Source organism: Coprococcus phoceensis (assembly GCF_900104635.1).
In the GTDB taxonomy this organism is placed as follows: domain Bacteria; phylum Bacillota; class Clostridia; order Lachnospirales; family Lachnospiraceae; genus Faecalimonas; species Faecalimonas phoceensis.
Map to the genome: position 1 here is coordinate 230,686 of NZ_FNWC01000006.1, position 57,671 is coordinate 288,356.

The 57,671-nt window shown below is 41.5% G+C and carries 49 protein-coding genes and 5 tRNA genes (2 of these 54 only partly in view); 45 read left to right on the top strand and 9 right to left on the bottom strand.

Annotation, left to right across the window (positions count from 1 at the left end; all coding sequences use genetic code 11):
• From BQ5364_RS02000 to BQ5364_RS02055, 13 genes are all read left to right on the top strand, one after another.
• On the top strand, positions 1-190 hold the end of the coding sequence (locus BQ5364_RS02000; protein WP_071143538.1) for a DUF6062 family protein. 524 nt of this gene lie to the left of the window's left edge; only the last 190 of its 714 coding nucleotides appear in the window; its start codon lies off the left edge, out of view; the stop codon is at positions 188-190.
• A 107-nt stretch (positions 191-297) separates the two neighbouring features.
• The gene (locus BQ5364_RS02005) at positions 298-2,169 is read left to right on the top strand and encodes a beta-propeller domain-containing protein (RefSeq protein WP_071143539.1); all 1,872 of its coding nucleotides are present in this window, start codon (positions 298-300) and stop codon (positions 2,167-2,169) included.
• A gap of 359 nt (positions 2,170-2,528) precedes the next feature.
• Positions 2,529-4,946, top strand: a complete 2,418-nt coding sequence (locus BQ5364_RS02010; protein ID WP_071143540.1) for an NPCBM/NEW2 domain-containing protein — start codon at positions 2,529-2,531, stop codon at positions 4,944-4,946.
• 16 nt (positions 4,947-4,962) lie between these two features.
• Positions 4,963-5,091 carry a hypothetical protein gene (locus BQ5364_RS18415; protein WP_268874287.1) on the top strand — a complete coding sequence of 43 codons (129 nt, stop codon included), beginning with the start codon at positions 4,963-4,965 and terminating at the stop codon, positions 5,089-5,091.
• 93 nt (positions 5,092-5,184) lie between these two features.
• Positions 5,185-5,652 (top strand): S24/S26 family peptidase, encoded by a 468-nt coding sequence (locus BQ5364_RS02015; protein WP_071143541.1) that lies wholly within the window; start codon positions 5,185-5,187, stop codon positions 5,650-5,652.
• A gap of 183 nt (positions 5,653-5,835) precedes the next feature.
• Entirely contained in the window at positions 5,836-6,867 is a 1,032-nt protein-coding gene (locus tag BQ5364_RS02020) for a hypothetical protein (RefSeq protein ID WP_071143542.1), read from the top strand.
• Between the two features lie 36 nt (positions 6,868-6,903).
• On the top strand, positions 6,904-7,626 hold the full coding sequence (locus tag BQ5364_RS02025; protein WP_071143543.1) for a hypothetical protein: 723 nt from the start codon (positions 6,904-6,906) through the stop codon (positions 7,624-7,626).
• 69 nt (positions 7,627-7,695) lie between these two features.
• Positions 7,696-7,962, top strand: a complete 267-nt coding sequence (locus BQ5364_RS02030) for a PqqD family protein (RefSeq protein ID WP_071143544.1) — start codon at positions 7,696-7,698, stop codon at positions 7,960-7,962.
• A gap of 2 nt (positions 7,963-7,964) precedes the next feature.
• Positions 7,965-9,641: an ABC transporter ATP-binding protein gene (locus BQ5364_RS02035; protein WP_071143545.1), complete on the top strand. Its 1,677-nt coding sequence runs from the start codon at positions 7,965-7,967 to the stop codon at positions 9,639-9,641.
• Positions 9,634-10,803, top strand: a complete 1,170-nt coding sequence (locus tag BQ5364_RS02040; protein WP_071143546.1) for a nucleotidyltransferase domain-containing protein — start codon at positions 9,634-9,636, stop codon at positions 10,801-10,803. The genes BQ5364_RS02035 and BQ5364_RS02040 overlap by 8 nt, the downstream gene beginning before the upstream one ends.
• Before the next feature lie 925 nt (positions 10,804-11,728).
• Positions 11,729-14,242 carry a hypothetical protein gene (locus BQ5364_RS02045; protein ID WP_186278408.1) on the top strand — a complete coding sequence of 838 codons (2,514 nt, stop codon included), beginning with the start codon at positions 11,729-11,731 and terminating at the stop codon, positions 14,240-14,242.
• Positions 14,243-14,337: 95 nt separating this feature from the next.
• On the top strand, positions 14,338-16,251 hold the full coding sequence (gene glgB, locus BQ5364_RS02050; protein ID WP_022250681.1) for a 1,4-alpha-glucan branching protein GlgB: 1,914 nt from the start codon (positions 14,338-14,340) through the stop codon (positions 16,249-16,251).
• 19 nt (positions 16,252-16,270) lie between these two features.
• Positions 16,271-16,645 (top strand): DUF1284 domain-containing protein, encoded by a 375-nt coding sequence (locus BQ5364_RS02055; RefSeq protein ID WP_071143548.1) that lies wholly within the window; start codon positions 16,271-16,273, stop codon positions 16,643-16,645.
• Between the two features lie 38 nt (positions 16,646-16,683).
• On the opposite strand, the gene BQ5364_RS02060 is transcribed toward BQ5364_RS02055, so the two are convergent.
• Genes BQ5364_RS02060 through BQ5364_RS02100 form a run of 9 tightly spaced genes read right to left on the bottom strand, consistent with a single transcriptional unit; the run spans position 16,684 to position 25,134 of the window.
• A complete protein-coding gene (locus tag BQ5364_RS02060) occupies positions 16,684-17,298 on the bottom strand; it encodes a V-type ATP synthase subunit D (protein WP_004613051.1) in 615 nt (204 codons plus the stop codon).
• A gap of 15 nt (positions 17,299-17,313) precedes the next feature.
• Positions 17,314-18,699 carry a V-type ATP synthase subunit B gene (locus BQ5364_RS02065; RefSeq protein ID WP_004613050.1) on the bottom strand — a complete coding sequence of 462 codons (1,386 nt, stop codon included), beginning with the start codon at positions 18,697-18,699 and terminating at the stop codon, positions 17,314-17,316.
• 15 nt (positions 18,700-18,714) lie between these two features.
• Entirely contained in the window at positions 18,715-20,481 is a 1,767-nt protein-coding gene (locus BQ5364_RS02070; protein WP_071143549.1) for a V-type ATP synthase subunit A, read from the bottom strand.
• A complete protein-coding gene (locus BQ5364_RS02075; RefSeq protein WP_071143550.1) occupies positions 20,474-21,061 on the bottom strand; it encodes a V-type ATP synthase subunit E in 588 nt (195 codons plus the stop codon). Before BQ5364_RS02075 ends, BQ5364_RS02070 begins: the two co-directional genes overlap by 8 nt.
• 17 nt (positions 21,062-21,078) lie before the next feature.
• Positions 21,079-21,387 (bottom strand): V-type ATP synthase subunit F, encoded by a 309-nt coding sequence (locus BQ5364_RS02080; protein WP_004613047.1) that lies wholly within the window; start codon positions 21,385-21,387, stop codon positions 21,079-21,081.
• 2 nt (positions 21,388-21,389) lie between these two features.
• Positions 21,390-21,821, bottom strand: coding sequence for an ATP synthase subunit C (locus BQ5364_RS02085; RefSeq protein WP_004613046.1), 432 nt, complete (start codon positions 21,819-21,821; stop codon positions 21,390-21,392).
• Between the two features lie 18 nt (positions 21,822-21,839).
• Complete coding sequence (locus BQ5364_RS02090; RefSeq protein WP_071143551.1) at positions 21,840-23,771, bottom strand: V-type ATP synthase subunit I; 1,932 nt, start codon at positions 23,769-23,771, stop codon at positions 21,840-21,842.
• Positions 23,768-24,820 carry a V0D/AC39 family V-type ATPase subunit gene (locus tag BQ5364_RS02095; protein ID WP_071143552.1) on the bottom strand — a complete coding sequence of 351 codons (1,053 nt, stop codon included), beginning with the start codon at positions 24,818-24,820 and terminating at the stop codon, positions 23,768-23,770. The genes BQ5364_RS02090 and BQ5364_RS02095 overlap by 4 nt, the downstream gene beginning before the upstream one ends.
• A gap of 2 nt (positions 24,821-24,822) precedes the next feature.
• The gene (locus BQ5364_RS02100) at positions 24,823-25,134 is read right to left on the bottom strand and encodes a hypothetical protein (RefSeq protein WP_004613043.1); all 312 of its coding nucleotides are present in this window, start codon (positions 25,132-25,134) and stop codon (positions 24,823-24,825) included.
• Between the two features lie 133 nt (positions 25,135-25,267).
• Between BQ5364_RS02100 and trmB the strand changes: the two genes are divergently transcribed.
• The 32 genes from trmB to BQ5364_RS02260 all read left to right on the top strand — a co-directional run.
• A complete protein-coding gene (trmB, locus tag BQ5364_RS02105; RefSeq protein WP_083382630.1) occupies positions 25,268-25,933 on the top strand; it encodes a tRNA (guanosine(46)-N7)-methyltransferase TrmB in 666 nt (221 codons plus the stop codon).
• A gap of 228 nt (positions 25,934-26,161) precedes the next feature.
• Positions 26,162-26,434: a thioredoxin family protein gene (locus tag BQ5364_RS02110; RefSeq protein ID WP_004613041.1), complete on the top strand. Its 273-nt coding sequence runs from the start codon at positions 26,162-26,164 to the stop codon at positions 26,432-26,434.
• Positions 26,435-26,485: 51 nt separating this feature from the next.
• Positions 26,486-27,730: a 5-bromo-4-chloroindolyl phosphate hydrolysis family protein gene (locus BQ5364_RS02115; protein WP_083382632.1), complete on the top strand. Its 1,245-nt coding sequence runs from the start codon at positions 26,486-26,488 to the stop codon at positions 27,728-27,730.
• 17 nt (positions 27,731-27,747) lie between these two features.
• The gene (locus BQ5364_RS02120; RefSeq protein WP_004613039.1) at positions 27,748-28,881 is read left to right on the top strand and encodes a toxic anion resistance protein; all 1,134 of its coding nucleotides are present in this window, start codon (positions 27,748-27,750) and stop codon (positions 28,879-28,881) included.
• Positions 28,882-28,943: 62 nt separating this feature from the next.
• Positions 28,944-30,332 (top strand): alanine/glycine:cation symporter family protein, encoded by a 1,389-nt coding sequence (locus BQ5364_RS02125; RefSeq protein WP_004613038.1) that lies wholly within the window; start codon positions 28,944-28,946, stop codon positions 30,330-30,332.
• A 105-nt stretch (positions 30,333-30,437) separates the two neighbouring features.
• A complete protein-coding gene (locus BQ5364_RS02130) occupies positions 30,438-36,743 on the top strand; it encodes a glycoside hydrolase family 84 protein (protein WP_071143553.1) in 6,306 nt (2,101 codons plus the stop codon).
• Between the two features lie 159 nt (positions 36,744-36,902).
• Positions 36,903-37,784: a YitT family protein gene (locus BQ5364_RS02135; protein WP_044987313.1), complete on the top strand. Its 882-nt coding sequence runs from the start codon at positions 36,903-36,905 to the stop codon at positions 37,782-37,784.
• Positions 37,785-37,878: 94 nt separating this feature from the next.
• Positions 37,879-37,951 (top strand) — tRNA-Phe (locus BQ5364_RS02140).
• A gap of 44 nt (positions 37,952-37,995) precedes the next feature.
• A tRNA-Gly gene (locus BQ5364_RS02145) sits at positions 37,996-38,066 on the top strand.
• Positions 38,067-38,145: 79 nt separating this feature from the next.
• Positions 38,146-39,489: a CCA tRNA nucleotidyltransferase gene (locus BQ5364_RS02150; RefSeq protein WP_044987437.1), complete on the top strand. Its 1,344-nt coding sequence runs from the start codon at positions 38,146-38,148 to the stop codon at positions 39,487-39,489.
• Positions 39,490-39,561: 72 nt separating this feature from the next.
• Positions 39,562-40,566 carry a CotS family spore coat protein gene (locus BQ5364_RS02155; protein WP_004613034.1) on the top strand — a complete coding sequence of 335 codons (1,005 nt, stop codon included), beginning with the start codon at positions 39,562-39,564 and terminating at the stop codon, positions 40,564-40,566.
• Positions 40,567-40,614: 48 nt separating this feature from the next.
• Complete coding sequence (locus BQ5364_RS02160; RefSeq protein ID WP_004613033.1) at positions 40,615-42,348, top strand: phospho-sugar mutase; 1,734 nt, start codon at positions 40,615-40,617, stop codon at positions 42,346-42,348.
• A gap of 198 nt (positions 42,349-42,546) precedes the next feature.
• Complete coding sequence (locus tag BQ5364_RS02165) at positions 42,547-42,822, top strand: non-specific DNA-binding protein Hbs (protein WP_004613032.1); 276 nt, start codon at positions 42,547-42,549, stop codon at positions 42,820-42,822.
• Between the two features lie 108 nt (positions 42,823-42,930).
• On the top strand, positions 42,931-43,170 hold the full coding sequence (locus BQ5364_RS02170) for an RNA-binding S4 domain-containing protein (RefSeq protein ID WP_004613031.1): 240 nt from the start codon (positions 42,931-42,933) through the stop codon (positions 43,168-43,170).
• 112 nt (positions 43,171-43,282) lie between these two features.
• Positions 43,283-43,567, top strand: a complete 285-nt coding sequence (gene yabP / locus BQ5364_RS02175) for a sporulation protein YabP (RefSeq protein ID WP_004613029.1) — start codon at positions 43,283-43,285, stop codon at positions 43,565-43,567.
• Between the two features lie 7 nt (positions 43,568-43,574).
• Complete coding sequence (gene yabQ / locus BQ5364_RS02180) at positions 43,575-43,928, top strand: spore cortex biosynthesis protein YabQ (protein WP_004613028.1); 354 nt, start codon at positions 43,575-43,577, stop codon at positions 43,926-43,928.
• A 44-nt stretch (positions 43,929-43,972) separates the two neighbouring features.
• Positions 43,973-44,302 (top strand): FtsB family cell division protein, encoded by a 330-nt coding sequence (locus tag BQ5364_RS02185; RefSeq protein WP_022250690.1) that lies wholly within the window; start codon positions 43,973-43,975, stop codon positions 44,300-44,302.
• A 93-nt stretch (positions 44,303-44,395) separates the two neighbouring features.
• Positions 44,396-45,808, top strand: a complete 1,413-nt coding sequence (locus BQ5364_RS02190; protein WP_044987435.1) for a SpoIIE family protein phosphatase — start codon at positions 44,396-44,398, stop codon at positions 45,806-45,808.
• Between the two features lie 55 nt (positions 45,809-45,863).
• Positions 45,864-47,285, top strand: a complete 1,422-nt coding sequence (tilS, locus tag BQ5364_RS02195) for a tRNA lysidine(34) synthetase TilS (RefSeq protein WP_022250691.1) — start codon at positions 45,864-45,866, stop codon at positions 47,283-47,285.
• Complete coding sequence (gene hpt, locus BQ5364_RS02200) at positions 47,261-47,788, top strand: hypoxanthine phosphoribosyltransferase (RefSeq protein ID WP_004613024.1); 528 nt, start codon at positions 47,261-47,263, stop codon at positions 47,786-47,788. Before tilS ends, hpt begins: the two co-directional genes overlap by 25 nt.
• A 38-nt stretch (positions 47,789-47,826) precedes the next feature.
• Positions 47,827-49,644, top strand: a complete 1,818-nt coding sequence (gene ftsH, locus BQ5364_RS02205; RefSeq protein WP_207646106.1) for an ATP-dependent zinc metalloprotease FtsH — start codon at positions 47,827-47,829, stop codon at positions 49,642-49,644.
• Positions 49,645-49,661: 17 nt separating this feature from the next.
• The gene (locus tag BQ5364_RS02210; protein ID WP_022250693.1) at positions 49,662-51,692 is read left to right on the top strand and encodes a glycoside hydrolase family 13 protein; all 2,031 of its coding nucleotides are present in this window, start codon (positions 49,662-49,664) and stop codon (positions 51,690-51,692) included.
• A gap of 72 nt (positions 51,693-51,764) precedes the next feature.
• A tRNA-Tyr gene (locus tag BQ5364_RS02215) sits at positions 51,765-51,846 on the top strand.
• Positions 51,847-51,858: 12 nt separating this feature from the next.
• Positions 51,859-51,945 (top strand) — tRNA-Leu (locus BQ5364_RS02220).
• Between the two features lie 96 nt (positions 51,946-52,041).
• Entirely contained in the window at positions 52,042-53,202 is a 1,161-nt protein-coding gene (locus BQ5364_RS02225; RefSeq protein ID WP_004613021.1) for an FprA family A-type flavoprotein, read from the top strand.
• Between the two features lie 332 nt (positions 53,203-53,534).
• Positions 53,535-54,410, top strand: a complete 876-nt coding sequence (locus BQ5364_RS02230; RefSeq protein WP_004613020.1) for an Rpn family recombination-promoting nuclease/putative transposase — start codon at positions 53,535-53,537, stop codon at positions 54,408-54,410.
• 219 nt (positions 54,411-54,629) lie between these two features.
• Positions 54,630-54,702, top strand: a tRNA-Lys gene (locus tag BQ5364_RS02235).
• 177 nt (positions 54,703-54,879) lie between these two features.
• Complete coding sequence (locus tag BQ5364_RS02240) at positions 54,880-55,713, top strand: DUF5685 family protein (RefSeq protein ID WP_022250694.1); 834 nt, start codon at positions 54,880-54,882, stop codon at positions 55,711-55,713.
• 6 nt (positions 55,714-55,719) lie between these two features.
• Positions 55,720-56,337 carry a J domain-containing protein gene (locus BQ5364_RS02245; RefSeq protein WP_004613018.1) on the top strand — a complete coding sequence of 206 codons (618 nt, stop codon included), beginning with the start codon at positions 55,720-55,722 and terminating at the stop codon, positions 56,335-56,337.
• 11 nt (positions 56,338-56,348) lie between these two features.
• The gene (locus BQ5364_RS02250) at positions 56,349-56,861 is read left to right on the top strand and encodes a hypothetical protein (protein ID WP_235837109.1); all 513 of its coding nucleotides are present in this window, start codon (positions 56,349-56,351) and stop codon (positions 56,859-56,861) included.
• 101 nt (positions 56,862-56,962) lie between these two features.
• On the top strand, positions 56,963-57,595 hold the full coding sequence (locus BQ5364_RS02255) for a 4'-phosphopantetheinyl transferase family protein (protein ID WP_004613016.1): 633 nt from the start codon (positions 56,963-56,965) through the stop codon (positions 57,593-57,595).
• Positions 57,596-57,615: 20 nt separating this feature from the next.
• A protein-coding gene (locus BQ5364_RS02260) for a M15 family metallopeptidase (RefSeq protein ID WP_004613015.1) crosses the window boundary here: on the top strand, positions 57,616-57,671 show its 5' portion. The gene runs 790 nt beyond the window's last position; the window shows 56 of its 846 coding nt (coding positions 1-56); the start codon lies at positions 57,616-57,618; its stop codon lies off the right edge, out of view.

A 57,671-nucleotide genomic window follows, 5' to 3' on the forward strand; every position in this document is an offset into this window, starting at 1 on the left:
ACTGCGAGGAGAGATGCTAGAGTCTTTTATAGCGGAATTGAACCGAATGTATCTGGAAAATATGAAACGTGTACATGAAGACTTAGGTTGGTTTATCGATAAATTTGATTATCGATTTAAAGATGAGCCTTGGAAGAATGCGAAAGATGCATTGCTAAGAACGATGACAAAATTGAATAGTATTTTGTAACGGGAGAGAGCAGCACGCTCTCTCTTTGTGTATGAAAAAATAATCTTCATGCAACACTTTGCAATTTTTGGTACTCTATATTTATACCGGTAGGAAGGAGTATCGATATGGAACAACATGAAAAAGAAATCATGGACAGCATCAGACGGCAGACAGAAAATATTGAGATTCCAGAACGGTTGAGACCGAGTGCGGTGGAAGAACAGATAATGAAACGTCAAAAAAGAGAACGAAGAAAAAGATACCGCTATGCATTGGCGGCGGCAGCCTGCCTTGGAATACTTGGGATAGCATATATCCAAACGAATGAAGGGAATACCCCAAGAAATAAGATCATCAGTCCGATTGTAGAAAAGGTACATAAAAGCGACAAGCTTCAAATGGCAAACTCTTATGAGGAGATTTATCAGTTGGTCAAAGGACCAGGACAGCGTTATGGACATGAGATTGCACTAGAGGAGGAAGCAAAAGGGACTCCGGAGGCTTCTGTGGAGAACAGCAAAAACACGGAAAGCAGTTATTCAAAGACCAATACGAGAACAGAGAATGTAGATGAAGGGGATATTGTCAAAACAGATGGACGTTATCTATATGTCGTGAAAGAAGAAGGCAATGGGATTGGAATTGTGGATACGGAAGGGAATAAACTGGAACAGATCACAGAGATCACACTCGAAGGGGAGTTTTGTATATCAGAAATCTATGTGGAAAATTCTTATTTGATCATACTTGGAACAGAAAGCGAAGAGATTTATCCGGCAGGGGATGCGATTTATAGAACAGAGTATGAATATGCAGTTGAGAGTGTATGTGATACAAAGAGTATAGTGTACGATATCTCTGATAAAAGACAACCTAAGGAAATTGGGAAATGTTTGCAGAGTGGAGGTTATAGTACCTCACGTCTAAACAACGGCTATCTGTATGTATTCAGCCAATATTCAGTCAACAATCCGGAAGAAGAGAGAAAAGAACAGTATATTCCTTGCGTGAATGAGGAACTGCTTTCTCTCGATAAAATCTGTATGCCAGATACAGAAAGCGCGAGAAACTATACTGTGATCACGGCGATAGATATTCAAAATCCAAGTGAAACGACAGATTCCATAGGTATTTTGTCGGATCAAGGTTTGTGCTATGCGAGCGCGGAAAATATTTATCTATATGAAACGATTTGGGAGGAAGACGGTGGAAGAACTACCGAGATACGAAAATTCTCCTATGGAGAAGGGAAATTGACCGGGGTGGCGAAGACACGGGTAAACGGTTATCTGAATGACAGTTTCAGTATCGATGAATATAATGGATATCTCAGATTGGTCACAACAGTGGATCGAACGAATGCGGTCTATGTGTTAGATGAGAAGCTGGAAGAGACTGGGAAAATAGAAAATCTGGCGAAAGATGAACGAATCTATTCAGCGCGTTTTATGGGAGATATCGGGTATTTTGTGACATATCGAGAGACGGATCCACTTTTTTCTGTTGATTTATCAGACCCGGCAAATCCAAAGATTATAGGAGAACTAAAGATTCCGGGATTTTCAGAATATCTGCATCCATATGGAGACGGCTTGCTGCTTGGAATCGGCATGGAAGACGATGGAAATGACGAGAAGGACAGGCGGGTAAAACTTTCGATGTTTGATATTTCGGATCCTTCTAATGTCAAAGAGATTGACAAGATTGTTTTAAAAGATAGTTATTACAGTACTGCATTCGAAGATTATAAATCCGTGCTGGCAGATGCGGAGAAAAATCTAATTGGATTCTTCACATATGGGGAAAGGGAGACATATCATATATACGGATATGACCGGGTACATGGGTTCACCTGTAAAATGCAGGAAACGACAGGAAAATATGCATGGCATGTTCGAGGAGTTTATCTTCAAGACACATTTTATCTGATTGACGGAAACCAAATAGAGTCTTATCGGCTTGCGGACTTTGAAAAAGTAGACGATCTTATATTGTAGAATGCATAAAAAGACATTTTTTTGTTAAATTCATAACAAGAAAGTGTCTTTTTTGTTGAGTAACAAGAAAATATTGTACGAAACGCGCAAAAAATATCGATAAATTTAATTTTATGGGTGAAAAGTGATAAAAACTGTGATTGCAACACTTGACATGGTTATTAAAAAGGTTTAATATTTAAGTGTTTAATACGTTCGACATGGAGAAAATTACTAAAAATAGTGCGTATTTAAAATCTTGAAAAAGAGGTGGCTTGGAAAGTAGATAGGTCATTCAGGCATAGAAAAAGAAGTATGGGTTATCTATGCAGTGTGAATACAGATATTTTCTAAGTTAGTAAAAGGAGAAGGAGAACGTTATGAAATCAAAGAAAATGAAACAAGCGCTTGCTCTTCTTTGTGCAGGTGCAATGACAGTAACAGGAATGAATCTTCCTGTGAATGTAATGTCAACAGATGCGGCAGCAGACTGGACATGGAATGCATTGGTTAGTGAATCGGGGTATCGAAAGGTTCCATTCAAAGAGTTATCAGCAATAGCTGATACAGAGGCGGCTTCGGAAGGCGCAAGCACAGGTGGAGCATCTCGGGGAACAGGTAGAGCAGTGAATGTAGTGGATGGTGTGACTAGTTCTTATTACCACTCTGCTTATGAAGGAAATAAACAGCCAATAGTTTCTGACGGTACATTTACGGGAAATAATACAATTACGATAACACTTAATAACCCGGAAAGTGTGCAAGGGGTTACATATCTTCCGAGACAGGATAGTTATGGAAACGGTGCGATTAGAGAATTCTCTGTTCAAGTACAAAAAGAAGGAAGCACGGATTGGGAGAATGTGCCGGAGATATTTCAGAATGAATATCCGGACGCTAGTCAATCGACTTGGACAAGCGAACATAAAGCAGAAAAAGAACTTGTATTTGAGAATGAAATCGAAAATGTAAAGAAAATTAAGCTGACTGTGACACATTCAGCGGGGCTTCAGTGGAATCGACATATTTCCGGAGCAGAGATTAGTGTCTTGAAACCTCATAGAGAAGCATTGCAAGATAAGGTCGAAGAAATGGATTCCATCATGGCATTGAATGTACGTGAAGGTGATGAAACATCCGGAAAAGTATATGACAGCAGCCAATATGATGTGTTAAAACAACAAGCTGAAGAATTGTTGAACAGTGAGAGCGCAACAGACGAAGATTTGAAAAATGTTTTAACTCAATTGGAAAATTTAGAGTATAAATTTTCTGATTCAGTTGGAACAGGAAGATATCTCTCTGATATGACACAAGAATCAGGAACTAGTGGCTGGCATGGAATTGTGAAAGATCAATGTCCGGATCAAGATATTAAAATCAAATTGAAAAATAAAGCCGGAACAGTCGATACATATACAAAAGGTATTGGAGCTCATGAGCCATCAACAATTGTTTATAATGTAGAGGGCTATAAAAAGTTTGTGGCTGAAATTGGTGCATGTTCTCATCATGTAGATGGTACTGACGGTAAAAAAGCAGTTGGTGCAGATGAAAAGGCACATTTCGTTGTATCAGGAAGCGCTGATAATACTACTTATACAGAGTTATATTCTAATGAAACACTAACGCCAAGAACAGGGGCAGAACACATTGATATTAATATTCCTGACGATGTGAAATATTTAAAATTAGAATGTAGAAATAAAGAAGGGAATGCAACGCTACATACTTGTTGGGCAAATGCGAAAGTGTATGATTCAGTAGCAGTTGCAGATATCACATTAGATAAAGAAAGTTTGTCACTTAAGACAGGAGAAAAAGCAACATTAACACCAACGTTTAATCCGACGAACGCGACAAATAAGGAAGTTGTATGGGAATCGGAAGATGATAGTGTTGCTACAGTAAATGAAAATGGTGAGATCGAAGCAGTAGGCGTTGGAGAAACTGAGATTACAGTAAAATCTAAAGCAGATGATACTATCACAGATAGCTGTATTGTAACTGTAACAGCAGATAAAGCAGCATTAGGGCAAGCAATTGCTGCTGCGGATGAAAAAATGGAAGAAGAGGATTTTGAAGTAAAATATACAGCAGAGTCACTTGCAGATTTCACAGAAGCTTATGAGTATGCAGTAGATGTTAATGTAAAAGCAGATGCGACAATAGAAGAAGTTAATATTGCAACAGAATCATTAAAGGCAGCAATTGAAGGATTGCAAGCTAAGTTTGTTGTTACAATCAATAACAACGGAACAACAGAAACAAAATACTGCGAGGCTGGAGATCAAGTGACAGTAGTTGCAAAACCAGCGCCGGAAGGTCAGAAGTTCTCACATTGGACAGTAAATGGAACACCAATTTCTTATAAAGAATCATATACATTTATAGTTTATGGTGACACGACAGTAGAAGCAAAATATGTAGCGAAAGATGAAGTGGTAGAACAAGAAGCTACGATTATGTGTACGTCTTATTATGATGTAGCAACTAGTAAAGCTGTTTTTACTGCAAAACGTTCTTTGCCAGCTGGCAGCAAAGTGATTGAACATGGAATTATCATGACAGATAGCACGGGATGGAGTAAATTAGGTAATGAAGGATTTGTGATTGGTGCAGAAAGAACTGTGAAAGGTACGGCTAAGACAACTGGATTAATCGGAAACTATACATGTAGTATGAAGAGTACAAGAGATACTACATGGTATGGAAAAGGATATGTAAGATACACAGATAAAGATGGAGTGGAGCATACTTTATATAGCGAAGTGACATCGTGCAAAGTAATTCAATAAAAGGAGAATGATTAGGATGAGAAAAGAATTTTTAGAGCCAGAGTTGGAAGTTATTAAATTTGGAATGGAAGATATCATAACTACATCAGGTAATGGTGATGTAGAGGATACTGATAGCGATGACATGAAAGATCCTTGGGCATAGCGAGTTTCCAATGTAAAAGAACATAATAGTTTATAAAAAGGGCGTTTCTAACGCCCTTTTTCAATCATTTATAATTAAACTATGGGGGAAGATATGCGAGACACAACTTTAGAACAGGAATTAAGAGAAGGGAAGACCTGTGTTTCCACTACGGTGGGAGACAGTATGGAGCCAATGTTACGGAATCGAAAAGACACGGTTATTATTAAGCCGGTTTCGGGGAAGTTGAAGAGATATGATCTTCCGCTTTATAGGAGACCGGATGGGAAATACGTGTTGCATCGTATTTTGCATGTGAAAAAAGATGGATATGTAATTTGCGGAGACAATCGTTGGTGGAAAGAATATCCGGTGCCACAGGAATGGATATTAGGTGTTGTCACAGAATTTTACCGCGGTGAGAAACATATTTCAGTGAGAGACCCAAAGTACCGATTATATGTGCATCTATGGTGTGATTTCTTTTGGGTGCGAGTGATTGTACTTCGGATGAAGAACTTGTTTTCAAGGATTAAAAGGAAATTAAAAACTCATTGCAAGTCAAAGAATTCAATGTTATGATGAAAAAAAGCATTCTATTTTCTATTTATCTAGCCGGTTTTGGCCGGCATCTAATACATTTCATATAGCGGATTAAAAAAAATCTGTCCTTTCAGAAAATTCATGCTTTCAAATTACAAATTTACAAGCAGGAGTTTTCGAAGAAGGAAATCTCCTGAACAATTTCATAAGAGGAGGTTTTATATGAGTAAGACAAAAGAAAAGACGCAGAAAGAGGAGTATCTGCAATGGCATCCTGCGTTTTATGCGACGGCTCAGATTGAACTGCAGGAGGAAGCAAAATATCTGATCTTTGAGGATGAGCATCAGCTTTCGACAAAACCAATGTCGATTGATGTGCTTGTAATTAAAAACGAGCAGAAACATAAGGTTCAGAAAAATATCGGACGTATTTTTCAAAAGTACAATCTGGTGGAATATAAAAGTCCGACAGATTATATCAGTATAGATACCTTTTATAAGATATACGGATATGCGTGTTTTTATAAGTCGGACACCGGTACAACTGACGAGATACCAATCAGTGAAGTGACAATCACGTTATTTGGGTTAGGATATCCAAGAAAATTGATCAAGCATTTGAGAGAAGTCAGAGGATATCAGGTGGAGAAGCAGGAAGACGGAATTTATTATGTGCGCGGTGATTTTATTCCGATTCAAATTGTGGTCGGAAGTCAATTATCACCAAAAGAAAATCTTTGGCTGCGTGGTTTGACAAGCAAATTAGAAAGTCAAGAGATGCTGGAAGATTTGGTGAAGGATTACAGAAAACACAGCGAGAATACATGGTATCAGTCGGCGATGAATATTATCGTGCGAGCAAATGAAGAGAAATTTATGGAGGATGATAGTATGGTATGTGATGCATTGATGGAAATTATGGGGGACAAGTTGGAGCAGAGAATTGAGGAAAAAGTGCAGACAGAAGTGGAGAAGAGGGTACAGGCAAGAGTAGAAGAAAAAGTACAGGCGGAAGTGGAGAAGAGAGTACAGGCAAGAGTAGAAGAAAAAGTGCAGGCGGAAGTGGAGAAGAGAGTACAGGAAGAAGTAGAGAAGAGAGTACAGGAAGAAGTAGAGAAGAGAGTACAGGAAATAGAAGGAATCAACGCTCTATATGCTACGTTAATACAACTTGGAAGACAAGAGGAGATTATGAAAGCAACAATTGATGAAAATTACCGGAAAAAATTATTGGAAGAATTTAATATCGGATAAAAAATATCATAGGAAATCAAGGGATATAAGAGGAATATGGAAAAGAAAAGTTTACAGATAAGAGTGGCAGATTTGAGTATTAAGATCAATTACAAATATTCATATATTGAGCGGCAGTGTGAAGCGTGGGCAGATAAAAGCAGGCGGGCGGCAGATCTGGAAGTAGAGGTTTCAGACGAGGAAATAGAAACGGAATATAAAGAATTTTTGTCGGATGGAGTTACAAGAGGAATGTGTGAAAGTGTGTGCATTTATCGTTCGATTGCCAAAAAACTGATTGCATTTTCGGCGTTTGTTATGCATGGGGCTGTGATAGAACTGGATGGGAAAGCTTATGTGTTTACAGCAAAAAGCGGTGTGGGGAAGACAACACATACGAAACTTTGGCTGGAATATTTTGAAGGAAGAGCAAGTTACATCAACGGGGATAAACCGATCATCAGATATAAAAACGGGAACTGGTATGCATACGGAACGCCGTGGATGGGAAAAGAGAAATTTGGAGCGCCCAAATGTGCGCCAATTCAATCTATCTGCTTTATAGAGCGTGGTGAGAAAAATGAAATCAGGAATATTGATGATAAAGAAGTTGTGGATCGTTTGTTCCATCAATTGTTTTTGCCTCAAAACCCGGAAACATTGATGCGTTTCATGGAACTTGTAGATCGTATGGTTCGGGAACTCCCATTTTTTGTATTGAAATGTAATATTTCTTTTGAAGCAGTAGAGGTAGCATATGAAGCTTTGAAAAATGCATAATAAGGGGTTGCGCTTGCTATTTTGCAGAAATAGCATCATAATAGAAAAAAGAGATTGGAGGACAAAAAGATGAGAGTAAAAGAAGGATTTTTAAAACGTCAAGTTGGAGATCGTGCAGTTGTTGTGCCGGTTGGAGAGGCTGCGAAAGCATTTCATGGAATGATTAATTTGAATGAGACGGGCGGAGAGTTATGGGATCTCTTGAAAGAGGAGACTGATGAGGGGAAAATGCTGCAGTCCATGATGGAAATGTATGAAATTGAATACGAACAGGCAAAGAAAAGTTTGGATGCCTTTTTGGCTAAATTAAGAGAAGTGGGAGTTTTGGAAGAATAAAGATGGAAAAGAAAAAAATATCCTCTCTTCAATGGATATATAGTTATAGTAGGAGTTCGTTAGGATGGATTCTTTTGTTGGCAGTATTTAGCGGACTGATTGCGGGAAGTTTCATTTTGCTTGCGCTGGTGTCAAGCTGCCTTCTTGATATTGCAACCGGAAGCAGAGAAGGAAGTGTGTGGCTTCAAGTGCTTTTTCTTGTTATGCTGATTTTATTGCAGGCAGTTCTGAACATTGCAAGCAGTAATCTGAGAATTCGTGTCACTACTAAAATTGAGATGCGTATCAAACAAGGTGTTTTTTCTATGATTTTGAAAAAACAATATCAGGAAGTCAGTAAAATCCATTCCGGGGAGATACTTAATCGATTGACAAGTGATGTAGATATTGTGGTCGGTGGAGTTGTGTCATTGATTCCGCAAGCTATTTCTATGCTGACGAAAATTGCGGCGGGCTTATTTGTTTTGTTTTCTATTGATGCGCGTTTTACAGGATTGGTGCTTTTGATTGGCGGGCTTGTCTGTGTATTCAGCAGAATTTACAGCAGACATTTCAAGTATTTGCATAAAGAAGTGCAAAGGACGAATGGCATTGTGCGTTCCTATATGCAGGAGTGTTTGGAGAACTTGATTGTTATTAAATCTTTTGTGAATGAGCATGCTGTTGGTGGTAAATTGGATGAATTTCAAAAGGATAATTATAAAGTGCGGATTAAAAGAAATACAATCAGTAATCTGGCAAATACGATGGTATATGTGTTGTTCACAGCAGGGTATTATGCAGCGCTTGCGTGGGGAGCATTACAAATCTCTGTTGGAACCATGACATTTGGTACGTTGACTGCGTTTTTACAGATTATTCAACAGATCAAAGCACCATTTCGAAACGTTTCCGGCTTAATACCTCAATATTACAGTATGCAGGCTTCAGCAGAACGACTTATGGAGTTGGAAGCGATGGCGGATGAGCAGGCGGAGTCAAAAATTTTGGATGCCCAAAAGTTCTATAAGGAGTTTCATGCGATTGTGGCAGAGAAAGTTACTTTTTCATATGCGGGTGGTGAACCTGTTCTCGAAAATACGTCTCTGCGTGTGCAGAAAGGAGATTTGATTGCAATCGTAGGCGAGTCGGGGATTGGAAAAAGCACGCTTATGAAGCTGCTTTTGCATCTGATGCCTTGCGACAGTGGTAAGTTGTATTTTGAAACTGAATGCGGCAAAGTGGAGATTGATGCGGGAACGCGAACTGTATTCTCTTATGTTCCGCAAGGGAATATGATTATGTCAGGAACAATACGGGAAAATATTACATTCTGTAATCCGAAAGTGACGGATGAAGAAATTCAAAGAGCTGCAAGGGCAGCTTGCATATGGGATTATATTGAAACATTGCCAAATGGACTGGATACTGTTTTATCGGAGCGTGGAGAAGGTCTTTCTATGGGACAGATTCAACGGATTGCGATAGCACGTGCGATTTTGGATGATGCCCCAATTCTTTTGTTGGATGAGTGCACTGCATCTTTGGATAAAGAGACAGAATGGAATGTACTGCAGAATTTGAAAAAGATGAATACAAAGACAATTATTTGTATTTCTCACACTGCGGCTGGAGTACAGTGCTGTGATCGGGCAGTGCGGATTGAAAATAGAAAGTTTAAAGAGGTGGATTATGAGTAGAGCAGAAGCGTGCAGATACCTGTTTGAAATTATACGATATAGTCTTGCCGGAGGGGAAGTGCCAACGATACATGAGGGCGTGGACTGGGAAAAGCTATATCGAATTTGTAAATTTCACAAGATTGAGGCGGTTGTGGCTCATGGAATAGATAAGATTTCGGGAAAGGAACAAATTCCTCAGGAGGTTCGAAAAAAGTATGAGCAGGCATGGCAGATGGAAACTGCAAGAGATACGGTACAACATTTTTCTTTAGAGGAGCTTTTGCAGGCTTTTGAGGCGAATGGTATTTATTGTATTCCCTTGAAAGGAATTTTTTTAAAGCAATGTTATCCAAAGACAGATCTGCGAATGATGGCGGATCTTGATCTTTTGTTTCGACTGGAGCAGGAAAAGGAAGTAGAAGAGATTCTGCAGCAACTTGGATATTATTGTGATCATCGGGACGATCACCATCATGTGTATTTCCGAAAGCCGTTTATGAATATTGAGATGCACTATTGTCTGGTGGGACAGAACAGCCAGTTTGCTTCGTATTATAAAAATCCTTGGGAGAAAGCAAAACCAGAGAAAGGGAAAAAATATATACAGCAATACAGCTGGGAGGATTTTTATGTCTATGTGATTGTTCATATGGCCAAACATTTTCAAAATGGCGGAAGTGGAATTCGCTCCATTGTTGATATTTGGCAGTTTGAGAAGAAAATGAAAGATCAGATGGATTGGGATTATGTTGAAACGGAACTTGCTAAAGTAGGTCTGAAAGCGTTTTTACATCATATGGAGAAACTTGCGAATATTTGGTTTGAAAAAGGGCAAAGCGATGCGTTCTATGACCAGCTGACAGAATTGATGGTTGATAGCGGAATTTATGGGACTATGGAAAACTATTGGATTCAAAATGTGGCGTCTTCCGATAGAAAAGTGTGGATAGGACAGGTGAAGGTATGGCTTACTGCGATTTTTCTTCCGTATGAAACGATTAAATTGCAGTATAAATATTTAGAAAAGTATCCGATATTCCTTCCGGTTGCGTGGATACAAAGAATTTTCAGAACCTGTTTCAAAAGAAAAGGGAGAGCAGGGAAGGTACTGGCAGAACAAAAAACAGATTTTTCGAAGGTACGCAAGAGACAGGATGTGTTTGAAAAGCTTGATTTATGAGTATATATTTTCTTGAAAATATAAAATATTCAGATAATTAAATGGCACATATATAAAAATGGAAAAATATAAATATTTTAGAAAAATAGTATTGACAAATAAAGACTGTGGTGTTATTATAAACTCAACAAAACAAAAGAGATTCAGAAAACAAAAAGGTTTCTAAAAGAAGAATTTCTGAAAGTAAAATTTAATATTCTCAAGTAAGAAAGAATTTTGAAATCCGTTTTATATCTGACGAGAAAGGAAATAAAAAGAGGGGTGAAAAGAGAATCTGAGATGGGAATTAGGATTTTTAAGTAAGAAAGCTTGAAAGAAACAGATTTTCTGAAAATAGGAGAAAGAAGGAGGCTTAGTCCAATGGATAGTTCGGAATTTACAATTCAATATGTTGGTGGTATGGCAAATGTAAGAACCTGTGATGAAAGCCTTTACCATAGAGTATAATCCAGAGAAAGAGAGCAAGTAGAAGAATTTATTCGGAGAGTAGAACATCTGGAGCAGAAGATTAAATATTTGCAGACATATTGAAAAGAGGAATACCACATAGCTTCAAAGCAGTTATAAGATGTGTAAAGAAACATCAGAAAAACAGATTAGGATTAGAGAATAAGAATAATCGAAACTTTGAGTTATAAATTGCATATAAAGTGAAAAAAGGCAACAGGTTTTATAATTGATATATTCCTCCGAAATAATAAATAAAAAAATAACAATAAAATACAGAATAAGGTTATCTTATAGAAGTTTAAGATAACCTTATTTTTATTACGTTTTTGTTACATCTTTTTGACATTGGTTATCTCCTGTGATAAAATAAAACAGAATATAGAAAGCTAAAATTCGACTAGATAGAAAGGTCATAGAAATAATAATAGGGGTGAATACTTTGGATAAATACGAATATCGAGTAAGAACAGAGCAGATGCTTGAGTATATGGAACAAAAATCATATAAAAAAGCGATGGAGATAGCAGACAGTATCGATTGGCGTAAGGCTAAGAATGCAGCGATGCTTTGTACAGCAAGTGAGATTTATGAGTATAATGGAGAATATGAGAAGAGTAGGGAGATTTTATTTATAGCATATGACAGAGCTCCGGGAAGCAGAAAGATTGTATATCGTCTTGGAACACTGGCATTAAAATTGAACGATGTAAGAGAGGCAACAGACTGTTATGAAGAGTTTATTGCCATGGCTCCAAAAGATCCGAATCAATATATTTTGAGATATAAGATTTTGAAAAGCCAAAATGCACCGTTATCACAGCAGATTGAAGCGTTGGAAGAGTTTAAAAAAGCCGAGTATGTGGAAAAATGGGCATATGAATTGGCGAAATTGTACCACGAAGCGGGTATGGTGGCGGAATGCCTGGAAGAATGTGATGATTTAATTCTATGGTTCAGTGAAGGAAAGTATGTATATCAGGCTATGGAATTAAAGATGAAATATAAACCTTTGACACCTTTGCAGCAGGAGAAATATAATCATAGAAATGATGAAAAGAAACCAGTAAAAAAGGTGGAGCCAGTTGCCGAAAAGAAAGAAGAGAAAGTTGAAAATGTGGAAGAACCGACTGTGGAAATGAAAGTTGATGAAGTGAATGCAGCGATTTCACTAGAGAATACAACGAAAGTGGAAGCAGTTTCTGCAGAAGAAGCAGAAAAAATAGAAGAGACACCGGTAGCAGAAGAAGAGTCAGTTGAGGAAGAGGCAGAGACTATCGAGGAGGCTCCAGCAGAGGAAGAGGCAGAGACTATCGAGGAAGCCCCAGCAGAGGAAGAGGCAGAGACTATCGAAGAAACTCCAGCAGAGGAAGAGACAGAGATTATCGAAGAAGCTCCAGCAGAGGAAGAGGCAGAGACTATCGAGGAAGCCCCAGCAGAGGAAGAGACAGACATTATCGAGGAAGTACCAGCAGAGGAAGAGGCGGAAGCAAGCGAGGAGCCACAAGTGCTGGATGAAACAGAAGATGAAGATGTGAGCAAAGAAATTTTTTCTCAAAGTTCTAAAATGAGCGTGGAAGAGATTCTACAGAATTGGGAAGAGAAACAAAAAGAAAATGCTCAATTAATTCAAGAAGAACAAGAAAGAGCAAGACGGGACAAAGAGAAACTGGAATCTCAAAAAGTGGAAGAAGAAAGTATTCTTCCAGATGATATCAGACAGTTGATGGAAGAACTGGAAGCTGAAGCGGCTGAGATTAAGCAGAATAAGGCAAGGCGCGAGAAAGTGGAAGTGCCGGAGGAAGAAGCTGTTGAACCATTGGAAACAATGGAGGAAGAAACAGTCGAAACAGTGGAAACGAAGGAAGAGGAACCAATCGAGGAATCGGCAGAAGAATCAGTTCAGGAAGAAGAGAAAGCAGAACCAGAAGAAGTAGAGGAAGATCCGTTTGATGAAGAAAGTTTTGACGAGGAAGCTTTTGAAGAAGTAGAATCAGAAGATTTTGAAGAGATTGAAGAAATCGAAGAGATTGAGGAATCAGAAGGAATTAAGCTTGGAGACACACAAGCGATTGCAATTTCTGCCAAAGCTTTGATGAATGACACAGTAGTAGAGGAGCCTTTGGAAAAAGAAGAACAGAGACGTCCGGAGCCGTCTTCACCATTTGATACTGCTTTTATCGTGCAGGGACGCTATGATCTGGAAGCGCAAAGTGAGATTGGAATTAAAGCGGGTCTGACAGAAGAACAGAAAAAATTATTCTCTTATTTTGTTCCTGTTCACGGCATGAGTGAGCAGATTGTAGATGTATTGGAGAACGACAAGAGATGCAGAACGAGATATGGAACATCTCGAACAGCCAACTTGCTTGTTGTAGGGCGCAAAGGCTCTGGAAAGACAGTTTTGGCGGTAGACATTGTGAAGGCAATTCAAAAGAACAGAAAGCTGAAACAAGGGAAAGTTGGAATTGTCACAGCGGAATCATTGAATAAGAAAGATGTTTCACATATTATTGAGAAGCTGCATGGTGGAGCGATTATCATTGAGCGTGCATCGAAACTGAATAAAAAGACAGTTTTAGAGCTGAATGATCTTATGGAAGAACAGACTGGAGAATTACTTGTAGTTTTAGAGGAAGAGCGCAGACCACTTGATAAGATGTTGGCATTATATCCGGACTTTAAGAAAAAATTTACGTCCAGATTGGAACTGCCGGTATTTATCAATGATGAGCTGGTAACATTCGCTCAGACTTATGCAAAAGAAAATGGATATAAGATTGATGAGATGGGAATTTTGGCATTATATAGCAGGATTGATCTTATGCAAAGAGAAGAGAGCATTGTTACAGTTGCGGATGTAAAAGAAATCATGGATGATGCGATTGCACATTCTCAGAAAATGACATTTAAACGTTTCCTAAAGAAATTATTTGGTAAGAAGAAAAACAAGTCTTCAAGAATTGTTTTGCAGGAACAGGATTTTAGATAATAAGAAGAAAGAGTTTTGGTGACAAAACTCTTTCTTTTTATGTGTGGCTAAAGTATAATAGACGTATATACCAAATAAACTGGGAAGGTGAAAGTATGGCGGAAAAAAATAAAACAAAAGCATACGAAATCGGAGAATTAGACCATTATTTGTTTGGTCAGGGAACTCATTATGAGATTTATAAAAAACTAGGAGCTCACATTGTAAATGATGGTGAAAAACAGGGTGTTTATTTTGCAGTATGGGCGCCACATGCGGAGAAAGTCTCGGTAGTTGGCGAATTTAATGATTGGGATGCCGACAAGAACCCGATGAAGAGGGAAGAGCCACTTGGTATTTATACATGTTTTGTTCCTGATGTGCAGGAAGGAGCACTGTATAAGTATTGTATTCAAACATACAAAGGGGATCATATTTATAAAGCGGACCCATTTGCCAATTATGCAGAACTCAGACCGGGGAATGCATCGAAAGTGACGGATATCAGTGCTCTTAGATGGACAGACAGCAAGTGGATGGAGCGGAGATTAACTTGGGATCATCATAAAGAGCCGATGTCAATTTACGAGGCGCATATCGGTTCATGGAAGCGGCATCCGGGCAGAGAGGATGACGGATTCTATACATATAGAGAGTTTGCCAAAGCAGCTACAGAGTATATCAAAGAGATGGGATATACACATATTGAGCTGATGGGTATTGCTGAGTATCCTTTTGACGGATCTTGGGGATATCAGGTGACAGGATACTATGCCCCGACTTCAAGATACGGGACACCGGAAGATTTTGCGTATATGATTGATTATTTCCATAAGAATAAGATTGGAGTAATTCTTGACTGGGTGCCGGCGCATTTTCCGAAAGACGCACATGGACTGGCTGATTTTGATGGAACACCGACCTTTGAGTATGCAGATCCGAGAAAGGGAGAACATCCGGATTGGGGAACAAAGGTTTTTGACTATGGAAAGTCAGAAGTTCAAAATTTCCTGATTGCAAATGCACTGTTTTGGATAGAGCATTATCATGTAGATGGCTTGCGAGTAGATGCAGTTGCATCTATGCTGTACTTGGACTATGGAAAAGAAAAAGGTCAGTGGGTTCCAAATAAATACGGCAGCAATGAAAATCTTGAAGCAATCGAATTTTTTAAGCATTTGAATTCAGTGGTTCTTGGAAGAAATCCGGGAGTTGTCATGATTGCCGAGGAATCTACAGCTTGGCCAAAAGTAACAGCGCCAGCGGAATATGATGGACTTGGATTTAGTTTAAAATGGAACATGGGTTGGATGCATGATTTTACAGAGTATATGAAACTGGATCCTTATTTTAGAAAAGGGTGCCACAATCAGATGACATTTGCCATGAGTTATGCGTATAGCGAAAAATATGTTCTTGTATTGTCGCATGATGAAGTGGTGCATCTGAAGTGCTCTATGCTAAATAAGATGCCTGGGCTTGGATTTGATAAATTTGCCAACCTGAAAGTCGGATATGCGTTTATGATGGGACATGTTGGTAAAAAACTGTTGTTTATGGGACAGGATTTTGCTCAGCTTCAGGAATGGAGTGAAGCGCGTGAATTAGACTGGTTTCTTCTTGCAGAAGACTGGCATAGACAGTTGCAGGAATTTACAAAAGATTTGCTTCATTTGTATAAAAAGAATAAGGCGATGTATGAATTAGACTGTTCACCGGAAGGATTTGAATGGGTGAATGCAGATGATGCGGAGAGAAGTATCTACAGCTTTATCAGACATTCTAAAGACGGCAAGAAGAATCTTTTGTTTGTATGTAATTTTACTCCGATGGAAAGAACGGAATATCGTGTTGGCGTTCCAAGGAGAAAGCAGTATAAGCTGATTTTGGACAGTGATGAAAAGAAATATGGTGGAGAGGGAAAAGTACGTCCTGAGATTTATAAGAGTGTGAAAAAAGAATGTGACGGAAGACCATTTTCATTTGCTTATGATTTACCGCCATATGGTGTTGCAGTGTTTGAGTTTTAAGTTGAAAAAGTGAGAGATTATGGAAAAGCAACCGATTTTATTGCGGGCACATCATGGAATGTGCCTTGCATTTTTTCAAGGAGAAGGATATAGTGATTTGTTTGTGGCGCATATGGGAAAGATTTTAGAACAGATGCAAGAGAATCCTTCTTTGCAAATTATTACGCATGCAGATGTTATCTGCGAGAAATGCCCCAATTTAGAAAATGGAAGCTGTAATACGCCGGATCTTGTTCGGGCATATGATCAGAAAGTGCTTTCTTTTTGTGGTTTGGAAGAAGGTACAGTTTTGACTTGGGATACTTTTTCTAAACTGGTATCAGAACGAATCTTACTTCAGGGGAAGAGAAAAGAAATATGCGGAGCATGCAAATGGAGTGAACTTTGTGAATAGAAAGTTCGCTCCATTTTTGAATAGAATAGTGTATTCTATTATATTTTCCGCTGCTTTATCACTTTTAATCGTGTGAATTCTTCACGTTCTTTTTCCTCCAAAGCATTGGAAATGGAAGATACTAAAGTGGTATAGGTCGGAATTGTAATATTTTTCAGAGCGTTTGCACGCTTTTGTGTTTTTTTAATATTGGTCGCAAGCCGGTAGGCTGCATTCTCAATCATGGATAATTTGATCGTAAGCTCTTTTACTTTGCGAAATGCTTCGCGTGCACGGTCGATTGACTCATCAGTTGTACTGAAAGAGTAAGTCGGCTGATTCTCATCCGGAGTGTAATCCACAAGTGGAATTTCCGTTCCCATAATGCTTCGGCTTTTAATCTTGATAGAATCCTCAATTGGGACGGTATAGGCAAGTTGGGATACGAGACTGATACCGTGTTCAATATTGGCGTGCTGCAGGCATTTATATGCATGTGTGAAGGTGGAATCAATCTGTTCCTGAATGTCCTTTGCCTGATCGATCAGTTCCATCAGTTCGCGGATCAGAATGTTTCTTTTCTTATCCATAAGTTCGTACCCCTGATTGGCAAGAGCCAAAGAATTCTTTGCAAGAATCAGATTTCCTTTTGTGGGAAATGTGCGAGGATCCATAAGAACGCCCCCTTTCTATGAGTCTGAACGATTATCATAAAATTGTTCCAAAATTTTTGTGTCAATACGATCTAATTCTTCTCTTGGAAGCATTTTTAAAAGTTCCCATCCAAGGTCAAGTGTCTCTTCGATTGTACGGTTTTCCTCCAGCCCCTGACCGATATAGCGTTCTTCGAATTCCTTTCCGAAGGCAAGGTATTTTTTGTCGATCGGGGAGAGTTCATCTTCACCGATGACAGAGGCAAGGTTTCTCGCTTCTCCTACTTTGGCGTAGGATGAAAAGAGCTGGTTGGCAAGATCCTGATGGTCCGCGCGAGTGTATCCCTCTCCGATACCGTCTTTCATCAGACGGGAAAGGGACGGTAAAATGTTGATTGGCGGGTAGATGGACTGTCCATGGAGCGCACGGTCAAGTACAATCTGCCCTTCAGTAATATATCCTGTCAAGTCAGGAATCGGGTGTGTGATATCGTCGTTTGGCATTGTCAGAATCGGCAGCTGTGTCACCGAACCGTTGACGCCTGCCACAATTCCTGCGCGTTCATAGATTGTCGCGAGTTCACTATAAAGATATCCCGGGAATCCTTTTCGGCTTGGAATCTCGCCTTTGGAGGAGGATACTTCACGCATCGCCTCCGCAAAGGATGTCATATCTGTGAGAATGACAAGGATATGTTTGTTCTGCTCAAATGCCAGATATTCTGCGACGGTGAGCGCTACTTTTGGTGTGATAAGACGCTCCACGACCGGATCGTTTGCCAGATTCAGGAACATGACTACGTGGTCGGATACACCGCTTTCTTCAAAGGTGCGCTGGAAAAATTCCGCAACGTCATGTTTGACACCCATCGCAGCAAATACAATAGCAAATTCTTCATCGGAATCATCCCCGAGAGAAGCCTGTTTTACAATCTGAGCGGCAAGCTGGTCGTGTGGAAGACCGTTTCCGGAAAAAATCGGAAGCTTCTGTCCTCGAATCAGTGTGGTCAGACCGTCGATTGCAGAGATACCGGTGCGGATATAGTTTCTAGGATATTCACGTTTTACCGGGTTAAGCGGAAGTCCGTTGATATCTCTTGTCAACGTTGAGGTAATCGGACCGAGATCGTCAATCGGCTGCCCGATTCCGTTAAATGTTCTTCCGAGCATATCCGGTGAGAGGGCGATCTCCATCGGATGTCCGGTGAGTTTTGTGTGGGTGTTGAGCAGAGACATATTTTCAGTCCCTTCAAATACCTGAATAACTGCTTTATCCTCGTAAATCTCAATGATGCGACCTAACTTACGCTCGTTTCCGTTTACTACAAATTCTACGATCTCATCAAAGAACGCATCCTGTACACCCTCCAGCACGATCAGAGGACCGTTGATGCTGCTTAAGCCTAAATATTCAATTGCCATACAAATCCTCCTCCTTTATGCGTTCTTTTCCATAATCCGGTCATAGAATGCATCGATTTTTTTCATATATTCATCAAATAGTTCGAGTTTGTCATTTGGCACATCGTATTTGATCGCAATGACTTTTTCGAAAATATCTTCTTCTTTCAGAACAGAAATCGGCATGTTCAGTGTGATGAGTGCTTTTGATTTCTGATATAAATACAAGATAACTTCCATCATCTTGAACTGCTTTTCTAATGAGACACAAGTGTCGTCTGCATGAAATGCGTTTTGCTGAAGGAATCCCAGTCGGATGACTTTGGCAATTTCCAAAACGAGTTTCTGGTCGTCCGGCAGCACATCGCTTCCGATTAATTTTACGATTTCCATCAGGCTGCTCTCTTGATTCAAAAGAGCCATCAGCTGATTGCGGTAGTCGACAAACTTTGGCGAAACGTGTTCGTTATACCATGGGGCGAGATCGAGCAGATATTCACTGTAGCTTGTCAGCCAGTGGATTGCCGGGAAATGTCTCGCATACGCAAGGCTCTTATCAAGCCCCCAGAAACATCTGACAAAACGTTTGGTATTCTGTGTAACCGGCTCAGAGAAGTCGCCGCCCTGTGGTGATACAGCTCCGATAATAGATACAGAGCCGTCAGTTCCGTTTAAGTTGTGCATCATGCCCGCACGCTCGTAAAACGCAGATAAGCGTGATGCCAGATAAGCAGGGAAACCTTCTTCCGCAGGCATTTCTTCAAGACGTCCTGAGAGCTCTCGAAGTGCTTCTGCCCAACGAGATGTGGAGTCTGCCATGATTGCCACATCATATCCCATATCACGGTAGTATTCTGCAAGTGTGAGACCGGTGTAGATGCTCGCTTCACGGGCCGCCACCGGCATGTTGGAAGTATTGGCGATCAAAGTGGTTCGGTCCATCAGAGGATTGCCAGATTTAGGATCCACCAGTTTTGTAAATTCTTCCAGTACCTGTGTCATCTCATTTCCACGTTCTCCACAGCCAATGTAGATGATGATGTCGGCATCGGACCATTTTGCGATCTGGTGCTGTGTCATTGTCTTTCCGGTTCCAAATCCACCAGGAACACAGGCGGTGCCGCCTTTTGCGATCGGGAACATCGTATCAAGAATACGCTGTCCGGTGATGAGCGGAACGGACGCAGGAAAACGGTGGTGCGTTGGACGGGGAACACGAATCGGCCATTTCTGAGTCATAGTCAGGTCGATCGTCTCGCCGGAGCTTAGCTCGACTGTTACGAGCGGTTCATCAATTGTGTACACTCCATCCGGCATGACTTTAGTGATAATCCCGCTGATATGTGGAGGCACCATGCATTTGTGCACGATGGCCGTTGTCTCAGGCACTTCGGCAATGATATCACCTCCGTGAACGGAATCTCCGATAGAGACCGTCAGATGTGTCTTCCATTTTTTTTCTTTATCCAGCGAATCTACACTCACACCACGACTGATAAATGCACCGGAATTTTCGGCGATGCGTTCCAGTGGACGTTCAATACCGTCAAATATATTATTGAGAATTCCCGGGGCGAGGGTTACGGAGATGGCATCTCCAGTAGCCTCAACAGTCTCTCCCGGACGTAACCCGGTCGTCTCCTCAAAGACCTGAATGGTTGTCTTATCTTTATCAAGTGCGATAACTTCGCCGACTAATCTTTCTTTCCCTACATAGACCATCTCTGACATTTTAAATCCGGTATTTCCTTTCAGATAGATGACAGGACCGTTTACTCCATAAATTGTTCCGGTTCTAAACATAGTTGTCACCTCCTAAAAACAAGAAATTGTCGTATTCTTCCGAGAGTGCTGATTTAAACGAGTAGTCGATCAGAATACGTCGTTTTTGCATGACGGCACGTGTCCCACCGATAAAATCCTCTCGGCTTACGGTGAGGGAGGCGCCGGTTTTTGCTTCTAAATCATCTTTCAAATGCGCATCACTTGGATTGATGTAGATCAGAATTTCTTCACCATCTGCAAAATCCAGTGATTTTTGAATGCGTTTTTCCAGAATTTTTTTGTAGTCATCTGTCTTCATATATTCTTTTACAAGTACAAGAACACGTTTGAACAAGCGGTTTTTTAAGTCTGTCTGGCATTTTCCCTGTTCGCGTTTGAGTTCGATCTGTGCTCTTGCCATGGCCTTATTTAAAGATTGTCTGGCGTTGGCGGTCTCTGTTTTTAAGGTGAGTTCCGCCTGACGGATGGCAGTCTCTTTATGCTCTTTTAGTATCTGGTCTAAAGCCTCCTGATGTTCACTTATAATCTCGTTGCCCATTGCTCTGGCATCTTCCATGGAAGCATCCTGCAGATACTTTAATTTTTCTTCGATTGTCAAGATTTCACCTTCTTTTACTATAGTTTTAAGCCGATGGCTTCATTTACATAAGATGTGATAAAGTCTTTTTTACGGCCGGTTCCGTGACGGTCAGGAATTTCGACAAGCAGCGGTAGTTTTCGTTTGAGCTTGATCTCATCGATAAGATCGGGAAATTCCCGCCCGAATTTTTCGGTGAGCAAAACGATACCGATGGATTTGTCATCCATAACTTTCTGCAGGGCGTCGTGAAGCTCGCTTCGTTCGTGTACAACAACACCGTCTACGCCTGCGAGTCGCATTCCTGTGTACGTATCGACATTATCACTGATCAAAAACATCTTCATAATTACAATTTACCTAAGATCATGAAGGAGATGATCAGTCCGTAGAGACAAACACCTTCTGCAAGACCTGCGAAAATTAAGGATTTACCAAAAATGCTGGAGTCTTCGCTGACTGCTCCAAGAGCAGCGCTTGCAGCACTGGCAACAGCGATACCACCACCGATACATGCTAAACCGGTAACGAGAGCGGCGGCGATATACCCAAGTCCTGTGGCGGTAGAAGCAGCAGTTGTAGCTGCATCAGCAGCCTGCGCAGAACCGCCAAACATCATAATGCCTGCAATTACAAAAGCGCCAAAGTAAAAGAAGATATTGACGCCGATTGCCTTTTTGTAGCGCTTTTTGTTTTTCTCACCGATCAGATAGTATCCGAAAGGAAGAATGATGCTTAAGATTAAAGTTACGATAAGAGTTAATTTTACTGTTAAAGTCATAATGAAAACCTCCTGAGTTTATACATTTTTCTGATTATATGGTTTGAATTCGCGTCCGCTTCCTTTATAAAAGCGGCTGAACATTTCATAATATTCCAGTCTTAACACCTGGATTCCGACAACAAGCCCTTCCATCAGGCAGACAAATATGTTGCCGGCTACAATGACGATCCAATTTGGACTGCTGTTTTGTGTGGCGCCGCCAAGCATAAGTACAACTTCCATCATCGCTGCATGGCTGACAGCAAAAGCGCCGATACGCACAAAAGAAAGTGTGTTGGAAAAGTAACTGAGCATTGTTTCGAATAATTCGAAGAATGCCTGTACAAAAAACATGACTTTTCCGCCTTCTGTTTTTCCGGTGCGCTTTTCAAGTTTTTTTGCGAGCGGTTCCTTGAAGACCATCATCAGAACCGGGACACCGAAAAGCACGGCGAGCAAAATGTTAGCAGGCATCTTGTGACCTGTCATAAACAAGACAATCGCCAATACGACAGAGCCATAGAAAATCAGTCCGGCGACCCCGTTCGGTGAGAACCATGCGTTTTCTAAATCATGCGCCCGCAGGGAGTTGATAATCTGGAAAATCATGGACAGGAGAATGATTCCCATTCCAAATGCGATTGCAACGATAAATACGGTGTTCAGTTGACCGACAAACGGAAGGCTCGTCATAGCTGAAATCGGATGCAGCCATTTTGCCTCGATGATATTTTCAAATCCAAATACACTTCCGAACATAAAGCCGAAAAAGGTGGAAAAGATACCGGCAAGCGAGATGACCCCCGCAAGATCAATTTTTTTGAATTTGTAGAGCAGTCCGCCCCCGATTGCGAGACAGAGTCCCTGGCCAACATCTCCGAACATGGCGCCGAAGATAAAGGTGTAAGTCAGCGCGAGAAAAATCGTCGGATCCATCTCATTGTGTGCCGGAAGTCCGTACATACGGATAAACATCTCAAATGGCTTGAAGATCTTCGGGTTCTTCAACTTTGTCGGAGGCTCCCCGAAATAGGTCTCGTGGTCATCTTCCACCACTACAAACAGGTTCGGATCGTGCTTGACGTCTTCGAGGAAGGAACTGATGTCAGCCTCGGACATCCATCCGCATAATATAAAGAAGTTATCGTGTTTGTCTTCCACACAGGCAGCAAGCTTTCGCACATCAAAGTTCTTGGCGAGTACCTGCAGACGTTTTTGTGCCGAGACAAGTTTTGCGCTGTCTTTTGAGAGAATCTCAGCAATCTCTTCGTCGATATGCCGGATTTTTTTCTCAATCGAATGAATACTTTTTTCCAGTGTGCGGCACGCATCAGTCGGCGTGGTATCATACTCATCCGGCAGGAAAATACGCTCAAAATGCAGTGATTTTAAAATAGCGTCGATGCGTTCGGAATCGGAGCGGGAGGAGAAGTATACGCCGTATACGTAGCTTGTATCTCTTCCGCCCTCTAAAAAGATTACATTAAGATCCTCGCTTACATATTTTTCTACTTTGTGATAATAGTTCAGTGCAACACGCCCAAAACGGAATTTGATAAAGTGATACTGCATCACGTCGTGGATGTTGCATTCGAGACCTGAAAACGGTTCGATCACTTTGAGTTTGTCTCGCAGTGCTTCTTGTTCCTCTTTCAGGTTCTGTTCTTTTTCTTTGAGATCCATATAGTTGTTGTTTGCTGTACGGATTGTCTGGAACAGCTCCTCCATCGAAAGCGGAACTTCCGGAAGAGATTCTTTGTCAGACAGATATCCGACGAACTGATTCGCCTTTTCCAGCGCATCTTTATATGGATTGATCTCGATAAACGGCTGAAGGTTATCGACCGTTTTTAATTCCGAAAGAGCATTTTCCAATTGAATCTCATATTTTGAGAAATACAGATCCGTTACCCGGTCAATGTCATTTTTCGGTCCGGTGATACTTAAAAATTTCATTTTTACAATCATTGTGGTCTCACACCCCCTATATATTTTAATGTTTCTCCAGCGGACAGACCATAGCGAATACATTCCAATGCCGTTGTAAGCTTCCTTAGCTCCTCTTCTTTTTGGAAAAGATAGGAGTTGATGGAAGCAATGGAATACGGATGTTCTCTGCGGTCGGTGGAGTACAGGCGTGACAGGCAGTCCGTATACATCTTTTCAATGGTAAATGCATGATCTAAGGGCTGCCGTCTGCCGTAATAAGTCTTTCGGAGCAGTTCCATGAACTCGTCCAATGACTCGCTTTCGATCAACGTTTTTATCTCAGGAAGTTTGATGTGAAAATAAACCGGAATGATAAAAGCGTAAATCTGAATGGAATCCATGTTATAGTATTTTTTTGCACGGTAAATCCATTGTAAATTAATCAAATCGATCTTCGTTCCGCAGTCGCGGGTAAAAATCTTAAGTTCCAATCCTTTGAGCGTTTTTTTGCGCGCTTTCCAGACGGAGGTAAATTCATATAAGTTGAGGGCGAGGTCGTAATCAAACAGATCGACGGGCTGCCCGGATTCCTGTAAAATTTTCAGTGGAGCGTAATATTCTGTGCCTTGCAGATTGTCTACTAATTCTTCCATGGTCTTGGAAGTAATCAGACGGTCGATTGAAATCTGGGAGTAGCGGTCAAAAAACGGCTTTTTGTGATTCAGATCAAACGGTTCCTCATAATGGTTGTAGACAATTCGCAGACAGTAGTTGATCAAATCAACTTCATAGCGCTTGAGATACAGTCTTAAAAATCGTTGGTGTTCCAGACCCGAGAAACGATACAGTTTGGAGTAATCGTTGTAAAGGGACTGGATGAGGATTTTCTCGACATCTCCACGGTGAAGTGTATTCTCATCTACAGTTTCAAAGGCTTTTGCGTACGCGGGAAGTTTCTTCAAATAAGTGACCACCTCGGCAACGTTGCACAATTGTGCAATTTCCCGGAAGTGGTCATCTGTTAAAAGCTTGGCCTGCATTGCATGTATCTTTGTTACGATTCCACTATATGATAGTAGATTTCCCATAATTATACCTCTGTAATGCGTTTCAATATTTCGTGAGCGTATTGCTCATGCTTGATTTCGTATTCCCTTGTGAGTGAATGAATGGTTCGCTCACTTTCTGACTGCAGCTGCTGTAGCTGCGTATTCATTTTAGAAGTCAGATTTTGCTGGATTGCATCCAGTTTTTCTTTTGTGCTTGCAGCCAGATCTTCGTCGAATCTTTGTTGGTCTTTTTGCATCTTTTGATCGAGCCTGTCTTTTTCTGATTCGGCATGCTTTACAATGGCTGTAGCGGCTGTCTCAATTTCTGACAATTTGCTGATAATAGAATTCATTGTGAACCCTCCTTTTGTGCAAGCTGATATGAATAATGTAACACAGTAGAAGAAATAAAAAAAGGGTTTTGCGAAAATAATGCAACTATAAATTGACGATATATCTCCGACGAGATATACTGAGAAAAAAAGAATGAGGTGCAAGAGTATGAGACTTAGAAATATTCCGGGTGCAGATGATGTGATTCAGAACCATCCGGTTGCAATAAAGAATGAGATAGAACAAAAAGGGAAGTGGCATACGGTCTTTGGAAATGAGAACCCGATTCACATTGAGATTGGAATGGGGAAAGGGCAGTTTCTCTTGAATCTTGCCAAGCAGAATCCGCAGATAAACTATATTGGAATCGAGCGATATTCGAGTGTTTTGCTGAGGGCATTGGAAAAATACGACACAGAAGAATTTTGTGATATGAAAAATATTCGTTTTATCTGTATGGATGCTTTCACGCTGCCGGATGTGTTTGGAAAAGGCGAAGTGGCAAAGATCTACCTGAATTTTTCGGATCCTTGGCCGAAGGCAAGACATGCCGGGAGAAGGCTTACGTCTACTCGATTTTTTGGACAGTATGACAAGGTGCTGGCACAAGACGGTGTTGTGGAATTTAAGACAGATAACAGCCAGCTGTTTGAGTTCTCCCTAGAACAGGTGGCGGAAGCAGGATGGAAATTGCTGGCACATACATATGACCTGCATCACGATGAAAAGATGAATGTGGGGAATATTATGACAGAATACGAGCAGAAGTTCTCAAGCCTTGGCAATCCGATCCATAAGTTGATCGCAGCGAGGAAATAGTTCGAAGCTTTCGGCATATTCTATATAGAAAGTATGTGTATAGAACAGGAGAACCTTATGGGGAAAGGAAAGTGGAAACATTCGTTTTGTCAGTTTTGCTATGATAACAGGAAACTGACATGTAAGCTAAAATGCATTAGACGCTCGTTTGAAGAGGTCTGCGACATCTTGAATGCAAGATGTAAACCATAAGGGCGAGCTGTACACTAGTGTCCGGGAGGGTGGCATATGCAGGTTACACTGATTGTTCTGTTTGCGCACTGGTGTCCGAAATGTAATATGATGATGCCGGTTGTGGATGAGATAGAAGAGGTCTATAAGGAACAGCTGGAAGTCGTCAGAATAGACATTGAAAAAGAAACTGAAATTGCAAAAGATTATAGTATCCAAATTGTACCGACATTTGTTATAATGAAACAAGGAAATGAAGTTATGAGGATGGCTGGGATCATCGGTGAGGAGATTCTGAAAAAGAGGATTGAGACGGTGATTGGAAAGTAGAGGAATGTTTGCTCCGGCAAAGCCGGTGTGCTTTGCCGGAAAAGCGAAAGAATGATTCAGGAAGGATATGACGGATATATGTATGATAATGATTTTTCAAATCTTGGAAGACAGATCCAAGAGACGGTGCAAAACGCTGTGGAGTCGATGAATTATGATCGCCTGAACCAGACAATTAACCAGACGGTGAATCAGGCGCTGGATGAGGCGAGAATATATAAGGAAAAAGTGAGAAGGCAGTATGAGGAGAGCCAGAAAAGACAGGCTGAGAATCTGAAAAAGCAGGCGCAGACCAACCAGCAAAGCAATGTCTATCAGACAAACTATGCAAGACCGGTAGGGAAAAAGCAGATCAATATGGTGCTTGCGCCGAAGATCAAAAAAGGGACAGCACGCATTGTGGCAGGAACGATATTGAGTATTGTTTCGGCTGTGGGGATTATCGCTCTGCTGGTTACAAAGACCTTTTTAGAGATGATAGGTACAGCAAGTCTTGCCGAGATCGTTCTGGGGCCTGGAGTGCTTTTGATTCCAATGCTTGCAGGAATCATTTTGTCTGCGACAGGAAATCATTATCGCAAGAGATACAGACGGGCTAGAAAGTACGTGGAGATCTTGAATGGAAGAGGTTTCTGTGAGATTAAGGAATTGGCAGAAAAGTCGAATCAGTCAGAGACAGAGACGAGGAAAGATCTTCGAAAGATGATTCAGAAACAAGTGTTTCGGGAAGCGTACATGGACAAGCAGGAGACGTGCCTGATGATTAATCGGATTGCATATGACTATTATCTGCAGGCGGAGGAATCGCTTCGGCAGAGGGAGATGGAAGAGGCGAAAAGAAAAGAACAGGAAGAGAAGATGTCACCTGAGATTTTGGAGATGATTCGTACCGGAGATGAGTATATCAGGACAATCCGTGAGGCGAATGACGATATTCCGGGTGAAGTTATTTCTGAAAAGTTAGACAGATTGGAGCAGGTTGTGCGCCGTATTTTTGAGTCAGTGAAAAAACATCCGGAGCAGAAAAAAGAGATGGATAAGTTTATGGACTATTATATGCCGACAACACTGAAGCTTGTGAATGCGTACCGTGAGTTTGATGCTTTGGAAGTAAAAGGGGAGAATATCACGAATGCGATGCAGGAGATTGAGAATACACTCGATACCATCAGTCTTGCGTTCGAAAAGCTTTTAGATGATTTGTTTCAGGATGCTGCGTTTGATGTGTCAACGGATATTTCAGTTCTGCAGATGATGCTCGCAAGAGAAGGATATAAAGAAAAAGATTTTAAATAGTAGGAGGACATAAGCTTATGGGACAAGATATCAATGAGATGATGCAGGAAGCGCCGGTTTTGACCTTGGATCCGTTTGGGGAGACAAAAGAAGAAGTCGTGGAAGTCAAAGAAGAGCAGGTTGAGGAATTGGACGTGCTCACACCGGAAGAAAAAAAGATGGTAGCGGATTTTGCGGCGAAGATCGATCTGAGAAGCTCCAACGCAATTCTTCAGTATGGAGCGGGGGCCCAGAAGAAGATTGCTGATTTTTCGGAAAGCGCACTTGAGAACGTAAAGACGAAGGATCTTGGCGAAGTTGGTGATATGCTTGCGGGTGTTGTGACGGAACTTAAGAGCTTTGATGAGGAAGAGGAAGAAAAAGGGATTTTTGGATTCTTTAAAAAAGGCGGCAATAAGCTTGCCAATATGAAAGCGAAATATGACAAGGCAGAAGTGAATGTGAATAGAATTTGTGATGCGCTCGAAGGACATCAGATACAGCTTATGAAAGATATTGCCATGCTGGATAAGATGTATGAATTGAACACAACGTATTTCAAAGAACTTTCGATGTACATTGCAGCCGGGAAGAAAAAATTACAGGATGTTGCGACGACGGAGCTTCCTGAACTGGAGGCGAAAGCTGCACGGTCAGGGCTGCCGGAAGATGCGCAGGCGGTCAATGATCTGAATGCACTGTGTAATCGGTTTGAAAAGAAAATTCATGATCTGGAACTGACTCGGACGATTTCGCTTCAGATGGCGCCGCAGATTCGTCTTGTGCAGAGCAATGACACGGTGATGTCTGAAAAGATTCAGTCTACGTTGGTAAATACGATTCCACTGTGGAAAAGTCAAATGGTTTTGGCGATTGGTGTGGAAAATTCTTCTCGTGCGGCAAAGGCTCAGCGGGAAGTGACTGATATGACGAATGAATTATTGAGAAAGAATGCGGAAAAACTCAAACTTGCTACGGTGGAGACTGCAAAAGAGTCAGAGCGGGGCATTGTCGACATCGAGACGCTGAAAGCAACCAATGAATCTTTGATTTCTACACTGGATGAAGTGATGAAGATTCAGCAGGAAGGAAAAGAAAAGAGAAGAACGGCAGAAGCAGAATTGAACCGTATCGAAAATGAACTGAAACAGAAACTATTGGAGATCCGGTAGGACTTTTTATAACATATCCCTCATATACTTGGTATTATTGCCAAGTATATGGGGGATTTTTTATGGAGTATGTAAAGGAAATCAATGCGGTTGTAAACCGTTTTATCTGGGGGCGGGGAATGCTCGCTGTTTTTCTGTTTGTCGGAGTGATGTTTACCGTGCGCACCGGATTTTTCCAGTTTACAAAGGTGCGGATCTGGCTTGGAAAAACAATGGGGGAGATGTTTCGGGACAGGCGTGTGCGCAGGACCGAAGAAGAGCATTCTATCTCTCAGTTTCAGTCTTTTTGTACGGCGCTTGCAGCGACACTTGGAACAGGGAATATCACAGGTGTGGCGGCAGCGCTGATTGCAGGAGGACCGGGAGCAATTTTTTGGATGTGGGTATCTGCGTTTTTGGGGATGATGACAATTTATGCGGAAAATCTTCTGGGGATACGGTATCGCTATAAAAATAGAAAGGGAGAATGGGTTGGCGGCGCTATGGTGTACATAGAGCGTGGACTTGGGTGTAAATGGCTTGCCGTGCTTTTTGCTGTATTCTGTATTTTTGCATCATTTGGAATGGGAAATATGACACAGGCGAATTCCATGGCAAGCGGATTAAAAGAAAGTCTCTCTATTCCACCGTTCATTACAGGAGCGGTTGTGACACTTGTTGTGGCGGCAGTAATTTTAGGTGGTGTGAAGCGGATTGCGGCAGTGACAGAAAAAGTGGTTCCATTTGTGGCATTGTTTTATATGGCAGGCGGAATGCTCGTGCTCATTCATTTCCGTGCGGAAGTTCCGGGAGCAGTACGCATGATTTTTGAGGAGGCTTTTCGCATGAAAGCAGTGGGAGGAGGAGTGATAGGATATGGAATTCGTCAGGCAATGAAAATCGGTATTTCGCGAGGGGTATTCTCCAACGAAGCGGGGCTTGGTTCTTCTGTTATGGCGCATGCGGCATCAGATGTGAAATCTCCTGCCATACAGGGAATGTGGGGAATCTTGGAAGTGTTTATCGATACGATTGTAGTATGTACGATGACAGCGCTTGTAATCTTAAGTTCCGGTGTCTATAAGCCGCAAGTGTATCTTTCCAATATGGCGCGCGGAATCGAAAATGTCGATGGAACGACTTTGACCGGGGAAGCTTTTTCGACGGTTATTCCTTTTGGAGATAAATTTCTTGCAATTTCGATCGTATTGTTTGCTTTTGCAACAATGGTTGGCTGGGCGTACTTTGGGGAGCGCACGGCGGCATATCTGTTTGGAGAAAAATCGGCGTTTCTTTACAAAATGGTTTATGTACTGATGATTCTGCCGGGGTGTATGATGACGCCGCACCTTGCGTGGGAGGTGGCGGATACGTTCAATGGATTGATGGCATTGCCGAATATGACAGCTTTGATTTTGCTTAGTGGTGAAGTTGTCTATATCACAAAAGGATATATTAAAAATAAGCAGTAAAATTATATAAAAAAAATAAAAAAAGCAACACAAAACTATGAAAAGTGGTATAATAAGAAATGATAGTGCTTGAGGATAAAATATGAGAAAGGAAAGGCGAAAATTATGGGAAAGAAAATGATAAAGAGACTGATTGCCGGGATGCTGACAGCAGCCGTTGCGATACCGACTAATTTTATGCCGGTACAGGCGGCAAAACAAACCGCAGAGGACTATGTAATCTATCCAACTCCTCATAAGATGGAATATCAGGAGGGAGATTATATTCTTGGCAAGGAGATGAATGTCATCTATGACACCGGAATTGATGAGGCGACAAAAGACCGGCTGGAGGAGGCTGCGGCGCTCAAAGATATTAAGGTGAAGGAGTCAGATGAGCCGAAGAAAGGTGCGACGAATGTCTATGTCGGTGTGCACGGAGAAGACGGAAAAGCAGAAGACTATATTACAAAAGAGTATGCACCGGGAGATGCATTGTTTGAGAATACAGATTCGTATTTTTTGGCGAGTGATGAAAATGTAATCTCTGTACTTGGAAAAGACACAGATTCTGCATTTTACGGACTGACTACGCTGTATCATGTATTTGCACAGCTTGACAGTCTCACAATACGAAACTTTGAGATTGAGGATTATGCAGATGTTGTGAGCCGTGGATTTATCGAAGGATATTATGGAAATCCATGGTCTACAGAAGACCGTGTGAATCTGATGAAATGGGGCGGATATTATAAACTGAATGCATATTTTTATGCACCGAAAGATGATCCGAAGCACCGTACGCAGTGGGATGAACTTTATACAGAGGAAGAGTTAAAGACAAAGATCAGACCATTGGCAGAGGCGGGAAATGAGTCTAAATGCCGTTATGTATATGCGCTGCATCCATTCCCGGCCGGAAATCATCTTCGTTTTGACGAGCATTATGAGGAAGATTTAGCAAAACTGCAGGCAAAATTCAAACAGGTGATCGATCAGGGCGTACGTCAGATTGCCATTCTTGCAGATGACTTCTGGAATCCGGGTGGACAAAACGGATTACGTCTGTTGAACGATATGACAGAGTGGCTCAAAGAAGTGAAAAAAGAATATCCGGATATGAAGATGACAATTCCATATGTTCCATATGACTACATGGGCAACGGAAGCAGTCAGGAACTTCAGATTTTGAAACAGGCACCAGACAACGTACAGATTGTTATGACCGGCGGAAGAGTTTGGGGAGAAGTGACGGATAACTTTACTTCTACATTTACAAACAATGTAGGTCGTGGACCATTTATGTGGATCAACTGGCCTTGTACAGATAACTCAAAGAAACACCTGATCATGGGTGGATATGATACATTCCTTCATCCGGGAGTGGAACCATCTAAGATTCAGGGGATTATGTTGAATCCAATGCAGCAGTCAGAGCCAAGTAAAGTTGCGATTTTCGGAAATGCATCTTATGCATGGAATATCTGGGAGACAAAAGAAGAGGCAGAAGAGATCTGGAATGCATCCTTCTCTTTCGTGGATCACAATTCTGCGATTTCAAATGAAGCAAGCGATGCGCTTCGCGAGATGTCAAAGCATATGATCAATCAGGCAATGGATTCACGTGTCACAGCATTGCAGGAATCCGTAGTATTGAAAGAAGAGTTAAATGCATTTAAAGAAAAACTGGAAGCGGAGACACTTACAGCAGCTGATGTGGACGCAATGATTGAAGAATTTGAACTGCTCCAGGAAGCTGCCAAAACATATCGAGCCAGCGGAAATGAAGCAATCAAAGAACAGATTGTATACTGGCTGGACTGCTGGGACGACACAACAGAAGCGGCAATTGCATATTTAAACGGTGTAAAGAGTGATCTGGAGGGCGATGTGTCAGCTGTGATCAATTACAACACAGCCGGAAAGACAGCATTTGACCAATCAAAAACACATGACTTTTTATATGTAGATCATCAGGAATATGCAGAGGTTGGTGTACAACACATCGTTCCATTTATCAATACATTGGCGGAATATGTATCTGCAAAGGCGGAGACCGCAATCAACCCGGATAAAGTGATTCAGAAGTTTATCACAAGCAGAAAAGATACACCGGAAGGAGCGAAAGAGAATCTCTTTGACGGCGATGAATCCACAAAAGTGATTTACAAAAATCCGAACTCACTTTCAAAAGACGATTATATCGGTGTGGAATACAACAAAATGATTGATGTGGACAGCATTCGTTTTGTGCTTGGAACAGGAAAAGATCATTTTGAGCATGCAAAACTGCAGTACATGGAAGAAGATGGAACTTGGACAGACTTGACTTTGGAAGGAATGGATAATAACTTTACCGGAGAACAGGGAAAAGTTCAGGATATCAGTGTGGAGGAAGAAAATCTTCCGAAAGATCTGAAGGCGAAAGGAATCAGATTGATTGCGACAGAGGCGAACAAAAATGACTGCTGGCTTGAGATTCGTGAAATTCAGATCAACAATCAAAAAGAAGCTCCAGCAGAGACAGAGCGTTATACCGGAACCGTGACATTGAGTGGAATTTCTGTACAGAGTGGAACGACAACAGACAAGTTGTTTGATGGTGATCTTTCCACAGAAGCATGGCTTGCAAAAGGACCATATGAGAATCCGAACCGCGACACAATCGCAGAAGGTGCTTATATTCAGGTAACTTTGCCGGAGGCAAAACAGATTGGCAGTGTGAGAATGACACAGGGACAATCAGCGGCGAATGATGTGTTTAAGAAAGCAGAAGTACAGTACAGCGTAGACGGACAGAATAACTGGAAAAAAGCAGGAGATCTCACAAACGCAAAAGATCAGACGGTGAACTTTACAACAAGCGAGAAGATCAAAGCAATCCGAATCGTAAACAAAGAGCAGACAGCAGGGTGGGTGCGTGTTGGTGAATTAGATATCCGTGCGTCAAAGAATGCGACAACTCCAATTACATATAAAGTGATGAAAACAGACCGCTGGACGGTAGCTCAGAATACAAAAGAGACAAGTCTGTATGACGGAGATGACGATACATATGTATGGTATGATCCGGATGGAAGTGCGAACTCAACGAATGATGATGTGATGGTAGATGATTTCTTAGGATATGATCTTGGAACAGAGGCGGTATTAGACAAAGCGCACATCGTAGTCGGACACGACGGTGGAGACAAGATTGTAAAATATGCAGTTGAGACATCCGTAGACAACAAGACATGGACTCCGGTAAAAGGATATGAATCTCATACTGGTGCAGCGACAGGAAAAGATGTGCTGGATATTGATTTGAATGGAGTGACAGCGCGTTACATCCGTATCCGCAACTTAGAGCAAAAAGGTTCTTGGGCAAAATTCTCTGAATTCACTGTAGAGCAGAGAATTTCTCAGGCAGGAACAATAGAGAATATTTACACAAATGTAGAAAATCACGGAATGGTTGGACAGGTGGAAGAAGGAGTTTCTTCTTTGCAGCCGGGAACCATCAGCTTGGAAAAAGGTCAATATATTGGTGTTGACTTAAAGAACATCAAAGCAATTCAAAACATTGCGGTGAAAGCAGGGGACAATGCGAATGTGAAAGTGCAGAGCTCTATGAATGGAGTAATCTGGACAGATGTCAATACAAAAGCATTGGAAGATGCAAGATATGTGAGACTTTACAATGCGTCAGATGCGACAGCAAATGTTGCAATCGAAGAATTTGCAGTGACTTACGCATTCATCGGTGAAAAGGCAGTAGAGAGTGATTTCGCGCAGAATAGTTCCGCAGAGGATTTAAGAACAACCGGAAAAGTGAATAACTTATTTGACGGAAATCTTGCCACATCCGGAAAAATCACAGGAACACAGGATGCAGGTAAAAAGATTGTGTTTGATCTCGGACAGACAGTAGATTTCAAATCTTTCAGATACTATATGAAAGAGACGAGCGTGGATTTCTTAAGACATGCAAAATTTGAAGTGGCAGACAGTAAAGATGCCCCAGATAACGAGTGGACAAAGATTTTGGAAGTAGGAAATGCAAATGCGGTAAATCTGCCAAATACAGCGACTGCAAAAGACGCGGAATATCTGACACACGACTCTAAAAATCCGGGTAATATGTATGCGGAAGCAACAGGACTTAGCGCATCCGGACGTTATTTAAGAATCGTGCCATTGACAACATACACAGGAAGATGGGTTGAATTGTATGAGCTGCAGATCAATGGCGGCGCATATATGACGACAGAATCTAACCGTGATGTAGTGTCAGAGGTGACAGAGGAAGCAGGAAAGATTCCGTCTAATATGTTTGATGGAGACTTTACAACAACGTATAAGCCATCAGCAGAAAATGGTTCTTTCACATACCGTGTCAGCGAACCGAACCAGAGAACAATCCGTATAATCCAAAACGGAAAGGTTTCCAACGCAACTGTAAAGGCTGTGCTCTATAAGAATGGTGAGAAACAGGAAGCGGTTACAATTGGAAAATTGAATCAGACAATCAATGAATTTGCAGTGGCAAAAGACAGTCAGATTTTGGAAATCATTGTAACATGGGGAAAGGATATCCCAGAGCTTTCTATTATAAAGACAAATGAAAAAGAAAAAGCAGCAGTCAATAAAGATGCGCTTAATGAGGCGATCAAAAAACCAATCGCAGACAATTGGACTGCAGGCAGCAAACAGGCAGTTAAAGATGCAAAAGCGGTTGCAGAAGAAATTGCAGCAAATGAGTATGTGACACAGGAAGTAGTAGATATGGCAGAGAAAGCACTTCTTTCCGCACATAAAAATGCCGTTGTCAAAGGTGATGTGACTGCATTAGAGAATGCGCTGAAAAATCAGAAAGCAGGAAAAGAAAATGTGGGAACAGAAGAACAGCCTGTTTATGTAGAGATTTATTCAGCAAGAACCTATGCAGCCTATGAGACGGTGATTGCTCAAATTGAAGAGGTATTAAAAGACAAAGAAAATATCTCTGAGAAAGAGGTAGCAGATTTGCTTGCAAAACTCGAAGAGGCAGAAAACGCACTACAGTACTCACTTGTCCAGAGAGAACTTGCAGAATTGGAACTCCAGAATGCGCCGGTATATGACGAGGCGAACTACACAAAGGAATCTTACAAGTCATACACAACTGCAAAGACAGCATTGGATGCAATTGTGAAAGCCGATAAAGCAGAACGCAAGAATCCAAAAGAAATTTATGAGGCACGCAATGTATTTGAACAGGCAAAACAGGGGCTTGTAAACACAGAGGCGCTGAATGCAAAACTTGCAGAGATTGCGAAGAAAGATGAAACACTCTACACAGAAGACAGCTGGGCAGCACTTCAGGATGTTGTGAAGACGGCGCAAGGATATCTGAACAACGGAACGAAAGATCAGGTGGCAGATATCATTAAAGCGTTAGATAAAGCGGTGGAGAGTTTAGTGCTCGCAGAAGGCAGTGAGAGCGATGTCCAAAAAGTGATCGACGAGCTCAGGAAACTGAACAAAGATGATTATACAAGTGCAAGCTATGAGGTTCTTTCTCTGGCGATTGCAAAAGCTGAAAAAGATATGTCCAAAGGAGATGCAGAGCTTGACAAAGCCAATATCGCGGCGATGCGTGAAGCACAAAAAGCTCTTGTAAGTATTGTGGATCTGAAAGCTGCAATTGCAGAGTCAGAAAAATACAACGCAGAGAATTATACAGCAGACAGTTATAAAGTATTGCAGGATGCTGTTGCGGCAGCGGAAGCACTGAAAGCAGACGGGACAAAAGAATCTGTTGCGAAAGGAGCAGAAGCGATTCGTGCAGCAATAAAAGGTTTGGAAAAACTTGCTTCAGGAATGGATGAGTATCGAGATTCTATCATCCTGAAGACACCGGCAGAGGACTATACAGATGCGAGCTATGCAGCGTATAAAGCAGCATACGACACATTGATGGAGCTGGATGCTAAGACAACAACAGAGGAAGAGTTCCAAGACGCAAAATCAGCATTTGAAAATGCAGAGGCAAAACTGGTTGTGCAGCTTGCAGATTACACGAAAGTGAATGAAGCGAAAGCAAAGATTCCGGCAGACTTAAGTGTCTATACAGACGACAGTGTGAAAGCGTTGAAAGATGTACTTGCAGGCATAGATGAGAATCTGCCAAGATCAAAACAAAAAGAGATAGATGCCTATGCAGATGCAATTGAAGCAGCGATCGGTAACCTTGTTCTGAAACAACAAAACGGTGGCGGAACAGCAGGGACACCGGACAACGGAACATCCGGTACTCCAAATGGTGGTTCTTCGAACGGAGCGGCAGCAACAGGAGACAGTGTAAATGTTTCTGTTATGGCAGCGCTTTTACTTTCGCTTTTGGCAATTGTTGTCCTTATGAGACGGAAAATGTTCTTGAATCTTTCGGGAAAAGATGATACATTATAGAAAGACAAAGTTCAGAAGAAAAGAGAGAGAACATGACACGTTATATTTGGAGTGGGTATAAAAATTTCAAATTGACAGATAGTAGGAAAAGCAGGTGAATACCTGCTTTTCTTTTTCTCTTTAACAAATTAAATGGATAAAAGGACAAGGGGGATTCAGATGAAAGCAGAGTGGAAAAATGAGTTGAAGAACGTTTTTGACTGGAAAAAACTATTTTGGGTAATATTTGGAAATACGGCGTATTGTTTTGGAATTGTTGCGTTTGTACTGCCGATGGGACTGATTACCGGAGGGACGACCGGACTTGGTTTGATCGCAAACCATTTTGCGGGAATTCCGGTGGAGGTCTTTGCGGCAGTGTTTAATGTTGTGATGTTTTTACTGGCAATATGGCTGCTCGGTATTTCGTTTGCACTGACAACGCTGATCAGTACGTTCTATTTTCCGTTTATACTGGGAGTGCTTCAAAGAGTAGATGCGCTTCAGGGGCTGACGACAGATCCGCTGCTCAGTACGATATTTGCGGGGCTTTTGATTGGAGTAGGAATCGGAGTTGTCATCAAAGCGGGAGCTTCCACGGGTGGTGTCGATATTCCGCCATTGATCTTAAATAAGAAATTGGGGATTCCGGTCTCTGTGGGACTGTATGCGTTTGACTTTATGATCTTGATCGGGCAGATGGTATTTCGTGATCGAGAGAAGATTTTATATGGAATTCTTCTTGTGATGATTTACACAACGGTTATGGATAAAGTGCTTGTAAATGGAAAGAGCCAGATGCAGGTGAAGATTATCAGCGATCATTATGAAGAGATCAATACAGCGATTCAGCAAAAGCTTGACCGTGGCTCTACATTCCTCAAAACAGAATCCGGATATTTGCGGAAAGAATCTATGGCACTATTGACGGTAGTGTCCAACCGTGAGATGCCAAAATTCAATCAACTTGTGTTGGAAATTGACCCGAAAGCCTTCATGATCATCAATCAGGTAAATGAAGTGATGGGCAGGGGATTTACACTTCATAAACATAATATTTAAAAAATTGAAAAAATTTGAAAAAAAGTGTTGACTTTTTAGCTGACCTTTGATAATATATCACTTGTGTTAAGGAACAGCTAAAAAGGATACAGAAGCCCAGATAGCTCAGTCGGTAGAGCAGAGGACTGAAAATCCTCGTGTCGCTGGTTCGATTCCGGCTCTGGGCATACTTTTAAAAGTTGCTTAAGCTTAATAATATAATACGTAACATGCGGGTGTAGTTCAATGGTAGAACACTAGCCTTCCAAGCTAGATACGTGGGTTCGATTCCCATCACCCGCTTTTTTGCTATCCATTTATATGGAAAATGAGACGAATTGCAGTGAGTTTTGTGAAGTCAAAGGAACTCGAAGGAGTGCATATGAAAATTTTTTTGCCTGAGAAAGTAAATTTTATTATCAACAAATTGAAGGAGAACGGCTACGAGGCGTATGCGGTTGGTGGCTGCGTGAGAGATTCTGTTTTGGGACGAGTGCCTGATGACTGGGATATTACGACGTCGGCGACTCCGAATGAGACAAAAGCACTGTTTAGGAGAACATTTGATACAGGGATTGAGCACGGGACAATTACGGTGCTGGTCGACAAAGAGGCGTTCGAGGTGACAACATACCGTGTGGATGGGGAATATGAGGACAGCAGACATCCGAGGGAGGTTGTGTTTACACGAAGTCTGAAAGAAGACCTTTTAAGAAGAGACTTTACGATCAATGCGATGGCATATAATGAAGAGGAAGGTCTGGTGGATATTTTCGGCGGAATCGAAGATCTGCAGCGAAAGATGATCCGTTGTGTGGGCAATGCGAGGGAGCGTTTTGGGGAAGATGCGCTTCGGATTTTGCGCGCAGTGCGATTTGCGGCACAGCTTGGATTTCGGATTGAAGACGAGACGATGGAAGGGATTCGAAAGCTTGCGCCGACACTTGCAAATATCAGTGCAGAGCGGATTCAGGTGGAACTGGTCAAGATGCTCGTATCGCCGAATCCGGGTTTGCTGGCGCTTTCATATGAACTTGGAATTACAAAAGTGGTTCTTCCGGAATTTGATGAGATGATGCGGACAGGTCAGGAGACGCCGCATCATATGTATTCAGTAGGAATGCACACGTTGAAGGCGGTCGAACAGGTCAGAGCTGATAAGGTCTTGAGACTTACGATGCTGCTCCATGATGTTGCAAAACCTCAGATGAAGACGGTGGATGCAGACGGTGTTGCACATTTTAAGATGCATGATGTAAAAGGAGCGGAAGTTGCAAAAAGAATTTTGAAGAGACTGAAGTTTGATAATGATACACTTGGAAAAGTGACAAAACTTGTGCAGTATCATGATTATCGCATGCCAGCACAGCCGAAGAACGTCAGAAGAGCCATGAATAAGATCGGTGAAGAATTGTTTCCGTATTATTTGGAGATCAGAAAAGCGGATACAATGGCGCAGAGTGAATATATGCGGGAGGAGAAGCTTTCAAATATTGCCGGAATCGAGCGGTGCTACAAAGAGATTCTGAAGAAAAAAGAGTGTGTTTCTCTGAAGATGTTAGCAGTTTCGGGGAGCGATCTGATCGCGGACGGTATGCAGCCTGGAAAACAGATTGGCGCCGTCTTGCAGGCGTTGTTGGAGCTTGTGATTGAGCAGCCGGAATACAATACAAAGGAGATTTTATTGGAGCAAAGCAGGAAACTGCGCAAGGAAACTCTTTTGTAGAAATACACATACTTACAAGATGTCCGTCATACATTTAGAGAGAATAGGAAATAATGAATGTAGGGGGCAGCGATGAAAGAGAACGAAGTAAGTGTGTTGGATCAATATGATATAGATATAAAAAGCACCCGCAGAATCAGGGGTGCTATTTTATGTGCTACAAATCAGGGGCTCTTTGTACTCAGGGAGCTTATGATTTCAGAAAAGAGAATTCCAATGCTGCACAAATTATATGTGCACATGATGGAAAATGGATGTGACAGGGTAGATGCGGTCATAGAAAATAAAGAGCATGAATTATTCAGCACATCAGAAGATGGGATTAAGTATGTGGTCAAACGTTGGTATGACGGAAAAGAATGCGATATCCGAAAAGAACAGGAAATTGTGGGGGCGACAAAAAATCTTGCAAAACTGCATAAAGTCTTGCGAGGACCCATTGATTTTGGAGAGGAATCAGAGACCTTTGTTATGGAAGGCGAGGATTTGCGAAAGGAGTACTGCCGGCATAACCGTGAGATGAAAAAGGTACGGGCGTTTATCCGCGGGAAAGTAGGAAAAGGTGAGTTTGAGCTGATGTTTTTGAAATATTTTGATGCGATGTATGACTGGGCGCAGAGTGCGAGCGCCCGATTGGAACAATCGGAATATGAGTTGTTGATGCAGCAAAGCAGAGAGAAAACAACGATTACGCATGGTGAATACAATTATCACAATGTTCTGATGATGCAGGATGGAATTGCAACAACAAATTTCGAGCATTTTCACCAAGATGTTCAGTTGGCGGATCTGTACTATTTCCTTAGGAAGACGATGGAAAAGAATCATTGGAATGTGATGCTTGGTGACAAGATGCTTGAGGCTTACAGTGAAATTTTGCCGCTTGGGGAGCGGGAGATGGAATATCTTGCAATCAGCCTGTCTTATCCAGAAAAGTTTTGGAAGGCGGCAAACTCTTATTATCGGTCCAGCAAAGCGTGGATTCCGATGAAGAGTGTTGAGAAATTGGAGGTTGCAATTCATCAGACGGAAGAAAAGAAACATTTTTTAGAGGCGATATTTTCTTTTCATTTGTAAAATGCTGGTGTATAATAGTAGGGAAAATGCAAAGGAGGAACAAATGGTATGAATTATCAGGAACAGTATCAAGAATGGCTCACAAATCCATATTTTGATGAAGAGACAAAACAGGAATTAAAAGCAATTGCAGATAATGAAAATGAGATAAAAGAAAGATTTTATAAAGACTTAGAATTTGGAACAGCGGGGCTGCGCGGTGTGATCGGTGCAGGAACAAACCGTTTGAATATCTATACAGTGAGAAAAGCAACACAGGGACTTGCGAATTATATTTTGCAAAAAGGACTTCAGGAAAAAGGTGTGGCAATCGCATATGACTCAAGAAGGATGTCGCCGGAGTTTGCGGATGAGGCGGCTTTGTGTCTGAATGCAAATGGAATCAAAGCGTATGTATTTGAATCACTCCGTCCTACACCGGAACTTTCCTATGCCGTAAGAAAGTTGAATTGTGTTGCGGGAATCAATATCACGGCAAGTCACAACCCGCCGGAATATAACGGATATAAAGTGTATTGGGAAGACGGAGCTCAGATCACTCCTCCTCATGATAAAGGAATCATGGATGAAGTGAAAAAAGTGACTGATTTCAATACCGTGAAGACGATGACGCTGGAGGCGGCTAAGGCGGCAGGACTTTATGTGGTGATCGGCAGTGAGATTGACGATGCTTATATGGAAGAATTGAAAAAGCAGGTAATCCATTGGGATGCGATCAAAGAGATGGGGAAAGAATTAAAGATTGTTTACAGTCCTCTTCATGGAACAGGAAATATTCCGGCAAGACGTATTTTGAAAGAGCTTGGATTTGAAAATGTATATGTTGTAAAAGAGCAGGAATTACCGGATGGAGAATTTCCGACAGTCTCTTACCCGAACCCGGAGGCTGAGGAAGCATTTGAGTTGGGATTAAAACTGGCAAAAGAAGTAGATGCGGATCTTGTTCTGGCGACAGACCCGGATGCAGACCGTCTCGGTGTATATGTGAAAGACAGTAAATCCGGAGAATATAAAGTTCTGACAGGGAATATGTCAGGATGTCTGCTTGCGGACTATGAAATTGGACAACGAAAAGCGACTGTAGGATTGCCGGAAGACGGTTATCTGATCAAGACAATCGTGACATCGAATATGGCAGATGCGATTGCAAAAGGATATGGTACAGGATTGATCGAAGTTCTGACAGGATTTAAGTTTATCGGACAGCAGATTCTCGGTTTTGAGCAGAGTAAAAAAGGCACATATTTATTCGGATTTGAGGAAAGCTATGGTTGTCTGATCGGAACTCATGCAAGAGATAAAGATGCAATTGTTGCGACGATGGCACTGTGTGAGGCGGCTGCATACTATAAGACAAAAGGTATGACACTTTGGGATGCCATGGTTGATATGTATGAGAGATTTGGATATTATAAGGATGATATTCAGGCGATTACATTAAAAGGAATTGAAGGGTTGGCAAAGATTCAGGAAATCCTTGAGACGCTGCGCAAAGAGCCGCCGGTAAAAATCGGTGCTTACGAAGTGCTGAAAGCAAGAGATTATCAGGCTGATACAATCAAGGATCTCGCTACAGGCGAGGTGACAGGAACGGGACTTCCGAACTCTAATGTCTTATATTACGACCTGACAGATGACGCATGGCTGTGTGTACGTCCATCCGGAACAGAGCCGAAAGTAAAATTCTATTATGGTGTAAAAGGTACTTCTTTAGAGGATGCGGATGCCAAATCAGAAGCGCTGGGAAAAGAAGTTCTTGCGATGATTGATAAAATGCTGTAAAAGGGTGTCAAAAGTGCCCCAAAACCCCGAAAAAACAAGGAAAAGTGGGCAAATACACTTGACAAAAGACGGGTGAAACGGTATAACAGTATTTAAAGGCATATTCATACAGAAAAAGCGTGTGAGACATGCGAAAAAACCGATAGAATTTATTGATGAATACATTCTATGTTTGAAATAAGAGGAGGAACATAATCCATGAACAAAACAGAATTTATCTCAGCAATCGCTGAGAAAGCAGAGTTATCAAAGAAAGATGCAGAAAAAGCTTTAAAAGCTTTCACAGACGTAGTGGAAGAAGAACTGAAGAAAGGTGAAAAGATCCAGTTAGTTGGATTTGGAACATTCGAAGTAAGTGAAAGAGCAGCAAGAGAAGGAAGAAATCCTCAGACTGGTGAGACAATGAAGATTGAAGCTTGCAAAGCTCCAAAATTCAAAGCTGGAAAAGCATTAAAAGACGCTGTAAATGCATAATAAATGTTCATGATAAAAAGAATGTGCTTGGCACATTCTTTTTTTCTATAAACAGTTTAGTCATGTGCAAAGTTATAAAAAAAGAAAAATAAAGGTGGAGGAGAAAAGATGAGACTGGATAAATTTTTAAAAGTATCAAGATTGATTAAAAGAAGAACAGTGGCAAATGAGGCGTGTGATGCGGGGAGAGTGCTTGTGAATGGAAATGTTGCCAAAGCATCCGTGAAAGTAAAGCCGGGAGATGTTATTGAGATTCAATTCGGAACGAAGAATGTAAAAGTAGAAGTGCTGGATATTCAGGACACAACAAAAAAAGAAGAAGCAAAAGATTTGTTTAAATATTTATAAAACAGTCATAATACAGCAAGACCTTTCATATAATTAGGATATATCAAAATTGATATTACTTCCGGTAAAAATACCGGCGGCAGTTTGAAATAAGGAGAAAGGTTGTGGAATCTTGGAAGAAAAACAGGTACAAAAACCACATAAGCTGGTAGTGAACAATAGAAAGACAAGTATGGTTACAGGTGTGCTTGATGTACTGTCGTTTGATTTGAATGAGATATTGCTGGAGACGGAACAGGGTATGCTCATGGTCAAGGGGAAGGATCTGCATGTAAATCGTCTGAGTGTAGAAAAAGGGGAAGTGGATTTATCCGGACATATCGACAGCATTGCGTACTCGGATGTCCATCAAAATGCCGGTCAAAGCGAGAATTTCTTTATGAAATTATTTAAGTAGGTGAGTTATGCTTGGAATCGGTGATGAAATATCCATTTTTTTGCAGGCGTTATTGGCGGGCAATATTGTACTTTTGGTTTATACGTGCATTAGAGTTTTTAGAAGACTTATAAAACACGATCTGTTTTTCGTTTCTTTAGAAGATTTTTTCTTTTGGGTATGGGCAGGTTTGTATCTGTTTGTCAAGATCTATGACACTAGTGATGGTAGTATACGTTGGTTCTTTACCATAGGTGTTGTGGTTGGGGGAGTTTGTTCATTTTTTGTGCTGCATTTTTTGTCTGAGATGGGGAAAAAACTGTTTGCCAGGATTCGTGAAAAAGACGAAAAATCTATTGATAAATCAAAGGAAAAAAGGTAATATAACTATATTGGGACAAAAAATAGATTTATAAGGGTGTATCAATGATGAGAAGTGTAAAGCAGCGGAACCGTGATAAACGTCAGCGGACAAGAATGCGCCGTCACAAAGCGAGTATTCTTTCGATATGTGGTGTGATTTTATTATTGACAATCATATTGTCGGTGGGAAGTATGTCACTTCAGGCAAAGAACAAGCGTTATAAGCAGCAGGAAGCGGAACTTACGGCACAGTTGAAAGAAGAAAAAGAGCGTACAGAAGAGATTAAAGAATTTGAAGAGTATGCAGGAACAGATGCGTACATAGAAGATGTTGCAAAAGATAAGCTGGGGCTCATCCACAAGAATGAGATATTGTTTGAGCCGGAACCATAATGGAAAAATTTCATAATACCATACAAAAGATAGAATGTGTTTGAGCACATTCTTTTTGTTTAGACGGAATTTCTGGAAAAGGGGTTATTCATGATGGAGGAGTTAAAAATAGGACGAGCTGTGCAGGCGAACCCATATGTGATACAGATGGATCGGTTTGTGCAGTCTTTGGAAAAATTGACCAAGGTATTTTTGCAGCTGGAGAGAAAACATGATTTATTTACAAAAGCGGAAATGGAAGAAATGTACGAAAAAGTAAATGAGAAAGTGTGCGGCAATTGTGCGAATAAAGAAGTGTGTCTTGGACAAGAGGCGTTTCTGACCTACCAGATGGTACATGAGATTTTTTGTACCATAGAAGAATATGGTGTGGAACTGAACACTGAGGTGAAACGTAAGATACAGAAAAGATGTGTGCAGGCGCCGCGCTTTTTGCGGACGGCGCTTGAGGTGTTTAAAGGCGCGAGACAGAATCTGATGTGGAATAATAAAATGGCACAGAACAGGGAAGGATGTGCGGTGCAGCTTGACACATTTGCCCAGATGATTCAGCATGCCACAAGAGAACTGGACGCCAGTATTTTTGCGGACGAGCATTTGGAAAAGAAAATACGGGGGAGATTTTCCAAAATTGGGGTACGGCTTTTAAGTACGGTATTTTTTGTGACAGAAGATGGGAAATATGAGGTTCATGTTACGGCAAAATCTATCAAAGGGCAGTGTGTATCCACGAAAGAGCTTGTGCAGATCATATCGGAGTGTGTCGGAAGAAAGATGGTGGCGGACCGCGATGAAAGGCCGGTGCTTGGAGAAGAGTATTGTACAGTCACCTGTGTGGAAGGGCCACGTTTTCATACGCTTCAGGGAATTGCGAAAATCGGAAAGGGATGCCGTAAGATATCGGGGGACAGCTTTTCGATGATGGAGATGCCGGGCGGCAGGAAGGGCATCATACTCTCCGACGGAATGGGGGCAGGGGAAGCAGCATTTAAGGAAAGCGCCATGGTGGTGGAAATGTTAGAGGAACTTCTGGCAGCTGGATTCCCGAAAGAGACAGCAATTCAGATGTTGAATACAGCGCTGGTGATGGGGCGCGAAGAGGTGCGGTTTTCTACAATTGATATGAGTGTATTTGACCTGTATAGTGGGAAATGTGAGTTTGTGAAGGCGGGGGCATCCACTACGTTTGTAAAATATGAGGATAAGGTAGAGACAATCAAATCAACCAGTCTTCCGATAGGAGTTTTGCCTAAATTGGAGGTGGATTGTGTTGTGCGAAGCTTGTGCGATGGGAATTTTGTTGTGATGGTGACAGATGGGGTGCTTGATGCGCTTCCGGTTGGAGAGCAGGAGCTGATCATGAAAATGATCATCGAGGGGACAAGCATAACCAACCCAAAAGAGATGGCGCATCACATTTTAGAGCAGGTTTTGGAATGTTCCGGGGAGATCCCTTTGGATGATATGACGATTATGGTCGTGGGCATGTGGAGTCTTGCAAAATAAAAAGGAATAAGATAAAATTAGTGCGGGTGAATAATTACAAAGGAAAATGTGGATAATGTTAGAAAAAATAAGAAGGTATGTGGAAAAATGGCATATGATCGAGAATGGCGATAAGATAATTGTAGGCGTATCAGGAGGTGCAGATTCTATATGCCTTCTTTTTGTATTGATACAGCTGCAAAAAGAGATTCCGTTTGAGTTGGTCTGTGTTCATGTGAACCATGGATTGAGAGGGATAGATGCGGATGCGGACGAAATGTATGTAAAAAAAATGTGCGAGAAGCATTGTGTCCCATGTGAAATTTATCGGGAAGATGTTGCATTAATTGCAAAAAAAAGGAAACAATCTTTGGAGGAGGCGGGGCGTGAAGTGCGCCGGGAAGCCTTTGTGAAAACCTTGAAGCGATATGGAGGAACTAAAATTGCGCTTGCGCATCATCAAAATGACAATGCAGAGACATTTCTGATGAATGTGGCTCGCGGAGCAGGTCTGAAAGGGCTTGGCGGCATACGTCCGGTAAATGGGAATGTGATTCGTCCGCTTCTTGCAGTGGAGCGTGGTGAGGTTGAGAAATATCTGGAAGAAGAGGGGATTGCCTTTTGTGTAGATGAGACCAATAAAAGTGATGCGTACATGAGAAACCGTATCCGGAATCACATTTTGCCGTATTTTGAGGAGCAGGTGAATAAAAGGACAGTTACTCACATTAATGAGACAATGGAGCGGCTGAGGGAGATTGAAGGATTTTTGGAAGAGCAGACTGAGATTTCGTGGAGGCAGTGTACTAGAACCGAAGAAACAGGAACTGTTATCCTGCAGGCTGAATTTCAACAGATTCCGCATGTGATACAGTCATTTGTTTTGAAAAAGGTACTTTGGGAAGTCTGCAGGCGAGAGAAAGATATTGAAGCTGTTCATCTGCAGATGCTTCAGGAGTTGTTTGAAAAGCAAGTCGGAAGAAGGGTGGATTTGCCGTATGATATGGAAGCCTGGCGGACGTATGACGGTGTTGTGTGCAGGAAAAAAACAGAGCCTGGACCGCAAAAAGCAGAAGAAAAAATATTGGACTGTGAAGGGCAGGAAACACATTTGTGTGAATGGTGTGGCTGGCAGATCAAAAGCCGCGTATTCGTGGCAGACCAAGTGCCACAGGAGGCTTCTGAAAAAGTTTACACGAAATGGTTTGATTATGATATAATAAGGGACGCGGTGAGTATTAGAACAAGAAAGCCCGGAGATTACTTGGCGATTCATAGCGATGGCAAGACGCAGAAACTGAAGTCTTATTTTATCAATGAGAAGATTTCGGCGGAGGAAAGAGGAAAGATTCCCTTGATCGCAGAAGGCAGTCATATATTGTGGGTTGTCGGTTATCGTACGAGCAGCGCTTACCGGGTAACTAAGAATACAAAAACAATATTAGAAATACAAATAAACGAAGGAGAAGAATCATGGCAGAGACAATTAAAGTATTAGTATCAGAAGAAGAGGTAGATGCAAGAATTGAGGCGCTTGGAAAGCAGATCAGTGAGGATTATGCGGGAAAACAGGTACACCTTATCTGTGTGCTGAAAGGTGGCGTATTTTTTATGTGTGAACTTGCAAAAAGAATTACAGTTCCGGTATCCATGGATTTTATGAGTGTGAGCAGTTATGGGGACGGAACGACATCCAGCGGCGTTGTAAAGATTGCCAAAGACTTAGATGAGACATTGGAAGGAAAAGACGTAATTGTTGTGGAAGATATTATTGATTCCGGAAGAACGCTGTCTTACCTGCTTGAAATTTTGGCAAAGAGAGGACCAAAGAGTATGAGACTTTGCACACTGCTTGACAAGCCGGAGAGACGTGTGCGCGATGTAAAAGTAGATTATGTAGGGTTCAATATTCCGGATGAATTCGTTGTGGGATACGGACTTGACTATGCACAAAAATATAGAAATCTGCCATACATCGGTGTTGTAGAAGGTGTGGAGTAGGAAGGAGCTAAGAATTGAATAGTAAGAAAAGCAGAGGAATGGGAGGTGCTTCAATCTTTATGGTTGTGGCGCTTGCCTTATTAGTGTACTGGTTTATTGGCCAGATGAACATGAAGCAGCGTGAATATACGTATCAGGAATTTACGCAGGCAGTTCAGGACGGAGAGGTGGATTCAGTCATCATCCGGCAGAATAAAGAGGTGCCGACTGGACGGCTTGAGATTCAGATGAAGGATCAGAGCGAAGATGTAAAATACCTGAATGTTTCTGATGTAAATGAGATACAGGAGTTGTTGAGTAAAGCAGATGTAAAGTGCACACTTGATGATGTGCCGAAAGAGTCATGGTTTATGACCACGATGTTTCCGACGCTTTTGATGGTCGGGGTTGTGATTTTCTTGTTTATGATGATGAACAGACAGGGCGGCGGTGCCAATGTAAAAGCGATGAACTTTGGAAAGAGCCGTGCGCGTATGACAAGTGGTTCGGATAAGCAGGTGAAATTTGCACAGGTTGCAGGGCTTCAAGAGGAAAAAGAAGAATTGGAAGAGATCGTAGATTTCTTGAAAAGTCCGAAGAAATACATTCAGGTGGGAGCCAGAATCCCGAAGGGTGTTCTTTTGGTGGGACCTCCGGGAACAGGAAAGACATTACTTGCCAAAGCCGTGGCAGGAGAAGCGGGTGTTCCGTTCTTCACGATTTCCGGTTCTGATTTTGTAGAGATGTTTGTCGGTGTGGGAGCTTCTCGTGTGCGTGATTTGTTTGAGGATGCGAAGAAACATGCGCCATGTATTATTTTCATTGATGAGATTGATGCGGTTGCAAGACGTCGCGGTACCGGAATGGGCGGCGGACATGACGAACGAGAGCAGACATTGAATCAGCTTCTTGTTGAGATGGATGGTTTTGGTGTAAATGAAGGAATTATCGTAATGTCAGCGACGAACCGTGTGGATATTTTGGATCCGGCAATTTTAAGACCGGGGCGTTTTGACCGAAAAGTGATGGTCGGAAGACCGGACGTGAAAGGAAGAAAAGAGATTTTGGAAGTTCACGCGAAAGGGAAACCGCTCGGTGATGATGTGGATTTGGCGCAGATTGCACAGACAACTTCTGGATTTACGGGGGCAGATCTTGAGAATCTGTTAAATGAGGCTGCGATTTTGGCGGCGAAAGAGAATCGGGTATACATTCAACAGTCTGATATCCGCCATGCGTTTGTGAAGGTTGGAATCGGAGCAGAAAAGAAAAGTAAAGTGGTATCTGAAAAAGAAAAGAAAATTACGGCTTACCATGAAGCGGGGCATGCGATTTTATTTCATGTGCTTCCGGATGTGGGACCTGTCTACAGCGTGTCTATCATTCCTACCGGAGTGGGTGCTGCCGGATATACGATGCCGCTTCCGGAAAATGATGAGATGTTCAATACACGTGGAAAGATGTTACAGGAGATTACGGTAGCGCTTGGCGGACGTATTGCAGAGGAACTTGTGTTTGACGATATTACAACAGGGGCTTCACAGGATATCAAGCAGGCTACAGCGCTTGCAAAATCTATGGTCATGAAGTTTGGTATGTCTGAAGAACTTGGACTTGTCAACTATGACAGCGACAGTGAAGAAGTGTTTGTGGGAAGGGATTTCGGCCACGCTTCAAGAGGATATGGAGAGGAAGTCGCAGGAAAGATTGACCGTGAAGTGAAGAAGATTATAGACGAATGCTATGCGAATGCGAAAGAGATCATTCAAAAATATAATCATGTATTAGAGTCCTGTGCAGACTTGCTTCTTGAAAAAGAGAAGATCACGAGAGAAGAATTTAGTGCATTGTTTGATGAAGAAATAGCTGAGTCTTAGGAAAGAGGATAAGAAATATGAATGAGCAGGCACTGTTTTGTGACGGGACGGGGGCGTATGTCATTCCCCCGCAGCCCGATGCAAATGAGGCAATCACGCTGCGTTTTCGTACTGCGAAAGATGATGTAGATGCCGTTCGCCTTTTGACCAGAGACGCGAAATATGATTTGCAAAAAGTATATACAAAGGGTGAATTTGACTTTTATGAAGTGAACTGGAGAATGGGAGAGGATACATTCCGATATTGCTTTGAGATACAAAAAGGAGAGGAGATCTGTTATTACAACAGATACGGTGTCACAAACGAGATAATCGGATATTACGCATTTTCCATCGCTCCGGGGTTTGCAACGCCGGACTGGGCAAAAGGCGCAGTAATGTATCAGATTTTTGTGGATCGTTTTTATAATGGAGATACAAATAATGATGTAGAGTCCGGTGAGTATATGTATATTGGAGAGCCGTGTACAAAGGTGGATGACTGGGATAAATATCCGGCGCTGATGGGAGTGCGGGAATTTTATGGCGGTGATCTTAAGGGGGTACTGGAAAAGCTGGACTATCTGCAAGAGCTGGGGATCGAAGTAATTTATTTCAATCCCCTGTTTGTTTCTCCGTCGAATCACAAATATGACATTCAGGATTATGATTATATCGATCCGCATTTTGGTGTGATCGTGAATGACGGTGGTGATGTGCTGACAGAAGATCAGAGAGAAAACCGCTATGCTGAAAAATATAAATGCCGGGTGACGGATAAAGAGAATTTAGAAGCGAGTAATCGCCTGTTTATCCGTCTGGTGGAGGAGATGCATCGCCGCGGAATGAAGGTGATTTTGGACGGTGTGTTCAACCACTGTGGCTCTTTTAATAAGTGGCTCGACCGTGAGCGGATTTATGAAGGAGCAGATGGCTATGAGCCAGGAGCATATATATCTGAGGAAAGTCCATATCGGAAGTTCTTCCAGTTCTTTGGAGAAGAATGGCCTTACAATGGAAATTATGATGGCTGGTGGGGGCACGATACACTGCCGAAATTGAACTATGAGGAATCTGTTAAACTGGAAAATTATATTCTTTCCATTGGGAAAAAATGGGTGTCGCCTCCATATAATATTGATGGCTGGAGACTTGATGTTGCAGCAGATTTGGGACATAGCAATGAATACAATCATGAATTTTGGAAAAAGTTCAGAGAGACCGTAAAATCGGCAAATCCAGATGCCATTATTTTGGCGGAGCATTATGGTGATCCGAGTGAATGGCTTCAGGGAGATGAGTGGGATACTGTGATGAACTATGATGCGTTTATGGAGCCGGTCACATGGTTCCTGACGGGAATGGAAAAACACAGTGATGAAGATCGAGTGGAACTTCGCGGCAATGCCGATTATTTCATTCAGGCGATGAAATATCATATGGCAAACATGCTCACCCCATCTTTGTATGTGGCGATGAACGAATTGTCTAACCACGATCATTCACGTTTCCTGACGCGTACCAATCATATGGTTGGAAGAGTTGATAAGCTGGGACATGAGTCGGCAAGCGAATATACAAATGAGGCGGTTATGCGTGAGGCAGTCATTATGCAGATGACATGGGTCGGCGCTCCGACGGTTTACTACGGAGATGAGGCAGGTGTGTGTGGTTTTACCGATCCGGATAATCGGAGAACCTATCCGTGGGGGCATGAAAATCATAAACTGATCGCATTTCACAAAGATATTATACGGATTCACAAAGAGAGTGAAGCGCTTCGTTATGGTTCGCTGGAGATTCTGCTCGGAGAAGAAAATCTTTTGGCGTATGGGCGTTTTACAGAAACAGAAAAGGTAATCATCATTATCCACAACCGGAGTGAATTAAGTGAAGTGACCGTGCCGGTATGGAGAGCGGAAGTTCCGATGAAATGTAAAATGCAGAGTAATATATATAGCTATGAACATGGATATAAGATGGACAGTGAGCAGTACCTTGTGGAAGATGGAGAAGTCGTTCTGAACATGGGGAAATATTCTGCGGTAGTTATGACTTATAAATCTTAAAAAAGTATTGCGTTTCTAAAAAAAATATGATATAAATATATATTGTCAGGCTTAATAAAGACTGACATATATGGATGGATTCCCGAGTGGCCAAAGGGGGCAGACTGTAAATCTGTTGGCACCGCCTTCGAAGGTTCGAATCCTTCTCCATCCATACTTTTCTTTTGCCGCAGTGGCGGAACAGGCAGACGCACAGGACTTAAAATCCTGCGGGACTTATACTCCCGTACCGGTTCGATTCCGGTCTGCGGCATTGAAGGAATGAGAGTGAAGGTCTTAAAAGAATAAGGTTTTCGCTCTTTTTTTGGCTTTAGAATGTTTTAGAGAATGAAGATAAGGAGAGTGCAAGATGAAAGATACGAAAATTACAGACTCTATTTTATATGTTGGTGTAGACGATAAAGACTTGGATTTGTTTGAAAGTCAGTATGTAGTTCCGAATGGAGTTTCTTATAATTCATATGTGATTTTAGACGAAAAGGTTACTTTGATGGATACAGTGGATCAAAGAGCTACAAAAGAGTGGTTGGAAAATCTTGACGCTGTACTGGAAGGAAGAACGATTGATTATCTTGTGGTTTCCCATATGGAACCGGATCATGCAGCGAATGCAAAAACATTGATCGACAAATTTCCGAATATGAAGATTGTAGGAAATGCAAAGACTTTCGCTATGATGTCTCAGTTCTTTGATGTGGATCTCACGGGCAGATCTGTTGTTGTAAAAGAAGGAGATACACTGAATCTCGGAGCTCATACATTGCAGTTCATTATGGCACCGATGGTGCACTGGCCGGAAGTCATGGTGACATATGAACAGTCAGAAAAGATCTTGTTTTCAGCGGACGGATTTGGAAAATTCGGAGCGCTTGATGTGGAAGAGTCATGGGCGTGTGAAGCAAGAAGATATTATTTTAATATCGTAGGAAAATACGGCGCGCAGGTGCAGGCGTTGTTGAAAAAAGCGGCAACATTGGACATCAAGATGATCTGCCCGCTTCATGGACCGATTTTAAAAGAAAATCTTGCATTTTATATTGATAAATATAATACATGGAGCAGTTATGAACCGGAAGACGAAGGCGTGTTTGTGGCATATGCATCTATTCACGGGAATACAGCAGAAGCGGCAAAAGAGTTCGTTGAGATGTTAAGGAAAAATGGCGCAGAAAAAGTAGTGATTGCAGACCTTTCCAGAGAAGACATGGCGGAGGCTGTGGAAGATGCATTCCGTTATTCGAAACTGGTTGTTGCGGCAGCTTCTTATGACGCGGGAGTATTCCCATGTATGGAAGATTTCTTACATCATTTGAAAGCGAAAAATTACCAAAAACGTACAGTGGGAATTATTGAAAACGGAAGTTGGGCACCTTCGGCTGCGAAACAGATGAAAGCGATTCTGGAAGGAATGAAAAACATTACAATCTGTGAGCCGGTAGTGACGATTAAATCCACACTCAATGAGACAAGCAGAAAAGCGATGGAAGAATTGGCAAAAGAATTAGCGTAATAGTAAATGCGGTACTTATCATAAGTGCCGCACTTTTATTGATAATCTTCTTCCTATATGAGTATAGACATTATTTTAATGAAAACTGTGAATACAAATATACAACTTCTTTATCAGGCAATTTTCAGATTATGTCTGATACCGGATAAGTAAAAATTAGAAGAATTTCTTAAAGAGGCTGAGAAGATTGAGTTTAGTAAATACACAGACGCAACAATATCTGTTTTTGAAGATGAAAATGCAACTTAAAAAAATAAAATTAAAACTGGTGTTCACGGCTTTATTTTGTTAATATTGTCTTATAGAGTTCCTCTGTATTATGGAGGAGTTATATGGGAAGAAAAAAACAGTTAAAGGAACTCACGATCAAAGACAATTTCATGTTTGGCGCAGTAATGATGGATGAGGAAAACTGCAAGGGACTTTTGGAAAGAGTGTTGCAGATTAAAATCGATTATGTGGAGATCAGCAAGGAAAAGAGCATTGTCTATCATCCGGAATACAAAGGTGTACGTCTCGATGTGTATGCTAAAGATGAAAATCACACACGTTATAATGTAGAGATGCAGGTACAGAAAAAGTCGGCACTTGGAAAGAGGAGTCGTTATTACCAAAGCCAGATGGATATGGAGATGCTGCTAACGGGTGAGGATTATGCGGGACTTCCGAATACGTATGTCATTTTTATTTGTGACTTTGATCCGATTGGAGAAGGCAAGTATCGTTACACTTTTCGAACAAAATGCGAAGAGTTGTTAGGAATGAATTTGGAGGATGGGAGAACAACTGTCTTCTTGAATACGCATGGAAAGAATGAAAGTGAGGTCCCGAAAGAGCTGGTAACACTTCTGAAATATATAAGAGAAGATATTGATGGAAGTGAGAGAGAATTTCACGATTCATACGTGGAGAGACTTCAGAAATTTATTCATGAGATTAAGTCGAATCGAGAGATGGAGGAACGCTTTATGATTTTTGAAGAGATGTTGAAAGATGAACGCGCGGAAGGTCGAGAAGAAGGTCTTGCGTTGGGACTTGAAAATGCAAAAAGTACATTACTTTTATGCTTGCAAAGTTTTGGAACAGTTTCAGAAACAATCTGTGATCAAATCCAAAGTCAGCAGGAGTTGGAAGTGCTGAAGCAGTGGACAAAGATAGCATTCCAATCGAAATCGCTGGAAGAGTTTGAAAAGAAGATTTCATTATAAAGTCTATTTCCGGTTATTCCGGATCTGATTACCTGCAGTTTTAGCTATTCTGGTTGAGGCTGTGGGTGAAAAAGAAACAAGTCGATGCCGTTTCAGGAAAATATTCAGAGAAAAAGCAGAGGAATTCTATAAAAAATAAAAAAAACACTTGAAATTGTAAAAAAAATATTATATAATATTCCTTGCGTTAAAGAAAAAATAAATTCAATAATGTGAAATGCGCCTTTAGCTCAGTTGGTAGAGCACCTGACTCTTAATCAGGGTGTCCAGGGTTCGAACCCCTGAAGGCGCAGGTAGAAATCACTGTTTTTGGAGACAAAGAAGCTCCGGGGGCGGTGATTTTTTTGTATAAGAACATTAAATATTTATAAAATACTCCAAAAGAAAATCAGAGTATGATATAATGAGCGAGATATGCAAATGTCAATGATACTTTTGAAAATGATTTGATTGGAAAGAGGGAAAAATCTTGTTTGGATATGTGACAGCGTATAAGCCGGAACTGAAGATGAAAGATTTTTACAAATATAAGGCGTATTATTGTGGACTGTGTAAAGTCTTAAGAGAAAAGCATGGATTTTTAGGACAGTTGACGTTGACTTATGATATGACATTTCTTGTGATTCTGTTACATTCTCTTTATGAGAGTGACATGAATTTTGAAGAGCACCGATGTGTGGTGCATCCGGCGAAAAAGCAGAAGATGTTATATAATGAGATTACCGAATACGCGGCAGATATGAATATTGTGCTGACCTATTTTCATTTTGTGGATGATTGGAAAGATGAGAAGAGCAAGGCGGGACTTGTTGGAGTTCGGGCATTCCGAAAGACATATCTTGAGATTGAAAAAAAATATCCAAAGAAATGCCGGATAATTCGAAGCTGTCTAAAAAAACTGCAGGCATGTGAGGAGCAGAAAGAAGAGAATATTGATATTACGGCAAGATATTTTGGGGAGTTGATGGCAGAACTATTGACTTACAGGCAGGATGTGTGGACGAAAACTCTGCGTAGGATGGGATTTTATCTTGGAAAGTTTATCTATATTTTAGATGCGTATGACGATGTTGAACAAGATTTAGAAAGCGGCAGTTATAATGCGTTGATTTCGCTGTACGGGGAACCGGACTTTGATGAGCGATGTAAAGAGATGATGACCTATGTGTTGGCAGAATGTACCAGTCAGTTTGAACGTCTGCCATGTATTGAAGATGCGGACATACTGAGGAATATTTTGTATGTAGGCGTGTGGGAAAAGTATGATAAAAAGCAGTTGGAAAAAAATAAAGAAGAGGAATAGAAGATTATGATAGCAAATCCATATGAGGTGTTAGGTGTTTCACCAAGTGCAAGTAACGATGAAGTAAAAAGAGCATACAGGGAGATGAGCAGAAAGTATCACCCGGATTCGTATGTAGACAATCCGCTGTCAGGGTTGGCAGAGGAAAAGTTTAAAGAGATTCAGGAAGCGTATGATCAGATTATGAAGGAACGGGAGGGCGGTTTTTCAGGATCTTACACAGGTGGTCAGCAGCAGTCTTATTCCGGAGGTAGTCAGGAGACTGTGGAACTTCAGGCGGCAAGAAACTATATTAATACACGGCGTTTCCGGGAGGCATTAAATGTGCTTTCTAATATACCGAATCGAAATGCGATGTGGTATTATTACAGCTCGATAGCCAACATGGGTTTGGGGAATAATCTCGTGGCGGTAGATCATGCGAAACAGGCTGCGGCAATGGAGCCGAACAATATGGAATATGTAAATTATGCAAATCAGCTGCAGTTTAGAGGACAGCGTTATCAGAATACGGGATATGGCTATGGTCGTCCATCGTATGGAACGGGAAACTTATGTTGTGATTTATGGTGTGCAGACACACTGTGCGAATGTATGGGAGGCGATCTTTGCTCATGCATGTAAATGCGAAAAAAATGGCATTCACAGGAGTGCTCGCAGCATTTGCGGTCATTTTACTTGTGTTGAGTGCAGTGATTGAGACAAGCAGCCTGTTCCTGATCGCAGCGGCGGCATTCTGTGTCGGGATTGTATTGCGGGAATGGGGAATCAGGGCAGGTGCAGCGTTTTTGACGGCAAGTTTTCTGGTGGGGCTGATTGTGGCGCCGAATCGTCTGTACTGTATTACATTTCTTGCAATGGGAATTTATTTGGTGTTGAGCGAGATCCTTTGGGAGAAGGTTGCCCAAAGTTCCAAGATTCAGAAAAAGACAGTTGCGGTGTGGATTGGAAAATACATAATCTTTAATGCCATGTTTATTCCGGTGCTGCTCATTTTTCCGACTTTGATTTTGGCAGAAGAAGCAGTAGAAAAGATGTTTTGGATTGTCTTGATCGGAGCACAGGCAGGTCTGTTTGTATTTGATAAAGCGTATATGTATTTTCAGATTTTTATCTGGGGGAAATTGCGAAGTAAAGTTATGAAGTGAGGACAGAGAATAATCTGTCCTTTTTGGTATAGAAATAAAAAAATTTCTATAGTAAAGAAAATATAACATGTGGTATTATATGATGTGAGGAAATTAAACATATGATTAGAACATGGATTGCAGATGTAACATCTCTGCTGGAGAAAGAAAAATATTTACAATACTATAAAATAGTTCCGGATTTTCGGAAAGAGAAGGCGGATAAAATTGTTTACCAGGAAGGGAAAGCTCTGAGCGTGGGCGTGTGGGTACTGTATGAGAAGATGCGCAGAACATATGGATTGTCGAAAAATGCGGTTTTTAATCTGTCACATTCCGGACAGTATGTACTTTGCTCTGTTGTGGACAGTGAACGTCAAATATGGCATCTCGGATGCGATATCGAAGGTGTCAAGCAGGTGAGACTGGATGTTGCCAGACGTTTTTTTTGTGCGTCCGAATTTCAAAGAATTGTAGAACAGAATACGGAAGTGGAAAGAGCGGAGGAGTTTTATCGCTACTGGGTGTTGAAAGAAAGTTTTATGAAAGCGACCCGGCTTGGGATGAAATTAGGATTGGATCAGTTTGAGATTGGATTTTCGAAAGAGGGAAGTCCGTACTTGCTAAAACAGCCGGAAGAGTTTCCTCAGAGATATTATTTTAAAGAGTATACGATAGCCGATATTCCTTATAAAATTGCAGTGTGTTCTAATTGCAGTGAGTTTTCAAAAACAATAGAAAAGATTGAATTATAGAGGCAAAAGAGGAGAAAATTATGCAGATTTCCAAAGTGTTGAGATATTATGGCGGTTTGGTGAAAAGAAAAATAAA

Bases quoted from the DNA above. Each gene is read 5' to 3' on its own strand.
- BQ5364_RS02210 (WP_022250693.1), top strand. From the start codon at position 49,662: ATGAATGAGCAGGCACTGTTTTGTGACGGGACGGGGGCGTATGTCATT.
- BQ5364_RS02025 (WP_071143543.1), top strand. From the start codon at position 6,904: ATGGAAAAGAAAAGTTTACAGATAAGAGTGGCAGATTTGAGTATTAAG.
- BQ5364_RS02040 (WP_071143546.1), top strand. From the start codon at position 9,634: ATGAGTAGAGCAGAAGCGTGCAGATACCTGTTTGAAATTATACGATAT.
- BQ5364_RS02255 (WP_004613016.1), top strand. From the start codon at position 56,963: ATGATTAGAACATGGATTGCAGATGTAACATCTCTGCTGGAGAAAGAA.
- tilS (WP_022250691.1), top strand. From the start codon at position 45,864: ATGTTAGAAAAAATAAGAAGGTATGTGGAAAAATGGCATATGATCGAG.
- hpt (WP_004613024.1), top strand. From the start codon at position 47,261: ATGGCAGAGACAATTAAAGTATTAGTATCAGAAGAAGAGGTAGATGCA.
- BQ5364_RS02060 (WP_004613051.1), bottom strand. From the start codon at position 17,298: ATGGATCCTCGCACATTTCCCACAAAAGGAAATCTGATTCTTGCAAAG.
- BQ5364_RS02095 (WP_071143552.1), bottom strand. From the start codon at position 24,820: ATGGGAAATCTACTATCATATAGTGGAATCGTAACAAAGATACATGCA.
- BQ5364_RS02160 (WP_004613033.1), top strand. From the start codon at position 40,615: ATGAATTATCAGGAACAGTATCAAGAATGGCTCACAAATCCATATTTT.
- BQ5364_RS02190 (WP_044987435.1), top strand. From the start codon at position 44,396: ATGGAGGAGTTAAAAATAGGACGAGCTGTGCAGGCGAACCCATATGTG.
- BQ5364_RS02045 (WP_186278408.1), top strand. From the start codon at position 11,729: ATGCTTGAGTATATGGAACAAAAATCATATAAAAAAGCGATGGAGATA.
- BQ5364_RS02010 (WP_071143540.1), top strand. From the start codon at position 2,529: ATGAAATCAAAGAAAATGAAACAAGCGCTTGCTCTTCTTTGTGCAGGT.
- trmB (WP_083382630.1), top strand. From the start codon at position 25,268: ATGAGGTGCAAGAGTATGAGACTTAGAAATATTCCGGGTGCAGATGAT.
- BQ5364_RS02015 (WP_071143541.1), top strand. From the start codon at position 5,185: ATGCGAGACACAACTTTAGAACAGGAATTAAGAGAAGGGAAGACCTGT.
- BQ5364_RS02035 (WP_071143545.1), top strand. From the start codon at position 7,965: ATGGAAAAGAAAAAAATATCCTCTCTTCAATGGATATATAGTTATAGT.
- BQ5364_RS02155 (WP_004613034.1), top strand. From the start codon at position 39,562: ATGAAAGAGAACGAAGTAAGTGTGTTGGATCAATATGATATAGATATA.
- BQ5364_RS02245 (WP_004613018.1), top strand. From the start codon at position 55,720: ATGATAGCAAATCCATATGAGGTGTTAGGTGTTTCACCAAGTGCAAGT.
- BQ5364_RS02080 (WP_004613047.1), bottom strand. From the start codon at position 21,387: ATGAAGATGTTTTTGATCAGTGATAATGTCGATACGTACACAGGAATG.
- BQ5364_RS02085 (WP_004613046.1), bottom strand. From the start codon at position 21,821: ATGACTTTAACAGTAAAATTAACTCTTATCGTAACTTTAATCTTAAGC.
- BQ5364_RS02090 (WP_071143551.1), bottom strand. From the start codon at position 23,771: ATGATTGTAAAAATGAAATTTTTAAGTATCACCGGACCGAAAAATGAC.
- BQ5364_RS02110 (WP_004613041.1), top strand. From the start codon at position 26,162: ATGCAGGTTACACTGATTGTTCTGTTTGCGCACTGGTGTCCGAAATGT.
- BQ5364_RS02185 (WP_022250690.1), top strand. From the start codon at position 43,973: ATGATGAGAAGTGTAAAGCAGCGGAACCGTGATAAACGTCAGCGGACA.
- BQ5364_RS02055 (WP_071143548.1), top strand. From the start codon at position 16,271: ATGGAAAAGCAACCGATTTTATTGCGGGCACATCATGGAATGTGCCTT.
- glgB (WP_022250681.1), top strand. From the start codon at position 14,338: ATGGCGGAAAAAAATAAAACAAAAGCATACGAAATCGGAGAATTAGAC.
- BQ5364_RS18415 (WP_268874287.1), top strand. From the start codon at position 4,963: ATGAGAAAAGAATTTTTAGAGCCAGAGTTGGAAGTTATTAAATTTGGA.
- BQ5364_RS02005 (WP_071143539.1), top strand. From the start codon at position 298: ATGGAACAACATGAAAAAGAAATCATGGACAGCATCAGACGGCAGACA.
- BQ5364_RS02125 (WP_004613038.1), top strand. From the start codon at position 28,944: ATGGAGTATGTAAAGGAAATCAATGCGGTTGTAAACCGTTTTATCTGG.
- yabQ (WP_004613028.1), top strand. From the start codon at position 43,575: ATGCTTGGAATCGGTGATGAAATATCCATTTTTTTGCAGGCGTTATTG.
- BQ5364_RS02065 (WP_004613050.1), bottom strand. From the start codon at position 18,699: ATGGCAATTGAATATTTAGGCTTAAGCAGCATCAACGGTCCTCTGATC.
- BQ5364_RS02135 (WP_044987313.1), top strand. From the start codon at position 36,903: ATGAAAGCAGAGTGGAAAAATGAGTTGAAGAACGTTTTTGACTGGAAA.
- BQ5364_RS02170 (WP_004613031.1), top strand. From the start codon at position 42,931: ATGAGACTGGATAAATTTTTAAAAGTATCAAGATTGATTAAAAGAAGA.
- BQ5364_RS02250 (WP_235837109.1), top strand. From the start codon at position 56,349: ATGGCATTCACAGGAGTGCTCGCAGCATTTGCGGTCATTTTACTTGTG.
- BQ5364_RS02225 (WP_004613021.1), top strand. From the start codon at position 52,042: ATGAAAGATACGAAAATTACAGACTCTATTTTATATGTTGGTGTAGAC.
- BQ5364_RS02230 (WP_004613020.1), top strand. From the start codon at position 53,535: ATGGGAAGAAAAAAACAGTTAAAGGAACTCACGATCAAAGACAATTTC.
- ftsH (WP_207646106.1), top strand. From the start codon at position 47,827: ATGGGAGGTGCTTCAATCTTTATGGTTGTGGCGCTTGCCTTATTAGTG.
- BQ5364_RS02165 (WP_004613032.1), top strand. From the start codon at position 42,547: ATGAACAAAACAGAATTTATCTCAGCAATCGCTGAGAAAGCAGAGTTA.
- BQ5364_RS02070 (WP_071143549.1), bottom strand. From the start codon at position 20,481: ATGTTTAGAACCGGAACAATTTATGGAGTAAACGGTCCTGTCATCTAT.
- BQ5364_RS02100 (WP_004613043.1), bottom strand. From the start codon at position 25,134: ATGAATTCTATTATCAGCAAATTGTCAGAAATTGAGACAGCCGCTACA.
- BQ5364_RS02020 (WP_071143542.1), top strand. From the start codon at position 5,836: ATGAGTAAGACAAAAGAAAAGACGCAGAAAGAGGAGTATCTGCAATGG.
- BQ5364_RS02130 (WP_071143553.1), top strand. From the start codon at position 30,438: ATGGGAAAGAAAATGATAAAGAGACTGATTGCCGGGATGCTGACAGCA.
- BQ5364_RS02030 (WP_071143544.1), top strand. From the start codon at position 7,696: ATGAGAGTAAAAGAAGGATTTTTAAAACGTCAAGTTGGAGATCGTGCA.
- BQ5364_RS02150 (WP_044987437.1), top strand. From the start codon at position 38,146: ATGAAAATTTTTTTGCCTGAGAAAGTAAATTTTATTATCAACAAATTG.
- BQ5364_RS02115 (WP_083382632.1), top strand. From the start codon at position 26,486: ATGATTCAGGAAGGATATGACGGATATATGTATGATAATGATTTTTCA.
- BQ5364_RS02120 (WP_004613039.1), top strand. From the start codon at position 27,748: ATGGGACAAGATATCAATGAGATGATGCAGGAAGCGCCGGTTTTGACC.